The sequence below is a fragment of the Neobacillus sp. NPDC093182 genome, assembly GCF_044754045.1.
Window position 1 is genome coordinate 230687 of record NZ_JBIVOI010000005.1, and the last position, 57671, is coordinate 288357.

Consider the following 57671-nt stretch of genomic DNA (forward strand, 5'->3'; position numbering starts at 1 on the left):
AATGATATCCGCACCAGCCTCCAAGTACTCACGGTGAATTTTCGCGATCACTTTAGGAGCCGTAAGATTCAGATATTCGTTACAGCCATCATATTGCTCGCCGCCAAAGTCTTCTGCTGTTAAGTTTTCCTGCTGGAGCATGGTGCCCATGGCACCATCCATCACAAGGATTCGTTTGTGTAGTTGTTCATTAAATGGAGCTTTCGACATAGCTGTTCCCCCTAATTTGACTAGCACGCTGTCTGGCATATATGGCTAATTCTGTTGTTAGTTCGTAGCGTAAAAATGGTGTGATTAAATATATTCCATTGAATAAATCCAGTGCTGTGTCAATTAAAGATTTTGTTATTTCAATTCCTTCACGTGCAGCTTGTAATGGTTGATCATTCAATGCTGCCATTCTGTCTCGAATCGGTTGAGCAATTTTAATCCCTGGCACCTCATTATGAAGGAATTCCGCATTCCTGCTTCCCGTTAAAGGCATTAATCCGATGTAAATAGGTGCATTTAGGTGTTTGGTATGTTCATAGACTTCGATTAATTTTTCCTCAGAGAAAACAGGCTGTGAAATGAAATAATCAGCACCGTATTCAATTTTTTTCTCAAGACGCTTCACGGCTTTTTCTACTGAACGGACATTTGGATTAAAGGCACCTGCAATACTAAAAGCAGTTTTTTGACCAAGGTCTTTCCCTGAGAATGACAAGCCTTCATTCAACTGTTTAATCATTTGAATTAACTCAAATGAGGATACATCATAAACAGAGGAGGCACCAGGAAAGTCCCCGACCCGGGCAGGGTCACCGGTGATAGCGAGTACATCATGCATTCCAAGCGTATGAAGCCCCATTAGGTGAGATTGCAAACCAATAATATTGCGGTCTCTGCAGGCAATATGGATCAGCGGCCGCATTCCTAATTGTTGTTTAACAAGATAACCTAAAGATTCATTGGAAATCCTTACCTGAGCTAACGAGTTATCTGCCATCGTAATCGCATCGATGCCTGCTTCCTTCAACGCCCTTGCACCTTCAAAAAATTTGCTTGTATCAAGCTTTCTCGGAGTATCTAATTCTACGATAACCGACGGACGTTCCTTCACGATTTGCTCAAGAGGCTGGAGATCCCTTTTAGCTGCACTGTGTTCAATGACGATTTTCTTTGATGCTAATTTAACTACTTTTTCGGTGACAGGCACGCTGTTTTTTAGTTCTGCTGCAAATGCCTGGATATGGGCTGGAGTTGTTCCACAGCAGCCGCCAAGTAAATGAACTCCCTCCTGACGGAAGCTTTGGGCAGATTTTTTAAAATAATCAGCATCCCCCTCATAATGGAATTTACCGTCTGTATAAGCCGGCAGACTCGCATTTGGGTAGGCCGAAAGGTAAGCGTGTTTAGGCAGTTCAATCTGCTCTAGTGTTTTTAACATATGATGGGGTCCAAGCCGGCAATTCAAGCCAATTACATCAGCACCGAGGTTTTCAAGAGTGGCAAAGGCGTCATTAATCGGTGTCTGGTCTTGTAAAATACCTGGCTCATGAAGAGAGACTTGGGCAATGATCGGCAGCTTAGTTTCCTTTCGAGCAATCGTAAGGACCGTTTCTAGTTCCTCAAAATCATAAAAGGTTTCTAATAAAATGCCGTCAACACCTTCTAGTAATAAACAGTACAGCTGTTCACGGAAACTGCGCTTTAATTCTTCTATTGATAAAGTACTAGGCTTAATCCCGCGGTTACCGCCGATTGTTCCCAGCACATAAGCATTTTCTTGTGCTGCTAATTTTGCATTCTGGACGGCGGCACTATTGATCGCTTTAACGGAGTCCTCGAGACCGTATCGCTGCAATTTTAGATAATTCGCAGCATAGGTGTTGGTTTGAATGACATCCGCACCTGCTGTAATATATGCTTTATGAATCTCTTGAATTTTTTCCGGATGAGAAAGGTTCAACTCTTCCAAGCAGCTATCTTTGCCGAATGAATAAAGAAGGGTGCCCATGGCACCATCACCTATTAAAATTTGTCTTTTTAATTTATCTAAAAAGGTCATGATCATTCTCCTTACTGCGAGACCAATAGTTTTTCTTTCACCTGTTGTAGCGCCTGAGAGAAGTCTTTAATCAGATCGTCTGGGTTCTCTAAGCCAACGGATAAACGGATGAGGCTGTTTTTAATTCCTCGTATTTCTCTTTCCTCTTGCGGCATAGCTGCATGAGACATTTTCGCAGGGTAGGAGAGTATCGATTCAACTGCACCAAGACTAACGGCAAAAACAGGTATTTTAACATTGGACAGAAAGACTTGAAGAGCTTGTTCATCCTTGAATTCAAACGACAAAACTGCACCTGGTCCAGCCGCCTGACTTTTTTGAAGCTCGTGCTGTGGATGATTTTTCAGCCCTGGATAATAAACCTTTTCAATTAACGGATGAGCCTCTAAAAATTCTGCTATTTTAATAGCTGATTTTTGTGACTGCTCGAGTCTGACATGCAGGGTTTTTATCCCCCTAAGCACTAGCCATGCATCCTGCGGCCCAAGTACAGCACCAAAGGAATTTTGTAAAGAATACAATCTCTTACCTAATTCTTCATCCTTTACAACAGCTAGACCGGCAACGACATCGCTATGTCCTGATAAAAACTTAGTAGCACTATGGAGAACAACATCTGCTCCGAGCTCTAAAGGTCTCTGGTACTCAGGAGTTAAAAAAGTGTTATCTACATACGTAATGGCGTTGATCTCTTTAGCCAAAACGCAAATAGCTTCAATATCTGTAACCTTTAATAGTGGATTTGAAGGTGTTTCTACATAGAATGCTTTCGTGTTAGGCTTAATTGCCTCTTTTACTTGATTTAGGTCTGTCATATCTACAAATGTATGTTCAATCCCGAACCGAGTCAGTACCTGAGTGACCATGCGATAGGTACCGCCATATACATCTTCGGTAATAACGATATGGTCACCAGATGAAAGAAGTAGGAAAGCTGTTGAAATAGCAGCCATTCCCGACGAAAAAGCAAAACCCCTTGTCCCGCCTTCTAATTCCGCAATTACATCTTCGAGCGCTTCTCTTGTGGGGTTTCCACTTCTAGCGTAATCGTATTTTCCGTAACTTTCTATATCAAATTGATGGAAGGTTGATGCATGTTGGATCGGTACACTAACTGCTCCAGTGTTTGGATCTACTTTATGCTGATTATGAAGGAGCTTGGTTTCAAAACTATAATTTTCTGAACTCATTATCCAATCACTCCTTCTTTTAATTTCGCTAATGCCTGTTCAAGGTCTTCAATAATGTCTGTTGGGTCTTCAAGTCCTACAGAGAATCTTAATAGTCTGTTACATACACCTGACTGAATTCGAATTTCTTCTGGAATGTCAGCGTGGGTTTGTGTCGCTGGATAAGTAATAAAGCTTTCTGTTCCGCCAAGGCTTTCAGCAAATGAAATGAGAGAAAGACTTTGAAGGAATGGATTCACCCAAGCTTCATCTTGTAAGCGGAAGGAAACCATTCCTCCATTTCCTGGATACAGGACATCTGTTATACCGTCATGGTTAGAAAGGTATTCAACAATGGCCTTCGCATTGCTTTCATGTCTTTGCATTCTTAGTGATAAAGTTTTCATTCCACGCATTACTAACCAGGAATCAAAAGGACTTAGGACTCCACCGGCTCCATTATGATGAAAAGCCAATGCCTCACAAATTTCTTTACCTTTGGCAACGACCAGACCAGCTAGGACATCATTATGGCCGCCTAAGTATTTCGTCGCACTATGAATGACAATATCCGCACCCAGCAGGATTGGCTGTTGAAGAAGCGGTGTATAGAACGTATTATCAACAATCAGAATAATTCCGTGCCTTTTCGCAATTTTTGACACAGCTGCTATATCTGACTGCTGCATAAGCGGATTGGTCGGAGTCTCAAGAAAAATCGCCTTGGTTTGAGGGGTAATCCTTCTTTCAATCTCTTCAGGACTACACGTATTAACATATTGAGTCTTCAAGCCCCATTTTTTAAATCCCTTTTCTAGTAAACGATACGTTCCTCCGTACAAGTCCTCACTAACAATCCATTCGTCCCCAGACTCGAAAAGAGAAAGGATTGTAAAAATCGCTGCCATCCCCGAACTGCAAGCGAACCCCTGATCTGCGCCTTCAAGATCGGCAATCGCCTTTTCAAGGAGCTGACGGGTAGGATTACCTGTCCGTGAGTAATCAAATCCCGTTGATTGCCCGATTCCCTCGTGACGGTAAGCTGTTGAAAAATAAACAGGAGGATTGACGGTGCCTGTCACCGTATCACTTCTATTACCAATTTGAGCTAACTTTGTATCAATCTTATAAACCATGATCCGTATCCTCCTTTATATAAACAAAAAAAGTCTTCTATAAGAAGAAGACTTTTGGATGCACATTCGCATAGGTCATTCTTCTTATCTCACAAGTTACCTAATAACTTGATGGACTTAGCACCTTTTCAATGATAAAAAATGTCATTGAAGGTTGCTGAGACTTCATAGGGCCATTCCCTCAGCCTCTCTTGATAAGAAAGTATAATATTTAGACTTTTTATAAAATTTACTACACTAAAGCAGAAGTGTCAATTAATATTTAAAGGAAATCTATTTATACAAGAAAACTTTTAAATTATTTTTACGAATCGATGGTTGCTAGCAAGACATTTGTAACATCAGTGTGATGCTGAGTTTTTAGAGCAGTAATAATAAAATATTAATTGATATTCTTGCCTTACCTAACCTTTTAAAAATAATCTCTCCGTCTTTTAAGTACTTAACGACGAATGCAGCCGCACCAAGGAAGATATATCTTTTATCATAAACTTAGTTTAATGGATACACAAAGTTAAAGTAGAATGTTATAATGAATCAAAAAAATAAGGTAAGTCTATTTTTTTTTTGTTTGTGAAGGCGGTTTCAAACTCGTTTGGCAACGATCTTTTTTGCATTCTAATTAAGAGGAGTGATTATTTATATTTTACCATTGAGAAGATGGAAATTAGAATTGGAGGAAAATACCTGTGAAAAACATGTTTATGATCGGAAATGCACATCTCGACCCCGTATGGCTTTGGCGCTGGCAGGAAGGTTTTCAAGAAGTGAAGGCGACATTTCGTTCAGCACTCGATCGTCTAACAGAATATGAGAATTTTATTTTTACTTCAAGTTCTGCTGCGTATTATGAATGGATAGAAAAAAACGATTCAAAAATGTTTCAAGAAATCAATCAAAGAATTCAAGAAGGCAGATGGATTATTTGTGGCGGCTGGTGGATTCAGCCGGATTGTAATATTCCAAGTGGTGAATCATTTGTCCGACAAGGGCTGATCGGCCAGAACTATTTTAAAGAAAAGTTTGGGGTCACCGCCACTGTTGGTTACAATGTTGACAGCTTTGGTCATAATGGAATGCTGCCACAAATTTTAAAGAAATCCGGCATGGATTCTTATGTATTTATGAGACCTGGTCCAGAGGAAAAAGGGCTGCCGGGCAGGTTGTTTTTATGGGAATCCAAAGATGGTTCTCGGGTAAAAGCGTTTCGCATTCCCTTTGAATATTGCACCTTTGACCATCTAGAAAATCACATCATGCATTGTAAAAATGAACTTAAGCATTCTTTCAATCATCTAATGTGCTTCTATGGTGTTGGTAATCATGGCGGCGGGCCGACAAAGGAAAATATCGAGATTATTGAAAAATTAAACCAATCGATGGAAGATACCAATCTTATGTTTAGTTCACCGAATGAATTTTTTGACCATGTAGAGAGTTTTAAGGATACTCTTCCGGTTGTCCATGACGATCTGCACCATCATGCGATTGGTTGTTATTCTGTTCATTCCGAAGTAAAAAAGCTAAATCGATATTCTGAAAATCTCACTTTAATGGCTGAGAAGTTCTCCTCGGTTGCCAACTGGACGACAGATCAACCGTATCCAGAAGACATGAATCAGGCTTGGAAGGGAATCTTATTTAACCAGTTCCACGATATTTTAGCGGGGACAAGCATTTCAGAAGCATATGATGATGCTAGAGATTTATTTGGCGAGTCGATCAGTATTGCAACACGAAATATGAATTACGCCCTCCAATCGTTAAGTTGGAATATTGATATCGAAGAAGAAAAAGACATGAAGCCAATGGTCATCTTTAATCCTCATTCATGGCCGGTAAAGGTAAATGTTGAAATTGAGTATGGGCTTTTTGTGAATTATTTATTGCCACAAGAATTTATTATTGAAGATATTAATGGAAATGAAGTGCCTTACCAAATCATTGATTCTGTTGCGAAAGTACCGAATCGAAAAAGAGTTGCCTTTGTGGCTGAACTTCCACCATTAGGATATAGCACGTATAAACTTCGTGCGGTTAAGCCGACAAAAGAGTTTGAATCTGTAAAAGTAACCGATCACGAAATGGAAAACGACCGCTTCAAGCTAGTAATTGATAAAGAAACTGGTGGAATCAGCAGTTTATTCGACAAAGAGAAGGAAATCGAAGTGTTCAAGAGTAATGCGGCTATCCCTTATGTCATGAATGATTCTTCCGATTCATGGGGACATGGGAAACTTCGCTTTGATGAAATCGCCGGAGTCTTCAAGCCAATCCGGATTAAAAAGCTGGAAGAAGGTCCAGTAAAAGGGGTTATTCGGGTTACGTCTAAGTTTCAATCATCCACGATTGTCCAGGATTTTATCATGTACAAACAGTTAAATAAGATTGAAGTGAAAGTGAAAGTAAATTGGCAAGAAAGTTACCAAACGTTAAAACTCAAGTTTCCAGTAAGCTTTAATCAACGGCATGCAACTTCTGAGATTCCATTTGGGCATGCTTCGCGCGAGGCAAACGGAGATGAAAAGCCAATGCAAAATTGGATTGATGTAACAGGCACGATTAGCAAACAAAGGAAAGATATATATGGTTTAAGTCTTCTTAATGACGGCAAATATGGTGTCGATGTAAGTGGAAATAGTATCAATTTAACGGTTCTAAGAAGCCCGATTTATGCCCATCATGCTCCATTCGTACCAGATCCGGACGAGGATTATCCGATTATTGATCAAGGGATTCAAACTTTTACCTATCAATTGCTGCCACATGAAAATAGCTGGCAAGAAGCCGAAACGGTTAAGCATGCATTAGAACTGAATCAAAAGCCGCAGATCATTGTGGAAACCTATCATAAAGGTTCTTTAGCTCAAGAAGATTCATTTATTGAGATTGACCAGCCCAATATTATTCTTTCTGCTTTAAAAAAGGCTGAAAATCATGATGATTTGATTATTCGTCTTTATGAAGCCCATAACCAAGAAACAGTAGTCAACGTGGATTTGAAGAATTGGGGTAGGAAGATTGAACTGCAATTTGGACCATCTGAAATTAAAACGTTATCCATCCCGAAAAATCCCGAGGAGCCAATCAAGGAAACGAACTTAATCGAAGATGTTGAGAAATCCTTGGTGACTGTATGAAGAACGAATCTCTGTTAGATTAATAGATTTAAAAGCAAGGAAATGAAATATGTAACTAAAGTCCAGTTGGGAGAGACTGATATGGTAGAAAATATAGTAGAATTAGGCAGAGAAAAAGCTGAAAAAATACTACTGAAAAATGGCGGGGAGCTCGGACTGCTCGGCTCAAGTACAGCCTATCAACAGGTTTGGGCAAGGGATAGTATGATTTGTGGACTAGGTCTTCTTGTATGTCAGGATGATATGGGTCCAAGCATTCATCGCAGTTCATTGGAAACTTTGGGACGATTTCAAAGTGAATTAGGGAAAATCCCTCATAATGTTGGTTTTCCAAATGTAGCAGATCCTGCGTTAATCGCCCATGGCGGGAAGCTCGATGATGAGAGTGTCAAAGGACAAGCTGTTGAGGATTCGATTCATGCAGGCTGTGTGGATGGTAACCTTTGGTATATTATTGGCCATTACTCATACTATATGGAAACGAATGACAAGGAATTTTTACAAAAATGGTGGGGGAATTTAGAAAAAGCATTGCTTTGGTTACGCTACCAAGATTCAAATGAATGTGGCTTACTAGAAGTCCACGAAGCGATGGACTGGGCGGATTTATTTGCAAACCGATACAATGTCCTTTTCGATAATGTTTTATATGCTGCAGCATGGAAGTGTATGGGCCATATGGCAGACGCATTAAACCTGCCTTCCAGTTATTTTTATGAAAATGCAAGAGATGTTAAAAAGAAGATTAATATTCTATTGTGGATTACACCAGAAAATCAGGAAAAAATGGACTGGGTTAAAAAGGAGCGAAAAGAATGGCTTTATCCCATTAAGCGGGTGGAAACAGAACTTGTGGAAAGACCATTTTATCTTCCATATATGGGATTTCGTGATTATGCAGACCGGTTTGATACGCTTGGCAATCTATTAGCAATCGTTTTTGGGGTCGCGGATGAAGAAAAAGCTAATAAAATCCTCGATTATATCCAGGGTTGTGGGATTAATGAACCGTTTCCGGTACAAGCCTTATATCCTGCTATTCGCGAAGGTGAAAAAGATTGGCGCGACTATTATCGAGTTCGCAATCTTAATTTGCCGCATCATTATCATAATGGTGGCTCATGGCCTTTCATTGGCGGTTTCTATGTCGCTGCGCTCATTCAAGCGAAAAGATTTGAGGAGGCGGAGTATCAATTAGGAAAACTGGCAAACATGAATAAAACAGGTAAGAAAGCAGAATGGGAATTTAATGAATGGTTTCATGGTCAATCAGGGCGTCCGATGGGATTTGCAGGCCAATCGTGGTCAGCTGCGATGTATTTGTTTGCGGAGAATGCGGTAAAAAATCAAAAGGTAAACATTTTTAATCAAGAGGATGATTGGAAGTAATTTCGACAATAGTCGAACCTTATCACAAATATTTTAATAGAAAGTCGAATAATTGTTTGACAGAAGTATAAAGATACCATAAAATTTAAATATACAAATAATTCTTACACTTAATTGGGAACGTTCCCGAATTTCTTAGTAGGGTACGTGCAGTATCCTACTGGGTTACCATATTAACGATATCATTGCGGTTGTAAAAAAATTTATGTTATTTGAAAACGGTTTCTAACCCTTGTATAGTGGTAACTCTATTCTTTCATTTTGTGAATTTTCCTAAATTATGAGCATTATTCTACTTGGATTGAGGATCGTAGGTTGAGCAACAGTGTTTAATTATCGGAATGAATCGGCTTGATCAATTTTGGGAACGTTCCTATTTATGAAAAAGGAAAATATTAAACTAAAGGAGAGGAGGACAATAATGAATCCTACAATCAAAGATGTGGCTAAACTGGCCAATACATCCAAAAGCACTGTCTCTCGTTATTTGAATGGTTTACCAGTAAAAAAAGAAACAGATGAAGCATTAAAAAAGGCGATAAAGGAATTGAACTATCACCGCAATGAAAATGCGAGAAGATTAGTTAGAAGTAAAACACAAACCATTGGTATCGTGGTTGACAGTATTACGAACATTTTTTATCCATCCATATTCAGAGGAATTGAAGAGGTAGCAAAGGAAAAAGGTTTTAATTGTGTGTTCTACAGTATGACCTCAAATAAATATAAGGAGTCTTATTTTCAAAATTTATTTTTTGAAGGACATGTTGATGGAATCATTATGATTAGCTTTAGTAAAAGAGACAAACAGGAATTAGTGGAAATAGCTGAAGCTGGGTTCCCAGTTGTTGTTTTTGGAGATTCCGCTGGTGTCCCGAATGTCATTTCAGTTGATGTTGATAATTATTACGGTATTGCTGAACTTGTTCGCTACCTTCATCGTATTGGGCACGAAAAAATAGCCTATATTTCAGGGCCAGAGGATGCTGCGGCCACAAAATGCCGCTTATCAGGTTATCTTGAAACAATCGGACAACTAGGATTAGAAGTCAATCCAAGTTGGATTGTTACTACTGACTGGTCGAATGAGGGTGGTTATCGTGCGATGAATCAGTTACTAGCTGACGGAGATTTCACTGCGGTCGTTGCTTCCAATGATGAAACAGCAATTGGGGCATTAAGAGCGTTTCAAGAGCGAGGATATCATGTTCCCACTAATTTTTCGATAACGGGTTTTGACGACATCACGTTGGCGAGCTGGGTATATCCATCATTAACGACGGTAAAACAGCCATTTATGCAAATGGGCATGAAAGCAGCAATGGAATTGTTTAATAGGATGGAAACTGGAGAAGAGTACCCAGCAAAACGCCATCTTTTAAAACCTGAATTAATTATTCGTGACTCATGCAGGAAGATATCCGAACCGGTTTCTACTTTAAAATAAGTCGAGTTTCTAGATTGATAGACTTTACTCAAATGACATCGAAAAATCCAAAGAAAAATAGGAAAAGGTGGAAAAAAAGTTTAAAAGGCTGTGAAAACATGAGAAGTTCTTCTATTAATAAATCAAAATATGGATTCTATTTTGTACTTCCATACTTTATTACATTTCTTATTTTTGGTTTAGTGCCTATTATTTTCTCACTCTATTTAAGCTTTACGAAGTGGGATGGGTTCTCAGACCCCGTGTTTGTAGGATTAGATAATTATTCACGATTACTTCAAGATACATTCTTTTTTAAAGCGATCGGAAACACATTAATCATCTGGATTTTATCAATTGTTCCGCAATTGATCCTTGCATTGGCGTTAGCTATGATCCTAAACGAAAAATTTATTAAAGGAAAGCATTTCTTTCGCGCTGTGTTTTATTTCCCCAATATTGTAACACCTGTCACACTAGGGGTTTTGTTCAGCTTAATGTTTGATTGGCAAACAGGAAGTGTAAATAAATTTTTGATGGGGATCGGGCTTATTGATGACCCAGTAAACTGGTTTAATAGCCCTTGGCTTTCAAGGTTTATTGTTGCAGGAGTGATTATGTGGCAATACTTTGGGTTCAATATGCTAGTATTTATCGCTGGTCTTCAATCGATACAAGAAGAATTGTATGAGGCTGCTAGAGTAGATGGAGCTTCGAAATGGGATATTGCGACTAAAATAACATTGCCTTTATTAAGACCGGTACTATTATTTACGTTTATTACTTCCGTTATTGGTGGTCTTCAATTGTTTGATGCGCCGTTAATGCTAGGAAATGGACCGGATAATTCGACACTGACGATGGTGATGTACTTATTCCAAACCGCTTTCCAGCGCTTTGATTATAGTTACGGAGCAGCGATTGCATATGCAATCTTTATCATCATCTTGTTCTTCTCATTAATTACAATGAAGTTTTCAAAAATGAACAAAGTTGAACAGTAAAATATCTTTTTACTTTAGAAAAGTAGGAGACTTTCAGCTTGGAATGAAAGGGGATCCTTATGAAAGCTAATGATAGTGTTGTAGAAAAAAGTATTTCCTTTAGCAAAAGGAAAACAAAAAAAGAGTTTAATGCAAAAATATTCTTAGGTAAATTTGCAGTATACTTTTTGCTGATTGCAGTTGCCTTCACCTGTCTGCTGCCTTTTTACAGTATGATGGTTACTTCATCTCACGAAAATTCAGATATTGCAAGGAAACTGCTGCTCGTTCCTGGCAGTGAGTTTATCGAAAACTATAAACGTTTAATTGATACCGTGCCAATTTGGAGAGGTTTTGCGAATACCGTGTTTATTACGGTTACTTCAACTGTATTGAACTTATACTTCTCGGCATTAGCAGGTTATGGGTTTTCAAAATATAACTTCAAATACAAAAATATTCTTTTCCTTGCTGTATTAGGGACGATGATGATTCCAGGTCAGTTAGGTATTATTGGATTTTTCAAGTTGATGGATAGCTTTCAAATGTTAAACACCTATTGGCCGCTCATTCTTCCATCCATTTCGAATGCATTTGGTATCTTCTTTATGAAGCAAATGTGTGATTCTAGTATCCCAACAGAAATTCTAGAATCAGGAAGAATCGATGGCTGCGGTGAGTTAAAAATTTTCCATCGTTTAGTATTGCCATTGCTGATGCCAGCGCTTGCAACATTGGGTATCTTCTCTTTTATCGGAAAGTGGAATGACTTCTTAACACCTATGATTGTCCTGTTTGACAATGAAATGCAACCGCTACCAGTTATGATTGCGATGGTAAAATCACAGTTCTCAACAGACTTTGGAGCCATGTATGTGGGAATTGTTATATCAGTTATTCCAATTTTAATCTTCTTCTCGGTTGTTTCTAAGAAAATAATCAGCGGAGTTACAGCAGGAGCATTAAAAGGATAATCCTCCTTAAAATTGATTGGGGTGGTGTGGAAAATACATAAATAAAAAACTTCAGTGAAAGGATGGTAACATCTATCACTGAAGAATACAGAACTTATCAAACTCGATTAAGTGTAAAAGAATTGACGGTCTTAGGCACTAAAAGAGAACGATAAGAAAAACAATAGACGTTAATTATACCAAAAAAGGGGCTGTACATCTATATGAAAAAGTGGCTTTCTATCCTATTAGCTTCTGTTCTTGTTCTAGCATTATTTGCTGGATGTTCTAACAGTGAAAATACAAATGCTTCTGATGATAAAAAGGGTGATAGCAATAAAGTCGAAGGTAAATTAACAATCTGGACATTCTTTGGGCAAGTTGAAGATATGGCTAAAGAATTTGAGAAAAAATATCCAGATGCAGAAGTTGAAGTGAAAATCTTCCCTGGCGATCAATATCAAACAAAGCTACTGAATGTGCTTCAGTCAGGAAAAGGTGTACCCGATATTTTTGACTTAGAAAGAGCCTATATTGACAAGTTTATTAATTCTAAGTATACAGCGAACCTAACTGATATGGGTGCTGAAGATCTTGTTAAGGATTACGTTCCATATGTACAAGCATTAGGCAGAGATAGTAAGGGTGATGTACGAGCGATTTCTGACCACTCTTCACCGGGTGGATTCTGGTATATCAAAGAAAATGCTAAAAAATTTTTAGGAACTGACAACCCAGATGAAATTAGTGCCATGGTCGATTCATGGGACAAAATTATTGAGTTAGGTAAGAAAGTGAATCAAGACAGTAACGGACAAGTTCATTTAATTTCTCATTTTGGTGATGTTTACAATGTTGAAGCCAATCACGCCAAGCCTTGGGTGAAGGATGGGAAATTAACGATCGATGATAGCTGGAAAGAGAATTATGAAATTCAAAAAGAAATCTTTAATAATGACGTTGATGCAAAGCTTGAATTCTTCTCAGCAGGCTGGGGAAATGCCATCAATGATGGAAGTGTTGTATTAAATGCAATGCCGGCTTGGGCAGGTTTCATGGTTGATAACAAAGATGATAGCGCAAAAGATAAATATGGCGTGGCGAAAACTCCAAAAGGATTTTACATGGGTGGAACATACCGTTCTATCTATGAAAAGTCAGAAAATAAAGAGTTAGCATATAGGTTTATTGAATTCATTGCAGGTGAAGAATGGCAGCAGCACAACCTAGAAGCAACAGGGAACATGCCAGGATTATTAACAGTTTATGAAAAGAACTTAGAAACATTCAGAACTCCGATGTTTGGTGAGCAAAATATTTTAAAGCCATATTACGAAATGGTGAAAGAAATTCCTGGAACTAAATCAGACAAGTATGGCGAAGAAGTGTTAAGTAAGTGGAGAAAAGTAGCAGGACAGGGAATCAAAGATAATGCGGATATTGATGAAGTGATTAAAAAATTCAAAAAAGAAGTACAGAACTCTTTCCCTGAACTTAAGGTTGATTAATTAGTAAGTTGTAAGAGTTAAAGATGGCTTAAAAATGAAAGTGAAGCCCCTCCCACTCAAAATCGTGGATTTAAAAGCGCTTTTGAGTGGGAAGAAAGGTGAATTTTTTAAGTCATCCTTTCATCTTTGAGAGGAGCAGTACAATGAGTAGTATCCATGAAGAAATTAACAAAATTCGCATTATCGATGGCCATGAACACATTGATCCGGTGGAAATTCGGAAAAAAAATAAAGTGGATTTTTTTGGTCTTCTTCATTATTTAGAGTCAGACTTAATAACGGCTGGAATGAAACGCGGGATCTTAAGTAAGAATTCACCATTAAGTAATGAAGAGAAAGCCGAGCAATTTTTAACCTTCTATCAAAAAACAAAAAATACAACTTATGCACGTACTTTAAATACAGCTGTACAGGACTTATATGGAATGGAAGAATGGTCTGTTAATAGCATACTAGCCTTAAATGAAAAGGTAAGAGCGGCTACAAATGATGATCAATGGTATCGGAAAGTGTTAAAGGAAAAGTCGGGAATTGATATGGCTATTACATTAGCTTATACGACGAATGTTGATTTTTCTCTTTTTCGTCCAGTCATGTTCTTGGACTACGCATATAAATTGAGAACAATTAAGGATATACAGGTAATTGGAAGACATTCAGGAGTGAATGTTCATACATTCCAGGATTATCTTCATGCTGTCGATGCCTTATTAAATAAATTTGTCTCTGAAGGGATGGTTGCAACAAAGCTCGGACATGCCTACTGGAGAACGCTTAAATCGTCGAAACCAACATTTTATGAAGCGGAAAAATGTTTTAATCGCTTACTTTCTTCGTTTTTAGACGAGCCAATGTCGCAACAGGAAGCGATTGTTTTACAAGATTTCTTGATTCATCATATTATCCAAGGATCAATAAAAAATGATTTACCAATTCAGATTCATACAGGACATCATGAAACCAGTGTTTCAGGGAACGGCAATATTATTACAAACTCAAAGGTTTCTGATTTAATTCCGCTATTACTTGCTTATCCTGATGCAAAATTTGTTTTGTTACATTGCGGTATTCCATACCACCAAGAATATTTGAACATTGTAAAAAACTATCCGAATGTATATGCAGATTTTACATGGGTGTATATCCTTTCACCTACAATTGCGAAACAAATATTGCACCAAATGATTGAAATGGTTCCTCAAACAAAGATTTTTGGTTTTGGAGGAGATTACAATTTTATTGAAGGAACCTATGCTCATCAGAAGCTTGCCCGTAAGATTGTAGGAGACGTTTTAGTCGAAAAAGTACAAGACCATATGTTAACAGAAAGTGAAGCGGTTGAGTTTGCACAGCGAATTTTTAGAGACAACCTGATTGAATTTTACAAATTAAAGGTGTGATTTCCTTGAGTACTTTTATTAACCTTCATCATAATGAAATTGAAGTGCATTCGTCAGAACGAAAGAGCAATAATGCTTTTCTAAAACTGTCATCACTGCTTGAAATCTATAACAGTGAACAGACGGTAGAGGAAATCCAAATAACAGAAGCCGATCAGGTTGATGACAGCTTCCGCGTGTCGGGCAATGGAGAGCTATTTTCGGTTCAATCTGAGTGGAAACCGGTTCAAGATGGTTGTCATTTTATTGAAGTTGACTTAATCGTTCGCTACAACCAGGAAGTTCCAGGGGATTATGGATTACAGTTTAAAGCTGAATTAGTAGGAAACGGAAAGCCGACTTGGATGATCCCAGGTGCCTTTTACAAAGAAAATCGCTTTGAGCATAATGCGCGGCAATACCCAAGATATGATTACCGTGATGGCAATCATGAAGAAATGGTATCTGATCACTGGTCCTTTCGATCGGACCGTGCGGCACTCCCAGCAGTTTTTGCTTGGAATGATGAGATGTGTGGGGCTTTTTGTGTGGAGGAAATGTCTGCACTTGGGTTGACAGGCTTAGGTTTTAAAGGAAATGAATCTGAAACTTCCATTTGGGTGAATTTTCCTTACAAAGAGGAACCGGTCACATTTGTTGGGCAGCCAATTCCTGAGCCAAAGGATATATCTCTATATACCTTTAAACCAGGTGAAACAGTCACTTTGCGAGTGAAAATCTATACAGGTTCAGCTGATTTACATTCCTATGATCCTTTCGTGCGTGAAATCTATAAGCAACATCAGCAAGAGTATGCATTAAATCCGTGGATGGGACTTGAAGAAGCAGCAGAATTAACAGCACATGGCTTATATCGTTGGCATTATATGCCTGAACATAGCATTCTAGCAGAAACCGCCGCCTTCGATCGTGAGTTTAATAACAATGTAAAAGGAATGGGAGATCGGCCCCATATGCATGTTGGCTGGGTCAGTGGCGTACCGTATGCATATGCATTACTTACATATGGAAGAAATAAAGGGATTCAACAGTATGTTGATGCTGCTATTGATGTCATGAATAATATTGCTTCGGCGCTTGCTCCGAGTGGGACGTTTTGGGCATCATGGGTACTCGGAAAAGGCTGGGGAACTGGTTGGAATCCGAAAAACACTTGGTTACAAGCAAGAACGGTTTCTGAGGCAACCTTGTTTTTGGTTCGTGCCCTATCTTTTGAGAAACAATCAGGATTTAGCCATCCTGACTGGGAAAAAGCTGTAACATCCAATTTAAACTTTGCTGTCGAGCGTCAACGTCCTGATGGAAATTTCGGCTCTTATTATCACTGTGAAACAGGAGACGTCGAAGAGTGGGACGGTGCGGGAGGTATTTTATGGATTGCCTCTTTATTAGAAGGAAGTACATTTTTTGAAAAAGAAGCGTATCGTGCTGCAGCAGAAAAAGCAGGCTATTATTATGAAAAATTTGTGGTAGATGAATACATTTATGGAGCGCCAGAAGATGTCCATTTAACACCAACATCTGAAGATGCTTATAATGCGGTGGTCGCATATGTATTACTCTATGAAACTGATAAAAATGAAAAATGGTTAGCGCTTGCAAAATCTGCTGCAGATTGGTTAATGACTTTCCGTTGGACTTACAATCTAGCATTTCCAGAGCATACATTGCTGAATCAGTACGACTTCCGCTCTCGTGGTGCAGACCAAGCATCACCGTCTAATCAGCATTTACATAATTATGGCCTGTTTTGTGTTCCAGAAATGCTTCGTTTATGGAAATATACGGATGATTCCTATTACTTGGACCGAACGCGAGATCATATCGCTTGTTTCTTGCAATTTATTGCCAGAAAAGATGGTGATTTTAATGCCTATAAAGGGATGGTCACGGAGCGTTTTTATAATACAAATTGCTTTCAGCCGAAGGGAATGATGTTAACACTATCTCATTCCTGGTGTGTTGGTCTAGTGCTGTATGCTGCCCAGGAAGCATTAGCTTTTAATAGCGATTTGAAGCTATCTTAATTGAGAATTCAATTAGCCATCCTGGTCTGCCATGATGGTTAGTTGAGTTTACTATATCGGCAGCAGCTATCTTACTATCAAATTGGAGTGATGAAGAGATGAAAAAGAAACTTGCGATTATCCATACGACGCCAGTCACGGTTGAAACGTTAAAGGATTTAGCCAACAAAATGATTGGAGATTGTGAAATTATCAATATAGTCGATGATTCCATCTTGCCGCAATTAAGTAATAATGGAGGAAATGTCCAAGAAATTGCCGAACGCTGGGAAATTTATGCGAAGGTTGCACAAGAGCAAGGTGCTGATTGTATTTTGAATGCTTGTTCTTCGATTGGTGAACTTGTTTCCTTAACTCAACCAAAAGTGACGACGCCAATTGTCCGAATTGATGATGCGATGGCAGAATATGCGATTAACACTGCTGCAAAAATTGGGGTTGCAGCTACATTGGAAACCACACTAAAGCCAACATTAGATTTGCTGAAACAAAAAGCAACTGAGAAACAGAAAGATGTTGAGTTTGAACCGATTCTAGTGGCATCAGCCTATCAGAAATTAATGGCAGGCGATAAAGAAGGTCATGATTCGGACCTTGCAGTTGCTTTACGTCAATTAGCAAAAACAGTCGATATCGTTGTTCTAGCTCAGGCTTCGATGGCCAGAGTTGTTTCAACCTTTACGGCAGATGAGCAGCGACAATTTGTAACGAGTCCTGAGTTAGGTATGGAAGCAGTTAAAAACACCTTACAAACTATAAAATAAAAGGAATGATCATGATGAATAAAGTAAAACCAGCAAACGTACTCCCATTAACCGAAGCGCTAAAGATGGCAGAAGAATTTCAGTATGCAACAGGTTCGTTTTCACCACGTTATACAGCAATGATTAAACCAGTTTTACAAGCAGGACAAAAAACAGCTTCACCACTTATTGTTCAAATCTCACAAAAAGAATTAGAACGTTATGGGATTACACCATTTGAATTTGCGGATGAGTTTTATCATCAGGTAGCAGAATTGGCGATTACTGTACCTGTCGTGTTACACCTCGATCACACGAAAGATTTACAAACGATTAAAGAGGCAATCGAAGCTGGGTTCACGTCTGTTATGATTGATGCCTCAGAAAAACCATTTGACGAAAATGTAAAAATTACAAAAGAGGTTGTGGAATATGCCCATGCAAAAGGAGTATCTGTTGAAGCAGAACTTGGTATGATTGGTACAACTGATTTTATTGAAACGGATAAAGATGAAGAATTATATACAAATCCAATCGAAGCGGCAGAATTTGTTAAACAAACAGGTGTCGATGCGTTAGCGGTATCATGCGGAACAGCACATGGTGTGTACATGGTTCGTGAACCAAAGGTTGATTATGACCGTTTAAGTGAGATTCGTGAGTTAACACCTGTCCATTTAGTGCTTCACGGCGGATCCGGTGTACCGAGTGAAATGATCCATAAAGCATTTCAGCTATCAAACGGCGGCGTGAGTAAAGTAAATATCGCCACTGACCTAGAGCTTTCTTTGTTAAAAGCAATCGGACGAGAAGAAAGAATGACCAATGCTGAATGTAAGCTATTAACATTAGATGAATTGCAGGCAGGTCAGGATGCAGTCGAAGAAACAGTATCAGAAAAAATTACTCAATTTTTATTAAGTGATAACAAAGCAAGTCATTTCAACCAATAACACAAAGAATCAACAGATTGGGGTTTTAGGAAATGAAAGATAAAACATTTCATATGATTGGTAATGCTCACTTAGATCCAGTTTGGCTTTGGCAATGGCAAGAGGGATTCCAAGAAACAAAAGCCACTTTTCGTTCAGCCTTGGACCGAATGAAAGAATATGAGGATTTCGTTTTCACCTGTAGTTCAGCAGCGATGTTTGAATGGGTAGAAGAAAATGATCCAGATATGTTTGCTGAAATCACAGAACGGGTTAAAGAAGGGCGCTGGCGAATTGTTGGCGGCTGGTGGATTCAGCCAGATTGCAATATCCCTAATGGTGAATCGTTTGTACGACAGGGTCTATACGGCCAGCGTTATTTTCAAGAGAAATTTGGTGTAACAGCTCGTGTTGGCTACAATGTTGATAGTTTTGGTCATCACGGCATGCTTCCACAAATTCTAAAGAAAAGCGGAATGGACTCTTACGTTTTTATGCGGCCTGCACCAAATGAAAAAGGTCTTCCTAGCAGGCTCTTTTGGTGGGAATCAGATGATGGCACACGTGTAATGGCGTTCCGAATTATGCAGGAATATAATTCATGGGGCAAAGAGCTTGATCGAATTGTCCATCGAAATAAAGGCGAGTTCAAAGGCAACGTCAATGACCTGATGATTTTCTATGGAGTTGGAAACCATGGCGGCGGACCAACGAAGGAAAACATTGAGAGTATCTATCGGTTGAATGAGGATGCTAGTCTTCCTAAATTAACAATTTCATCACCTGAAGAATTTTTTGAAAAAATGAAAAATACAAATGATTTACCTGTTGTTCATGATGATCTGCAGCACCATGCAAGCGGATGCTATGCTGCCCATTCCGGTGTGAAACAATACAATCGTAAAGCAGAAAATATCGTGATGACAGCTGAAAAATATTCGGCCCTAGCATCTTGGTTAACAGGACAACCGTATCCAGTTGAATTCAAACGGGCTTGGAAAAATATCTTATTTAATCAATTTCATGATATTTTAGCGGGTACGAGTATTGAGCCTGCCTATGAAGATGCAAGGAATTTATATGGTGAAGCGATCGCGATTGCTGACCGGGCCTTAAATAATGCAGTTCAATCGATTTCATGGAAAATCGATATCGAACAGGATGAAAGAATGAAACCAATTGTTGTCTTTAACCCACATGCATGGGAGAGCAAAGTGAATGTAGAAATTGAAATTGGCGGCTTTAAATCAACCTCTGTTTTAGTGGATGATCAAGGCAATGCTGTTCCATTTCAAACCGTACAGTCACAAGCAACAGCAGGGGGTCGCTGGCGCTTAAACTTTTTAGCTGATTTACCGGCCATGGGATATCGTGTCTACAAGCTTTATACAGAACTAAGCAGCGTTACACCAGTGGGTGAACCAATTAATGTAAGCCAATACGCCATGGAAAACGACCGTTTTAGAATCGAGTTGGATTCGGAAACCGGTTGGATTAAGAGTTTATATGATAAACAAGTTGAGCATGAAGTTTTTTCGGGTCCTGCAGCAATACCGATGGTCCTAAATGACAAAACAGATACTTGGAGCCATGATACCCTCCAATTTAACGATAAATTAGGTGAGTTTAAAGCGACGAAGATTTACCTAGCAGAGTATGGACCAGTTAAATCTGTGATTCGGGTGAAAAGTGAATACGGGCGCTCTATATTGATTCAGGACTTCACCATGTATCAAGAGAAAAACCAGATTGATGTGAAGGTTACTGTTGATTGGCGCGAAAAGTTCAAGATGCTAAAGCTAGTTTTCCCAATCAATTCAATCTTTAGGAAACAAACATATGAAATTCCATATGGAACAATCGAGCGGGAGCATAATGGCGAAGAGGAACCGGGTCAAAGCTGGGTGGATGTAACGGGTGTTCGTCCAAACCACGAAGGCGTATATGGTTTGAGTTTGATGAATGACGCAAAATATAGTTACAGTATCCACAATAAGGAGCTTTCTTTAACGGTATTGCGTAGTCCAATTTATGCCCATCATGATCCACTTGTTCCAGAAGAGGACGGGGAATATACGTTTATCGACCAAGGAATTCAGCGCTTTGAATACTCGTTACTTCCACATGAAGGTAGCTGGGAAGATGCGGAAACAGTGAAAAGAGCAGCGGAATTAAATTGTAAACCAATTTCTATTATTGAAACCTTCCATAAAGGTTCATTACCACAAACAGATTCATATGTGAACGTAAGCGGTGCAAATCATGTGCTTATCAGCGCCATCAAGAAAGCAGAAGACAATGAAGATTTGATTATTCGCGCTTATGAAACGAATAAAGTCGCAGCAGAAGTTGAAATCACTTTGCCGAAATTTAATCGTTCCTTTAAGGCATCCTTTAAACCTTCAGAAATCAAAACTTTCCGAATCCCTAAAGATAGCGAAAAACCAGTTAGGGAAACGAATCTAATTGAATGGGATGAGTAGAAATGGTCATCGATAAGAAGCTGCTAGAACTAAAAAAGCAATTGCAGGAAACAGGAAAATTCATGATGGAATATGACCTTGCCTGGGGAAATTCAGGGAATATCAGTGCGAAAACAGAGAACAATTCTTTCCTTATTACAGCTAGTGGGACCTATTTAGGCGATTTAGATGTAGAAGATTTTGCCGAATGCTCTTTAGGGGTTTCCGAGAGATCTAGTTTCGGTCCCAATCCTTCGAAAGAAGTACCCATGCATCAAGCAATCTATGAAACTAGGCCAGAAATCGGTGCGGTATTACACGCTTCACCTTTATATAGTACGCTGATTGCTTCATCTCAACTCGACATACCTGCTGCATGGTTTGTTGAAGGGATGTATTATTTAGAACGGATTGAACGTGTCCCGTATGCACATCCTGGCTCAATTGAATTAGGAGAACTCGTTCGAGAAAAGGCGAAAAACGCCAACATTCTTTTATTAGAAAACCATGGAGTCCTTGTTTATGATACAAGCATAAAGGAAGCGAAAATGGCACTGCAAACATTAGAAATGGCATGCCGCATGCTCATCATCTCCCGCAACGCCGGTATCGTTCTTCAAGAGCTTTCGGATAATGAGATACACAGCTTTCTTCATGATTCAGGATATAAGCCGCGAAGGAAGTGGGAAAATTGATCGGAATTGTTGCGGATGATATTACAGGAGCAAATGATATTGGAATTATGTATGCGAAAGCAGACTGGCAAACAGATGTCTATCCTTACCCATTTTCTCAATCAAAAATGGGAACGTTCCTACCAGAAGTATTAATCATCGATACGAATTCTCGTCTCGATTCTTATAACGAAGCCTATAAGAAGGTTTTTTCGAGCACAAAAAATCTTCAGTTACTTGGATGTGAACAATTTTTTAATAAAACATGTTCGGTTTTTCGTGGAAATATTGGTGCTGAATTTGATGCGATGCTGGATGCGCTTGAAAGCGAATTTGCTGTCGTAGTACTTGGTTTCCCGAAAAACGGAAGAACCACGATAAATGGACAGCATTATGTCCATGGAAAAAAATTAGCAGATTCTGAGTTTCGTCATGACCCTGTACATCCGATGTACGACTCTAATTTGGTTGAAATTTTACAGGCACAAACAAAGAGAAAAGTAGCCCTTGTGGAAGTCGATATCATTGATCAAGGCAGCGAAATACTCAAACAAGAAATTGAACGCATGCGTACAGAATGCAATTACTTGCTGATTGATGTTAGAGACCAGTTATCTTTACAAGTTATCGCAAGAGCAATCAAAGAGGAAAAGATTATCTGTGGAGCTTCAGGAATTGCGGAAGAATTAGCACTAGTAATGAATTCAGGTCAAAAGGAATCACATGCTATTCAGATTCCAAAATTAGATACAGGGATACTATGTGCGGCTGGCAGTTTAATGCCACAGACCTTTAAGCAAGTGGAAGAGATGAAGAAACGAGGACTTCCTGTATTAGAATTGGAATCACGCAGGTTGTTTTCTGGACAAAAGGAAGCCCATATAGAGGAGCTTATCACGAAGCTCGTCACTTACTTAACAAAGGGTGAAGATGTGCTGGTGCACTCTTCAAATAACCCAGATGTTGTGAAAGTTACAAAACAAATTGCCGCAAGTTTAGGTTTTTCGAATACGGCGGTTTCGAGGGTCGTATCTGAATCATTAGCTTTTGTAATCGATGAAACGGTAAAACAGACTAATGCTAATCGCCTGTTAATAGCAGGTGGTGAAACCTCTGCTTCTGTCTGCAGCAGGCTTGGGATTGAAGGTCTTCGAGTCTGGAAGGAAATTGAACCCGGTCTTCCCTCATGTATGAGTTTAAATAAGCCATCAATGATGCTTGTCTTAAAGTCAGGCAGTTTCGGGAGTCCTGATTTCTTTGCTAAGGCAATTGACCACCTTAAGGAAAATTAAAGAATGATTTTAATAGGGGATGTCACGATGAATACTAGATTAGAAAAACTAATTGGAAAATATCCAGAGTTACTAGAATGTCAGAACAGTATTATGGAAGCTTTTAATGCGATTAAAAAGTCCTATGAGGCAAATGGAAAACTTCTGCTTGCTGGAAATGGGGGGAGTGCAGCTGACTGTGAGCATGTTGTCGGTGAATTAATGAAGGGATTTATGTCCAAGCGGCCTTTACCTCAAACAATCAAAGCAAAGTTAAAGGAAGCTGCAGATGGAAGTGACTATCTTGGTGAGAATTTGCAGGGGGCACTCCCTGCTATCTCGCTTGTCAGCCATTCGGCACTGATGACAGCCTTTGCCAATGATGTTGCTCCTGACATGGTGTTTGCCCAACAGGTTTACGGTTACGGAAAACTCGGCGATGTCTTCATTGGCTTTAGTACTTCAGGTAATTCCAACAATATTAACCATGCTGTAAAAGTTGCAAAAGCGCTTGGACTAACAACGGTTGGATTCACTGGTAAAAGTGGCGGGGCTTTAAAAGAGCTTTGTGATATCACCATCTGTGTTCCTTTTGATAGCACACCGGATATTCAGGAGAGACATCTGCCTATTTACCACACACTTTGTATCATGCTTGAGGAGGAGTTTTTTGGATGAAACCCGTTCTAGCAGGTATAGATATCGGTGGAACAAAGTGTGCCGTAGTAGTTGGTATTGAAGATATGCAAGGAATTCAGATTATAGCAAAACAAAGTTTTCCTACTCCTGATACACCCGAAAAAGCGCTCACAAAAATGATGGACGAATTAGAGAAAATTTTAATAAAGAGAGAAGATCTTGTCTTAACAGCAATTGGAATAAGCTGTGGCGGTCCGCTTGATAGTAAGAAAGGGCTCATCTTATCGCCTCCCAATTTACCAAACTGGGACCGGATAGATGTATTATCACCGCTTAGGGATCGTTTTCAAGTCCCTGTTTCTGTCCAAAACGATGCCAATGCCTGTGCGCTGGCTGAGTGGAAGTGGGGCGCAGGAAAAGGTACGAACAACATGGTCTTTCTAACATTTGGAACGGGAATGGGTGCAGGGTTCATATTAGATGGACGCTTGTATACGGGTACAAATGATATGGCTGGCGAAGTCGGCCATGTTCGTTTGGAACAGGGCGGTCCAATCGGATACGGGAAGGCCGGATCATTTGAAGGCTTTTGCAGTGGCGGCGGTATTGCCCGTTTAGCTCAACTGATGGTTAATGAATGGTTCAATCAAGGAAAAACGACCGAGATTTGTTCTACAAGGGAAGAAATTGCAGAAATCACAGCCAAAACGGTTGCTGATGCTGCAAATGCTGGGGATGAGCTGGCCAATCAGATTTATCAAATAGTCGGGCAGAAATTAGGGAGAGGCTTAGCTCTATTAATTGATATACTTAATCCCGAAAAAATTATTATCGGCAGCATTTACTTGCGGCAAGAAGCTTTATTAAAACCAATCGTGATGGAAGAACTGCGAAAAGAAGCCCTACCTTACTCGCTCGAGGTTTGCGAGGTTGTTCCTTCAGGGTTAAAAGAAAGTGTTGGTGACCTAGCGTCTCTCTCTGTTGCTAAATATGCAATTGAAATAGAAGGATAAATCCAGACCAAAATAGACTAAAGGAGTCATACTATGTTTCAATTCGATAAAAAACAAGACGAGCTAGATTGTCTTTACCATAATCAGCGGATATTAGCAGGAATTCAAGTCTCGGTAAATCTTGATTCTCATTCTACGTTATCTTTAGATTTCAAAACTGCGGAAGAGAATACTGTAGAAGATGATCACGGCACCTATAAGGAATATCGTTATCATTATAGTGATGATTTGGAAACGGTAACGGCTGTATTAACATTCCGCTGTTATGATTCGTTTATGACAACATTTGTAAATGCAACTATTAAAAATGATGAATTGTTTAAAAAACAAGCTTATTTTGCTCCACAGCAAGCAATTAACATTACGATTGCTAACCTTATGGAAGAGTATCAGGGAATGGCGAACTATCAACATAAAGATTGGTGGACACGTCCATTTTTTACGAACGACATTAAGGAAATCCCTGAACGAACACAATCCTTACTTTTAAAAAATGATAATAGTTATTTTCATCTGCTTCCTGTTTGTGATATAGAAGCGAGAACAGATTTAGTCGGAACCGAAAAAGGCTTACAGATTTCTGTTTCTCCATATCATGGCGGCTATGACCAGATTTGCACCTTTGCCTTTATTTTTGGAACGTCAAATAATCCTTTCCAATTAGTAAATGACAATGTAAAGATTGCTTCTAGTTTCTGTGGTCAACGTGTCTTGCCTAGAGAGGAAAAGAGCTATCCAGAAATTTTGGATTATTTAGGCTGGTGCAGCTGGGATGCCTTTTATCATGCGGTAAATGAGGAAGGAATTCTCACGAAAGCAGAAGAATTACAGCAAAAAAATCTCCCTGTTAAATGGATGATGATTGATGATGGCTGGTCAGAGGTGAATGGAAAAAAACTTCAATCCTTCGAGGCTGATCAGGAGAAATTCCCTAATGGATTATCAAGTACTGTATCCTCACTTAAGCAGAAGTTTGGAGTGAACTGGGTAGGGGTTTGGCATACGCTTGCAGGATATTGGGAAGGAATTGCACCCGATAGTTCTTTAGCTAAATCTTATGATAAGCATTTATTCCAAGCGAAAAACGGCAGCTTAATCCCATCACCTAACACGGAAGAAGGCTTTGGTTTTTGGCATGCATGGCATTCAAAACTTAAAAAAGATGGAATCGATTTTGTTAAGGTAGATAGTCAAAGTGCCATTACAAACTTTATGGCGCATAACCAGTCAGTCGGTGAAGCCGCAAGCGGAGCTCATACAGCACTTGAAGCGTCTTGTTCTTTACATTTTAATAATACGGTTATCAACTGTATGGGAATGGCTGAGGAAAATATTTGGCATCGTCCTTACTCCGCTGTTTCACGGAATAGCGATGATTTTGTCCCGCAAGAAATGAATGGTTTTAAAGAACATGCGCTGCAAAATGCCTATAATTCTTTTTACCACGGTGCCTTCTATTGGGGCGATTGGGATATGTATTGGACGAAAAACCATGATGATCAGCAAAATATGATTTTGCGCGTCATTAGTGGTGGACCAATTTATTTCAGTGATGCTGTGGATGCCACGAATCCAGAAATGATTTGGCCGTTAATCTACAAGGATGGCCGAATTATACGCTGTGACAAGCCTGGATTGCCAACAGAGGATTGCTTATTTATTGATCCATTCAAAACGAAGGTGCCGCTAAAAATTTGGAACTCAAGTAAAGGTGCAGGTGTTGTCGCTGCTTTTAATATTTTTGAAGGAAATGAAATCGTTAGAGGTTCTATTGGGCCAAATGATGTGCCTAATTTAGCAGGTGAAGAGTTCATCCTTTTTGATGTCTTAACAAAGAGACATTGGAAGCTGAAAAAAGAAGAACGGATCAATATCGAATTAGCCGAGAATGGAAGTTCTATATACCTCCTGCTTCCAGTAACAGAATCGCTTACTCCAATTGGGCTTATTAATAAGTTTATTTGTAATCATGGAATTATAAATAGTTGGAACACAGAGTCTGGTTTGAAGCTAACGTTAAAAGAAGGCGGAGTCTTTGCATTCTTGTCTGAAGGACAACCATTAAAAGCAACCGTTAATGGTGAAGTGGTATCGATTGAAACGGATTCTGTTAACCAGCATATTTATACGATTGATTGTCATGCTATTGATGGCGAAGTGCTTCTAGAAGTAGAAATAGCGGACTAAGGTGAAGGTGGTAATGAATGTGAAAAAACCTCAATTGCCTGCCGGTGATATTCCTATATTAGCAGAAGTCGATGCCGTCATACTCGGTGGCTCCTTTGCAGGTATTACGAGTGCACTGCAATTTGCCAAGCAAGGTAAACGTGTAATGGTGGTGGAATCAAGAACCTATTTAGGCAGTGAAATGACCGCTGCACTTAGCCCTTGGATTGAGCAATCTCATACAACAAAATCCCAGTTAATTGACTCTTGTGTAAATGCTTGCGGGAAACCTGCCCAGAATGGAATAATAGTTTTTCAGATTGATCAATTGAAAATTCATCTCGAGGATCTGTTAGTTGCTGCTGGTGTCGAATTATTGTATAGTTCACTGCCAATCACTATCACTCGCTTTGAAGCTGATTGGAATGGATTGGTGATTGCCAATAAATCTGGACGGCAGCTGATCCGCTGTAAAGGAATTGTCGATGCAACGGAAACGGCTATCACTACCTTTTTAACCGGAGAAGTTTTGAAATCTGCCGGTGAAAAAGAGCAGAGGTTCTATAAGCGAGTTTTAGAGTTTACGAATGTCCAAGCGATTGACCAAGCAGAAATATCCGTTCCAATAGATTTAAACATAAAGGAAAATAAGATTAACCTTTATGCTGGTTATCATGAGAATGGTCATGTCTATGTGGAATACCAAATGTGTTTAGAGGCTGAAAACAGTTTAGAAGGAAATCGCATTCGTGAAATAACCGCCCAAAAACTAGGAATCTCGCTTAGCGAATATTTAATTCAGGAGGTCCCAGCGTTCAGTAAAGCGTTGTTATCTGCAAGTTCATATGAATTAAAGGGTCCATATTGTATGGACAAAGAGACTGCTCCAAATTTATATCTTGAAAAATTAGCAGTTAACCATCCCAACGTGTGGAGTTTTTATAAAGACCTATATGAAAATAATAATACGAATTGGCTTGATCCAGTAAAGGCAGCAGCCTTTGGCGAACAGTTTGCGGAATTTGTAACAGAGTTCTCAATGATAAATCAGCAGGTAATTCAAGTTAAAGGTGTTACTTCTGAAGGTATTGCTGAGTATGAAGTGAGAATTCCGGTTGATTTTTTAGAAAAGAGTCTTGATTTCGGGAACGTTCCTACTCAACAAGTCTTCCTTTCTAAAAGAGCCCAGGTGCTTGTTGCCGGCGGCGGCTCTAGTGGTGGTGCTGCAGCGATTGTATCTGCAGAGGAAGGAATGAACACCATCCTTGTTGACCTCAATCCTGGGCTTGGGGGAACAGGTACATTCGGTGGAGTTGACAGCTATTGGTTTGGGAAGCGCCATGGTTATGCGGAGAAGATAACGAAACTCGTCCATGATGTTCAAAAAAGAATCAACTATAAGGGTCATAAATGGAATATTGAAGCAAAAAAGTATGCGCTGTTAGAATTAGTTGACCGTTTAGGAATTGAAATGCTGTTCAATACGATTACCTTCGGAGCAATTACAAAAGGGACTCGTGTATGCGGAAGTATGATCGCGACAAGATGGGGAGCATGCTCTCTATTAGCTGACTGTGTGATTGATGCAACCGGTGATGGTGATCTTGCAGCTTTTGCAGGGGCCGAATTTGTCTATGGTGCTGCTCGTGATCACGTTACGATGTGGTATTCCCTCGCTCAATATAACACACCAGGAAAATTACAAAATAATTTTACGAGTATGGTGAATGTGTCCGATATTCAGGACTACACAAGGGCGATTCTTGCTGGAAGAAGACGATGGAGTGTTGATGTTAAGGGCTGTCATGATCACGGAATCTATGTAGCGCCTCGTGAAAGCCGCCATATCATTGGTGATGTTGTGATGAATATGAGTGATCAATTGCTGCAACGGAGCTGGCATGATGTTATTAATATTCATTTCAGTAACCATGATATGAAAGGGATTAGCGAGGCAAACTGGTTACATGCTGGTTTGATTCCACCGAACCTTGAAATCGAAATCCCCTACAGAATGTTGTTACCAAAAGGCTTGGATGGGATTTTAGTAGTTGGTAAAGCGATATCTGCTACACATGATGCACTGCCAGCGATTCGAATGCAATCGGATTTAGAGAATCTTGGTGGAATTGCAGCAATAGCTGCTTCGATGGCTGTGAAGGAAAATAAATTTCCTAGACAAATAGAATATTTGATTTTACAGAAGAGAATTGTGAACGAGGGCTTGCTTCCTGAACAAATTTTGACAAGAACTACTGAGCCCCTTCAATATTCTAATGAACAATTAATTGCACTGATTGATTCCATTGAGGTCGATGAGCCTCTCTATGAATATTCGAATATGCGTATGAATGAAATCTATCAACAACGAATACCATTTGTTGAAATTTCTACAGTGGGGAAACGCATCATTCCTTTCCTTGAAAAAGCATATGCCGGAGCAGAAGGTACTCGTAAGGTGCGAATCGCTCAAGCATTAGCCATGTATGGGTCACCAACTGGAGTACCAACCTTAATCTCAGAAATAATGAACATGCTTCAAGGGGAACAGCTTCCTAAACGGACAGCGGATATATTATACGTTACAATGCCGCCTGACCATGGGGCAATGCCAGATGTGTGTTATTTACTCTACTCATTAGGATTAACAAGAGATAAACGGTCTATTAAGGTTTGGCAGCGAGTGGCTGATTTACTAAATCCATCTGAAGAAGACTTTACAGATAAAATGTGGGGGATTTTTTACTATATTCATGCACTTTGTGTTGGTGCTGAAAAATTAGGTGATGTGGATGCAATTCCATTCCTTAAGCAGCTGCTAGCAATTCCAGCATTAAGAAATCAGTATTGTTATGAGGGGCATCAAGCAGACTTTTTCTTAGAGAGAAGAGCCCTCCTTGAATTAGCTAACGGAAGGGCATTAGCACGGTGCGGTAGTTCTGAAGGATATGAAATATTAATTAACTATCTTGATGATGTACGTTCCTTACTTAGTAAGCAGGCGTATACAGAATTAAAACGACTAAGCGGACTCGGCCTTAAAAAAGACCAAAAAAGGTGGAGTGACTGGCTCAAGAAGAATATGAATCGTCTCCAGCCTCAGCCATATATCCTAATTACGGATCAGGCTATCGAAAATGAAGCCATCTCCAGAAGAATATAAATCGTTATTGAAGAAAGGGGTTAAAAAATCATGGCAATCATTTCTTTTCCTAAAGATTTTCGTTTTGGCGTGTCGACAGCATCTTATCAAATTGAAGGTGCCTATAACGAAGATGGCAGAGGTATGTCTATATGGGATACCTATAGCCGAATTCCTGGTATGGTCCTAAATGGAGACAATGGTGATACTGCTTGTGACAGCTATCATCGTATGGACGAAGATATTGCATTATTAAAAGAGTTAGGTGTGAATACTTATCGTTTCTCCATTGCATGGCCAAGAATTTTTCCAAACGGAAGAGGTGAAGTCAATCAAAAAGGGCTGGATCACTATCATCAGTTTGTCGATAAGCTATTAGAAAACGGAATTGAACCACTTTGTACCATCTATCATTGGGATTTACCGCAAGCTCTCCAAGATGAAGGCGGTTGGAAGAATCGACAAACAATTGAGGCATTTGTTGAGTATTCCGATTTATTATTCCGTCAGTTTTCTGGGAAAATAAAATCTTGGTTAACGATTAATGAACCCTGGTGTGTTTCCTTTTTAGGATATTTCGTTGGCGAGCAGGCTCCAGGGGAAAAAGATCTCCAAACTTCACTTGATGTTGCCCATCACCTTTTGCTGGCTCATGGACGAGCTGTAAAGCGATTTAAAGAACTTGGTATTCCTGGAGAAATTGGTTTTGCACCAAATGTTACATGGTATGAACCTTTTAGCAATCAACCAGAAGATGTTGAGGCTTGTAAGCGAATCTCAGCATGGTTTATGGAGTGGTTTTTAGACCCTGTATTTAAAGGAAGCTATCCGCAAATTTTAGTAGATTGGTTTGCAAAAAAAGGGGCAAAAGTAAATATTCAAGAAGGCGATATGGAAATCATTTCGCAGCCTGCCGATATTTTAGGAATCAATTTTTATACTGGAACGGTATCGAGATATAAAGAAGGAAATGGAACGTTTGATTGTGAACATCTGGATGGTTTATTTGATAAAACCGACATCGGGTTTACCATCTATGCGGATGCCTTTTACAAGGTGTTGATGGATATAAAAAATAAATATGGCGATGTACCAATCTACATCACAGAAAATGGTGCAACTTATAATCAGGATCCAGTCGACGGTCGTGTTTGTGATGATAAACGAATCAAATACTTAAAGCAGCACTTAACACAGATTAGTCGTGCGCTATCATCAGGTGTGAATTTAAAAGGCTACTGTATTTGGTCATTGATGGATAATTATGAATGGTCCTATGGCTATAGTATGAGGTTCGGTCTTGTTCATGTTGATTATCATACATTGAAGCGAACGAAAAAAGATAGCTATTTCTGGTACAAGAAACTGAATCAAAACCATTGGTTTGAATTGTAGGTGTTACGATGAATATTAATTTTAGTGGTGATTTGCAGGGGCTTGAACAAGGATTAGAGATTATTTGTAGAGAGCTGGATATTCAGCAATCTAAAGATGGAATTCCTATCTCTGTGGAACAAATAAAGGGTCCATTAATGGCTGCCTGCCAGAAAGACCATGGAGTAATCCGCTATCAAGAAAAAATACACTTTTTTCGTGCATTAGGATTGTGGCTGCAGGAGTTTGAGGAAAGTAATCAATTTGAAATAACTGAAGAGCCCCAATTTAAAACAAATGGTGTTATGGTGGATTGCTCGCGTAATGCCGTAATGACCGTAGACGGGATTCATACCCTGTTACGAAAAATGGCTTTAATGGGTTTGAATATTGTCATGATGTACACAGAGGATACCTTTACTGTTGAGAAATATCCATATTTCGGTTATATGCGGGGCCGATATACCGCGCAGGAATTACAAGCATGTGATGACTATGCACATCATTTCGGCATTGAAATGATTCCATGTATTCAAACACTCGCCCATTTAACAGAGGCACTGAAATGGAATTATGCAGCAAAAATAAGAGATACCGCTGATATTTTATTAGCAGATAGTGAAGAAACCTATGAATTTCTTGAAGAGTTGATAAATGCTGCCTCACGACCATTCCGAAGTAAGCGTATCCATATTGGGATGGACGAAGCGCACCAGCTTGGCTTAGGGAAATATTTGGAGGAGCATGGATATCAAAAACGCTTTGATATTATGAATAAGCATCTTCACAGGGTGGTATCACTGGTTGAAAAGTTAGCCTTAAAACCGATGATTTGGAGTGATATGTATTTTCGACTCGGTTCCAAATCAGGAAATTACTATGATTTAAATGCTAACATCCCAGAGGACGTTATTGAATCTATGCCAAAAAATGTTCAATTTGTTTATTGGGATTATTATCATACGGATGAAGAATTTTACCGAACATTCTTGAGAAAACATAAAGAATTTGGATCAGAGCCGATCTTCGCCGGGGGCGTATGGACATGGAATGGCATTGCTCCGAACTATGGAAAAACAATCGTTACAACGAATGCGGCTTTAGAAGCTTGTAAAAAAGAAGGAATCCGTGAAGTATTCGCAACCATGTGGGGCGATAATGGAGCAGAAACACATCCATTTACCGGATTGGCTGGCCTACAGTTGTTTGCCGAACACGGTTATGCCAGTGAAGTGAGTCAAGAGAAATTAGCCAAACGGTTCAATTTTTGCACAGGCGGCAATTGGGATGACTTTCTTACCTTAAATGAATTCGATGAGACACCTGGTGTTTCAAAGGATAACCTGCATGAATCACATCCATCTAAATTTTTGTTATGGCAGGATGTTTTACTCGGTTTATATGATGAGAATATTCGTTCCTTGCCGTTAAGTAAACATTATGAAAATTTGGCTTCACGCTTGGAACAAGCGAAAGACCGGAATACAAGCTGGGCAGGAATTTTTAGTTTTTATACCCAGCTGGCTCATGTATTGAGTCTTAAAGCAGACATAGGCGTCAAATTAAAGAGTGCCTTTGATAAAAATGATAAACAAAGATTAACAACCCTTAAAGGTGAACTGCAAACATTACGAAATATGGTAGATGATTTACGTAAGCTTCACCGTTCTTTATGGTTTTCAACCATGAAACCTTTTGGCTGGGAAATTATTGATATCCGCTATGGAGGAATACTCTCACGATTAGAATCCGCGGAGTATCGAATTGATCAGTGGCTTAATGGTGAGATTGATAGATTGGAAGAGATAGAAGTTGAGAGGCTTAACCACGAGGCACCATGGAAAATGCCTGAAGGTGCTTTAGGAAGAAATGCGTACCACCGGATTGTAACAGCGGGGACATTTTCCGGATAAATATTATAGAGGTGTTCATAATGATTATTGGCTTTCAAACTGCAAATTATTTTGCCCGTGCAACGAACTACCAATCAAGTATGGATGCATGGGGAGAAGCTGAGCGCAAAGTAATTGAAACCTTTAGCTTAGCAGAATTTGAACGCATTTGCCGTGATATTCGAGGTGCGGAGTTTCAAAATATCGAATTATGGATGGGACATGCTTTTCCTAAATTTATGACTCCATATTTTGCAGAAGAATTAAAGAAAATTTGGCAGAGCTATGGCTTAAGCGTCTATTCTTATTCTTGTTCGCTCGGCGACCCAATCCGTTATCCAAGGTGGACAAGACTGTGTTTTGAGACAGCCAAAATGCTAGGAATTGACTTGATTACAAGCGGTATTTCCAAAGAGTCAGCTCCAGTCATATATAGTCTATGTAATGAATTTGGAATCAAGGTGGGCGTTGAAAACCATCCAGAAAAGCATCCTGATGAAATCAAGGCGATCATCGGTGATTATGGAGACTTACTTGGTGCGGTTGTTGATACAGGGTGGTATGGAACACAGGACTTTTCTGCCTCTGAAGCGATTCTGCAATTAAAGGATTCCTTACTTAATGTACATTTAAAAGATGTAAGGGAATCAGGCATGCATAATCCTGTCGCACTTGGAACTGGAATTGCCGGTATTGCTGAGTGTGTTTATGCCCTAAAAGATATTGGCTATGACAAGACGGTATCAATCGAGCAGGAAGCAGGGGAGTATGATCCAACTGATGACTGCGCCAGTGCACTTCAATGGGTTAAGAGTTTAATAGATGAAAGCAAGTCTGATTCCCAGTCAGTTATGCTTTAAATACCTTTTAACAAAAAAACGATGAGGAGTGAACTGATGGTACGGATTGCAGTAGTTGGTACAGGATGGCAAGGCCAGGGGCATTTAAGTACGATGCAGAAAATAGCTGGAATTGAAGTTGTTGGTGTTTGTGAATTAAATGAAGAAACCCTCTTAAAAGCCGCAAATAAATTTGGTGTGAAGGGTTTTACTAATTATGTGAAAATGCTTGAGGAGAGTAAGCCTGATGGAGTCATAATATGTACACCCCCAGAAGTGCGGGAGTTTCTTGTCCGTGAAGCAGCGGAACGGGGGATCCATTGTTTTATAGAAAAACCGCCTGCGAAAAATCTTGAGATGGCTAAAAAAGTCGATGAAATATTAGATCGAACTGGGGTCATTAACAGTGTTGGCTTTATGTACCGATACAGTCCTGCTGTTGCCTACTTAAAAAAACTTATTAAAGGCAAAAGGGTTGCATGGGTCCGCAGTGCCATGCTGGATGGTTTAGCACTTCGTCCAAACTGGCCGCGCTGGTTTTTTAATAAAGAAATTTCAGGTGGGCCTGTATTTGATCAGGCGATTCATATCTTTGATCTCTCCCGCTATCTGCTTGGGGAAGTAGAGCGAGTAACTGGTTATCAAGGCAATCTGGTTGTCCAAAAAGGCGGGGACTTTACGGTTGAGGATAGCTTTACCCTTTTGATGAAATACCAAAATGGAATATTACAAAATCATACCCATACTTGGACCTATCCGGATGTATTTACGCAAATAGAACTGATTTCCGACCAGCTGCATTTAACACTTGATCTTGTTAAAGGAAGTGTAAGCGGAAAGGTGGAGGGTGTAGAAGTGTTCTTCGAAGCGGAGGAAAATGGACTATATCAGCTTGAACTGGAAGCATTCGCGAAGGCCATTGAAGAAAAAAATCCTGAATTCGTGCTAGCAACCTATAAAGACAGTATTCAATCTCTATCAGTTGCCCTCGAAGCACTGGAGGTCCTTGAAGCTGATAAAAAGGTAAATAGTTAAATAGGAACGGTGTCAGAGAGTGCCGAGACTGCTTAAAAGGTATTCGCCGGCATTCTCTTTGATTACATGTAAAGGAGAGAGTGATTTGGGTAGAGCGCTTACTTTTTTAATGGAGTGGCTGTGGAGACTATTATATTTAAACGCAATCTGGATATTGTTTTCATTACCAGTCATTACCGTGATCCCAGCAACAGCTTCGATGTTCAGCGTAATGGACAAATGGGTTAGGGAAGATCATCATAAGCCAGATTTTAAAGTCTATTTCCGTGAGTTTAAGAGATTATTTCTAAAAAGCTATTCGCTCGGACTTTCCATTGTGCTGATTGGCGGGTTGCTATTTTTAGATCTGCTGATTCTAAGAAATGCGGTTTCTGATATCTTTGTGACCATTCGCTATGGATTATTGTTGTTTAGCTTATTATTTTTAATTGCCGTGTCCTATAGCTTTCCTGTTTTTCTGCGCTATCAGTTCCCGTGGTATAAAACCCTATTTTTTTCTTTTATGCTAGGAGTCCGTAATCCTGTTATCACATTTTTGATGTCATGTGGCTTTTTGTTGGTTTTGTTGCTAGTTATGTTTGCTACGGGCGTTGGAATATTACTATTTGCGAGCTTAATAGCTTTAATCAGCACAATTTCTGCACATTTTATCATTAATGGGCTGCCGGAAATAGCGGTAGATTAAGCGTTTGAACTATTTTTTGTTTATTTTAATGAAGCGGTCAAAAAGATTGATAGAATTTTCAAAAATCAATTGACATGAAAGCGTATTCATATAATAATAGTAATGAGTCCACAACATCCCACAATAAACGTCAACCAAGACACCAAGAAACGATATAATTCCATATGCCTCTGAGAAAAAATTAATGGAGGGAGTAAAGTTTACAATTACAGATCACCAGTTTGTGAGGATTGTGACCAAAAAAGAATAATTTATTTAGGGGGAAAATGAATGAAGACAGTAAGAAAAACATTAGTGTCGCTGTTAATTCTGGCAATAAGCTTCTCTTTAATCCTTGCGGGCTGTTCAAGCAAGGAATCCGGAGCGACAAAGTCAAGTGGAAATACTAAAGACGGTGAAAAAGTTGTTATCGATTTCTGGACCTTTTGGGGTTCTGAAACACGCAGGCCAATCATTGAAAAAATTATCGATGATTTCAATAAATCGCAGGATAAAATTGAAGTTAAACATACATATCTTCCATGGGGAGATGTTTGGACTAAGAACTTAGCTTCAATCGCAGCAGGAAATCCTGCAGACTTAATCATTAACGACATTAACGCAGTTGGACACCGTGCGCAAAACAACCAAAATACTAATCTTGCAAAATATTTAAAGCAGGATCCAGAAGTGAAGGATCGCTTCTACCCAGAATTGTATAATGCAAGTTTGTATGAGGGGGACCCATACGCACTTCCTTTCAACACAGATACACGTTTAATGTTCTGGAATAAGGATATGTTTGAAGAAGCTGGCCTTGACCCTAATACACCTCCGAAAACATGGGCAGAGTTAGAAGAAATGGGTAAAAAACTTGATGTGAAAAAAGGGGATAAGTACGAAAGAATCGGTTATCTGCCAAACCAGGGAATTGGAGCAGATGTTTGGATGATCAATGCTGATGGAAAAGGCTACTGGGATTTTGATGCAAAAAAGGCAATTATCAATGATGAAACAAACGTAGAAGCCTTAACGTGGATGAAAAACTATTATGACTATTACGGTGATAAAACGATCAACAGCTTTAAGGCTGAGTTTGGTGAACAAACTGCAGATCCATTTGTTGCAGGTAAATTAGCTATTACTACTGATAATGCAAACTTCTACACGAAAATAAGAGATTACGGTGAAGGTATGAACTTTGGTGTTGCACCTCTGCCAGCAATGGAAGAAGGAAGCGGTAATACAAGCTGGGGCGGGGGCTTTGTCGCTGAAATTCCTAAAGGAGCAAAACATCCTGATGAAGCATGGGAATTCTTGAAGTATTTAACAGATGTTCAGGCACAGGAATACTGGGCTGTTAAAAACTTTGATATTGTAGCGAACAAAGAAGCAGCTGAAAAAGCAGCTGGCAGTGCAGAGTTTTCAGAAGAAGGAAAGATGGTTTATTCTGGAGCAACTGAAAATATGAAACAAACTTTACTTACTCCAACACCTATCGAAGCACCTGATTATATCAATTTGATTCAGCCTGAACTTGAAGCCGTTCTATTAGGAAAAAAATCCCCTAAAGAAGGATTGAATGCAGCACAAAAAGCAGTAGAAGAATTGGTTAAATCTAACAAAAAGTAATAGTAAATTATTCAGGGAGTGACGTCAATTCGCTCCCTGATTGTTTAACCTTGGACGAGGGGATGAACGAGATGGAACGAATTGTATTAAGTAAACCAGAGATAACAAAGAAATATAAAAAACAAAATGCAAAGTCGTCATTACAGAGAAAAGAAGGATTACAAGGTTATCTTTTTATTGCACCGTGGATTATTGGTTTTCTTTTTTTTATGGCTGGACCACTGTTATTTTCCCTCTATGGAAGCTTTACTAATTTCAACATCACTTCAAAAATGGATTTTATCGGTCTCGATAACTTCAAAAAAATGTTCACAAATGACCCGATCATTTGGCTGTCACTGAAAAATACACTTTACTTTGTTGTAATCTCTGTTCCGTTAACAACGGCGGGTGCTGTCCTGCTTGCTGTTCTTTTAAATCAGGGAATAAAGGGGATGCGAGTATTTCGAACCATTTTTTATTTACCAGCTGTTTTATCCGGTGTAGGCGTATATTTACTATGGATGCAGCTTTTAAGTCCTTCTTCAGGATTGGTAAACACCCTGCTTGGTTTTGTAGGGGTTGAAGGTCCTGCTTGGCTGACAGATCCTTCCTGGACAAAGAACGCACTGATTTTCATGAAAATGTGGAGTGTCGGCGGCGGAATGCTTTTGTACTTAGCAAGCCTTCAAGGTGTATCACCGTCCTTATATGAAGCAGCTGAGATTGATGGGGCAAGCTCGTTTAGAAAGTTTTTCCATATTACATTGCCAATGATTACCCCAGTTATCTTTTTTGATCTTGTGACGAGTACAATTGGCGCCTTCCAGATTTTCCAAGAAGCCTACGTAATGAGTGAGAGTGGAGATGGAGGACCAGCCAATTCACTGGTATTCTTCAATTTGCATATGTGGAACAAAGCGTTTGAGGTTTTCGATATGGGTTACGCGATGGCGATGTCATGGGTACTATTCATCATTATCCTTGTGTTAACAGTTTTCAACCTAAAGATTGCCCCACGCTGGGTTCATTATGAAGGGGAGGATCGGAAATGAGTACAGCAGCCCAAACAAAGGAAAATTATTTTAAAAGTGCGAATTTCAAGAAAAAAACTGGTCAGACCATTGTTCTAATCATTCTCATTTTAGGAAGCCTGTTAATTTTATCCCCGATCTGGTGGATGATCGCCACCTCTTTGAAAGATATGAAAGAAATCATGACCTATCCGCCAACCTTTTTACCGAAAGAATGGCATTGGGAAAACTATTTAATAACATTGCAAAAAGGCCCCTTTTTGCAATATACCTTGAACACTCTGTTTATTACTTTTTTTGTTGTAATCGGAAATGTTGTGGCCAACTCGTTTATTGCTTACGGATTTGCAAAAATCCATTTTAAAGGCCGGAATGTTTTGTTCGCATGCGTCCTTGCAACGATGATGATTCCCGGATTTGTTACATTAGTTCCACAATATGTGATTTACGCAAAGCTGGGATGGTTAAACACCTATTTACCGTTAATTCTCCCTGCTTTCTTTGGAAGTGCCTTTAATATTTTCTTGCTTAGACAGTTCTTTTTGACGATACCGAATGAATTAATTGAAGCAGCTAAAATTGATGGAGCTAATCATCTTTATATATGGTGGAAAATTTTCATTCCACTGGCAAAACCTGCGATTGCCACTGTTGCCATTTTTTCTTTTAACGGAGCATGGAATGATTTTCTTGGTCCACTATTATACATAAATGACGAGTCTCTCTATACGCTGCAATTGGGATTACAAATATTCAAAGGTCAAAATGATACACAATGGAACTTTTTGATGGCAGGTTCGCTTATGGTATTACTTCCGGTTATCACGATTTTCTTCTTCTTCCAGCGTTACTTTATTGAAGGAATGAACTTAACAGCTGGATCTAAGGGATAATTTGAACCTAATGGAATTTTAAAGGAAGGAATTGTTTAATTAATGGCATTACTTGGGATTGATATTGGGACTACTCATTGTAAGGCAGGGGTGTTTAAAGATAATGGAACCGTTATTCAGATAGCTGTCCGCCCAACCATTGCCCATTATACCAAGCAAGGAGAACCGTATTATTTGCCTGAAGAAATCTGGGGAAATATTACAGGTTGTTTAAAGGAAGTGATCCCCTGCTGTGATGAAAAAGTGTCTGCTATCGGCATTACAAGTATGGCAGAAACTGGGCTGCTGGTGGACAGGCAGACAGGAAAACCAAGGACTCATTTCATTCCATGGTTCAGCCGGTGTGCTGAAGCCGAATCGGAGGAAATTTCCAATGAGGATAACCCTTTACATCGCTTTCAGAAAACCGGTCTCCATAATAGTTATAAATATGGGCTTGCAAAAATAATACGGTTAAAAAAGCAGCAAGCAGACATTTTGGACGGGGCAGTCTGGCTGTCAGCTTCAGATTTTATTGCCTATATGCTTACCGGGAATTTTGCAACAGACTATTCTTTGGCGGCAAGAACATATGCGTTTCGGATTGATCAACATGCATGGGACCAGGACTGGATTAGGCATTTCAATCTTCCGGACCAATTATTTCCCGAAGCCTTGCCAAGCGGAACAAAAATGGGAGTAACTCTGTCGAAAGAGTTGGAGGAGCTTGGAATACCCCGAGGGTTACCTGTTACAGTTGCAGGTCATGACCACCTCGTAGCTGCCCTTGCCGTCGGTGCTATCACTCCTGGAAGTGTATTTGATTCTATCGGTACCGCTGAAACACTTGTAGGAGCGTTAGAGAAAAAACAGCTTACGGAAATGGAATTTGCATCAGGTATTACGTTTGGATGTCATGTCGTGAAGGGCAGATTCTTTTGGATGGGAGGAATTTCAGCCTCCGGAGGTTCAATTGAATGGTTTAGAGAGCAGTTTTCTGATCAAAAAATGTCCTATGATGAAATTATGAGTCTATCAGCCAAATCAATAGAGGGGCCGTCCGGTATTTTATACTATCCATACTTATCAGGGAGTGGTTCCCCTCAGCCCGACCCGTTTGCAAGAGCAGCTTTCATCGGTCTCAAGACATCTCATAAACGTGAAGATCTTTTGAAAGCGATGATGGAGGGAACTGCATATGAACTGGAATCGATTCGCAGATCAGCTGAAAGAATGGTGGGACAACCTATTAATCAAATGATTTCTGTTGGCGGAGGGACAAAAAACCATTACTGGATGCAAATAAAATCAGACATTACAAACTGCCATTTGACCATTCCCGAAATAAATGAAGCGACCCTGCTTGGAGCCGCAATTACAGCAGGGATTTGCTCAGGTATATATAAAAACGAAGAGGAAGCTGCAAAAGCAATCCAATTTACTAATCCTAAAGAATTAGCACCAAATCAGCAGCTTCATCATGAATATAAACGTTTGTACGAAGAAGGGTATATGGGACTTCAACTACATTTGCGGAACTTTTATCAAAGTTTTCGCAAGACGGTTTAAATGAAAAACAAATCAAAGGGGGACAAGGTTTATGGCAAAGAATAGTAATCTATTAAATGTACTGCCGTTAAAAGAAGTTTTAGTAGAAGCTGAAAAAAAGGGCTATGCAATCGGTTCTTTCTCACCACGATATACACCAATGATTCGTCCGGTTTTACGAGCAGGGGAAAAGACAAAATCTCCTTTGATTGTCCAAATATCCGAAAAAGAATTAATTCGCTATGGCATTACACCGTTTGAATTTGGAGAAGAATTTTACAAGGCAATGGAGGAAGAGAAAATCACGGTGCCAGTCGTTCTTCATCTTGACCATACAAAGAATTTTTCTGTTATTGAGGATACGATTGAAGCTGGGTTTACTTCTGTTATGATTGATGCTTCTGAAAAAGAGCTGGATGAAAATATTGCCATTAGTAAAGAAGTAGTTGAATTTGCCCATGCAAAAGGTGTTTCTGTCGAAGCGGAGCTAGGAAAAATCGGAACAACTGATTTTGTAGAAACTGACAAAGATGAAGAGCTTTACACCGATCCGGAAGAAGCGTTGCAATTTGTGAACGAGACAGGCTGTGATGCGCTGGCTGTTTCGGTCGGAACGGCACATGGTGTCTATCTAGTCAAACAGCCAAAGGTCGACGTTGACCGCTTAAAGGCAATCAGAAAATTAACCCCGGTTCATTTAGTTCTCCACGGAGGATCTGGTGTACCATCTGAAATGATTAAAGAGGCGACAAAGCTTCCAAATGGCGGAATAAGTAAAGTTAATATCGCAACCGATTTAGAACTTGCACTTCTAAACGCCCTTGGAAGAAAAGAGAGAATGACAAACGAGGAGTGCAAAGCACTTTCAAAGGAGCAGTTAGAAATTGCTCAAGATGCAGTTGAGGCAGCAGTAATTGAAAAAATTCAGTACTTTCTTGGAAGTGCTGAACAGGCAGAAAGCTTTCAGGCATAAATAGGAAGGTCTTTTATAGAAGCAAAGAAAACGCTCTAGATATGCAGAGCAGTTTATCTTTTAAAGGAGGTTTTTCGGATGACCCAATCCCCTTTCCCTATTAGAGGGGTTATTGAAGGATTTTATGGATTATTTTACACAGCTCCTGAGCGAAATGATTTAATCTCCTTTATTGCGGATCATGGATTTAATCTATTCATATATGGACCGAAAAATGACCGCCAGCATCGCGCCCGCTGGCGGGAGCCTTATCCTGATTTCATTATGGAACAGTTTGCTAAAACAGTTGCTCATTCAAGGAACATTGGAGTAGATTTCTCCTACAGTATTGGGTCGGGTGTTTCAATTAATTATGCATCGGAAGAGGATTTCCAATTAATTACGGAAAAATTTAAAGCATTTTATGAAATTGGTGTCAGAAATTTTATGATCATGCTAGATGACATAGCTGCGGAATTTCATCATGAGGAAGAACGGCAAATGTTCACCAGTTATGCCGAAGCACATGTTCATGTTGCCAATCGATTGATTCTTTGGTTAAAAACACTTGATAAAACGTGCAGGTTCTCTCTCTGTCCAACTGATTATCATGGTATAGCGCCATTCAGCGACTATATTCATGAACTGGGTAAAGGATTAAACAAAGAAATTGACATCTTTTATACAGGGCCTGAAATTTGTTCGAAAACAATTTCGGAACAAAATGCTGCTGACTTTGCAGCGGCGGTCCAAAGAAAGCCGATTATTTGGGATAACTACCCTGTTAATGATTTAGCTATGACTAGTGAAATGCATATCGGTCCTATCAGCGGCCGCGAAGCGTCTATTACAAAAGTGTGTAAAGGGTTTATTGTCAATACGATGAGCCAGGCAGAAGCATCGAAAATTGCTTTGCTAACATTCGCGGATTTTTTCAACCACCCCAAGGAATATGACCCGTGGACATCATGGGAACATGCCCTAAAAACAATTGGTGGTGAGGAAAACTACGAGGCTTTACGTCTGTTTGCTGAAAATTGCCTGTATTCATGCCTCGATTATCCGGAGGCAGCATCATTGGAGCAGCTAACTTCAAAAGCCTTATGCGCCCTTCAATCAGGTGAAAAACCATCTGTTAGCCATGATGTTCAGAATCTTTATGATTACCTGAACGAACTAGACGAAGCGGGATACCAACTTAAATTCAGAATGACCAATTATGCTTTGCGCAATAATCTGGTCCAATGGATAGAACTAATGGAAGGCTGGGCGTGGGCAGGAAGAAGGGCGATCGACGTTTTAAGGGCAATGGAGAACAATGAGGACATTAGGTCTCCACTCAACTGGCTGCAGGAGTCGGCTGGTGAGGTACGGAAACATCCAAAGCGGTATGCTGGGAACGTCCTATTCCCATTGATTGAGTACGTTGAGTCAAAAGTCTTTGAGGAAAAGGGGACATTCATATTGTGATGAAGAAAATCTCAACAAATCTTTACTTATATGAAGATACATGTAATGTATACGTGATTAAGACCGAAGAAAAGGCGGTCTTAATTGACTTTGGGGATGGAAATGTTCTCAAGCATCTTGATACAATCGGGATTGAGATTGTAACAGATGTTTTCATGACCCATCACCACCGGGATCAGTGCCAGGGGCTTCCTGTTGCTGTTAAGGAAGGGATCCGAATCTGGGTACCACATAATGAACAAGATTTATTTCATCATATCGATGAACACTGGCTGGCTAGGGAAATTAATAACAACTACAATATGAGACAGGACCGTTTTTCACTCCTTCAATCTGTAACAGTGTATAAAACATTAAAAGATTATTCTACACATATTATAAACGGGATCAAGTTCACGATTATTCCCAGCCCTGGCCATTCAATCGGTTCCATTACCATAATAGCGGAAATTGACGATAAGAAGACAGCGTTTACAGGTGATTTGATATATGCCCCTGGAAAGGTTTGGTCGTTAGCAGCTACACAATGGTCGTACAACGGTGGTGAGGGTATTGCTTTAAGTGTGCTTTCGCTATTGGATTTAAAAGATCGGGAACCTGATTTGCTTCTCCCCTCTCATGGGCAAATAATGGAGGAGCCATCCTCAGCTATGGAACTCCTTATTGAGCGTTATGCAGTATTAATGGAACAAAGAAAGCAAAATCCAAGATTATTTAAATTGCGGGAAAATCCATATCAAGCCATTACACCTCATTTATTGCAAAACTGCACAAGCATGTCCAATGCCTATGTCGTTTTATCGAAAAGCGGCAAAGCGCTGTTTATTGACTTTGGTTACGATTTTATTGGCGGAATCGGATCTGGGAGTGACAGGGCTTCAAGAAGACCTTGGTTATATTCTCTTTCAAGGTTAAAGGAACAGTACGGGGTTGAAAAAATTGATGTTGTCATTCCAACCCATTTTCATGATGATCATGTGGCGGGAATAAACCTATTGCGGGATGTAGAAGGAACTGAGGTTTGGTGCCCTGAAAACGTGGCAGAAGTTTTGGAAAACCCTAAAAAATATGATTTGCCGTGTGTGTGGTATGATCCGATAAAAGTGGATAAACAGCTGCCGTTAAACCAAATATTTAAGTGGGAAGAGTTTGACTTTATTGTTTATGAGCAGGCAGGGCATACACTATATGCGGCTGCTATTGAATTTGTCGTAGATGGGAAAAAAGTTCTTGCAATTGGAGACCAATATCAAGGTGAAAATGGCCAATTCAATTATGTGTACCATAACCGATTCAGAATATCGGACTACATTGACAGTGCTGAACTCTATAAGTCTGTTAAACCAAACCTTATTATTTCTGGACATTGGGATCCAATCGTAGTAACTGAGGAATTTCTTTTGCAAATCGAAGAAAAAGGGAAGGTGCTTGAACAGCTCCATAAAGACCTTTTGCCTTTAGGTGAACTGGATTTTGGGGCGGAAGGCTTTGGGGCGTCCATACAGCCATACCAGACAGAGGTACAGTCAGGGCAAACTTTTTCAGTAACCGTTGAAATAAAGAACCCGTTCCCAGAAGAAAACGAGATCATTGCGAAAATGATTACGCCAGTCAGTTGGGAAATCAATAAAAGAGAATTCTATATGAAGCTGCCTGGCAATGAAGCCTCACAATTTACAACATCCATTACAATTCCGAAAGGATACACGGGATACAGGGAACGAATTGCAGTGGATCTCACGGTAGGCAAGCGTCGTTTCGGCCAGCATGCAGAAGCACTTATAACGATAAAGGATCTGCCAATTTTAGGAGGTGCAAAAAATGACTGAAAAAAATATTTCGATGATGGAAAAACAATTGCCGAAAACAAAAGAGAAAACCTTACATATGATTGGAAATGCCCATCTTGACCCCGTATGGCTATGGCAATGGCAGGAAGGATTTCAGGAAACAAAAGCAACATTTAGGTCTGCGCTCGATCGGATGAAGGAGTATCCAGATTTCGTGTTCACGAATAGTTCCGCCGCTAATTATGAATGGATTGAAAACAATGAGCCTGAGATGTTTGAAGAAATCAAACAGCGTATTCAAGAAGGCCGGTGGGAAATTGTCGGCGGCTGGTGGATTCAGCCGGATTGCAATCTTCCGAGCGGGGAGTCGTTTGTACGCCAAGGTCTTTATGGACAGCGTTATTTCCAAGAGAAATTTGGGGTAACCGCAAAGGTTGGCTATAATGTTGATAGTTTTGGACATCATGGTATGCTTCCTCAAATATTAAAGAAAAGCGGCATGGATTATTATATTTTTATGCGTCCAAGCCCGCAGGAAAAAGGACTTCCAGGAAGGTTGTTCTGGTGGGAATCAGATGACGGCTCACGCGTTTTAGCCTATCGTATTCCATTTGAATATTGTACATGGGGCAAGGATGTTGAAAAACATATACGTAGAAATGCGGGAGAATTAAAAGCACCATTTAATGATTTAATGACATTTTACGGTGTTGGTAACCATGGCGGTGGTCCAACGAAGGAAAATATTGAAAGCATTAAACAATTAAATGAAAATCCGTCATATCCAACGCTTGTGTTTAGCACAGTAAATAAATTTTTTGATGAACTCATGGTAAAGAATCTTCCGTTCCCGGTTGTTCATGATGACCTTCAGCACCATGCAAGTGGATGCTATTCTGTTCATTCGGGAATTAAAAAATGGAACCGTGAGGCAGAAAATGCCCTGATTAAAGCTGAGAAATTCTCGGCACTAGCAGATTGGATTACAGGACAAAAATATCCGGCTTCTGAATATAAACAGGCATGGAAAAATGTATTATTCAATCAATTCCATGACATTTTAGCAGGGACAAGTATAGAAGCAGCATATGAGGATGCCCGGGATATGCACGGAGAGGCAATGTCGATTGCTAAACGGGGTGTTAACTATGCGATTCAATCTATGTCTTGGAGAATTGATATAGAAGAAGAAAAAGGGATGAAACCGATTGTTATCTTTAATCCTCATTCGTGGAACAGTACTGTAAATGTTGAACAAGAAATAGGCGGATTAAAGCCGGAGGATATTTTAGTAGATGAAGAGGGAAATCAAGTTCCGATGCAAGTGGTTCAATCGCAGGCAACAGCTGGGGGCCGTTCTCGCATCAGCTTTATTGCCAAGCTTCCTTCAATGGGATACCGAGTATATAAAATCGTTCAACGTGAAACTGGTAAAGAATTTACATCCATCAAGGCAAGTGACACTAGCATGGAAAATCACCATTTTCGAGTTGTAATCGATCAACTAACCGGATTTGTCACGAGCATATTTGATAAACAAAAGCACCTGGAAATACTAGGAGGGCCAGCAGCAAGACCAGTCGTCATTAATGATCATAGCGACACATGGTCGCATAATGTTCTTCAGTTTAATGGAGAAGCAGGCACCTTCAAGGCAACCAGCGTGAAACTGGTGGAACATGGTCCGGTAAAATCAGTCATTCGCGTTATCAGTGAATATGGAAAATCGACACTCGTGCAAGACTTTACCATGTATAAGGAGTTAAACCAGATTGATGTCCATTGTACAATAAACTGGCAGGAACAATTTAAAGCACTGAAGCTTAAATTCCCTGCCGATCTTATCTTTAGAAAATCAACCTATGAAATTCCTTATGGGCACATTGTTAGAGAGGGCAATGGAGAAGAAGAGCCTGGACAAAACTGGATTGATACTTCTGGAACTCATCCATCAACAGGCGAAGTATACGGCTTCAGCTTACTAAATGACGGCAAATACAGCTTCGATATCCATAACAAAGAAATGAGTATGACGGTCCTTCGCAGCCCGATTTATGCACATCATGACCCGCTAGTACCGGAAGAAGACCGATATTATTCATTTATTGACCAGGGAATTCAAAGATTCACTTACTCCATGCTGCCGCATGAAGGAAATTGGGAAACAGCTGGAACTGTAAAACGTGCAGCCGAATTGAACCAAAAACCAATTAGCATTATTGAAACCTATCATAAAGGTTCACTTCCACAAAAAGATTCTTTCTTGTCTGTTGATGTTGAGAATGTCATAGTAAGTGTCATAAAGCAAGCGGAGGACAATGAGGATCTTATTGTGCGTGCCTATGAAACAGCAAATGAGGAAACTACGGCCATCATTTCTCTTCCTAAATGGAACCGAAAAATAAATACTAAATTTAAGCCGTCAGAAATAAAGACATTCCGTATTCCAAAAGATTCATCCGAACTAGTAATGGAAAATAATTTACTGGAATGGGAAGAATAAGAATGTCTAATGAGCACTTACTTAAGACAAGAGGAGTAAAGTACATGATTGTGTCGCAGCGCCGTAAGTTAATAAAAGAGCTATTAATAAAAAATAAGAGTGTAAAAGTTTCTGATCTTGTTGATTTACTGCATGTATCAGAAGAAACAATCCGGCGGGATTTGAACCAGCTTGAAAAAGAAGGCCTTGCCGAGAAAAACTACGGTGGAGCAGTCTTAATAGAGGAGACCGAAAACCAATTCTTAATTCCTCCTGTGGATAAAAGAAAATTGCAATATTCTCGTGAGAAAGAGTTAATTGGTAAGGCAGCAGCCCAATTGATAAAAGAGGGACAAACAATTATTTTTGATGCAGGATCGACAACCTGGTATGTAGGGAAAAACTTGCCAGATAAAAGTAACTTGACGATTATATCCAATGCTATGAACGTTGCTGAGGAATGCAGCAAGGATGAAACGGCCTCTATCTACCTATTAGGCGGGAAACTTAGGAAGAATTCAATGAGTCTTGTTGGGCCGCAGGTAGAGACTGAATTACAAAACTACAATGCTGATTATGTGTTCCTTGGGACAGCTGGAATTTCATTAAGGCATGGGTTTACAAGCTCTGATTTGTATGATGCGGAAATAAAACGGGCGATGGTTTCTGCGGGACAAAAGATTGTTGTTGTGGCTGACCACAGCAAACTTCAAAGAGCAGGTTTAACTCCTTTTTGCTCTTTTGATCAAGCAGATATGTTTATTACCAGTGACCTTGCTGATAAAGAAATCCTAAAGGAAATTGAAAAAAGAGGTGTGGAAGTAATTGTAGTACCTTTATCAGATGATACTTTCTCTGGGTAGAAAGGAAGTGAGGGGATAAAGCAGCTAGTTTGTTTTTTCCCCTGACTTCTATGAAATTAACATACTATTAAATAAAATCAACATGCAAAAGGAGGTTACTCAATGGTAAATGTTGCTTTATTAAGTAAATGGCATGTTCATGCTGACGATTATGCACATCAAGCAAATCAAAATAAACATCTGGAAATCAAAGTAGTCTGGGATGAAAATGCCGAACGTGGGAAAGAGTGGGCAAGAAAGCTCGGTGTTCCTTTTGAACAAGATTTAATGAAGGTTTTATCTAACCCGGAGATTGAGGCAGTCATTGTAGATACGCCAACAAACCTTCACAAAGAGATCATACTTCTTTCGGCAAAAAATAAAAAACATATTTTTACTGAAAAAGTACTGGCTTTTACGGTGGAAGATTGTAAAGAGATTTATGAGGAAGTCCAAAAAAACAATGTAAAATTGATGGTTTCTTTGCCCCGGCTAACTGAAAATTACTATTTATATGCCCAGCAAGTTATCGATGAAGGGTTATTAGGGAAACTGACTTATATTCGCTGTCGATTAGCACATAATGGTGGTGTTCCCTTTGAGGGAAATCCAAACGGATGGCTTCCTAAACACTTTTTTAATAAAGAGGAATGCGGTGGTGGTGCATTTATTGACCTAGGGGCGCACCCGATATATTTAACCAATCGCCTTGCAGGACCAGTAAAAGCTGTGACAGCTAGGTTACAAAAACAATCTGGCTATGAAGTGGATGATAATTCCGTCGCTATTATTGAATATGAAAACGGTGCTTTAGGAACGATCGAAACGGGATTTCTTTCAGGACGCAGCCCTTTCCAGCTGGAACTGTATGGGACTGAGGGAGCTTTATTAATAGAAGATAATAAGATTCGCTTAAATTCTAAACAGGCAGGTGAGGGATGGAATGCCCCTGAAAGGCTGCCAGACGCACTTCCGATGCCGATGGAGCAATGGGTAATTTCAATCATTGATGAAACAGTACCAACCATTACGGATACTGATGTTCAAGGGTTAACGTTAATCAATCAGGCAGCAATGCTATCTCAGGATCAAGGCCGAAGAGTGGAGATAGCTGAAATTATAATAGATAAACAAAGAGTTTGAATCGGAGGAAAAGAAAAATGGGGAACACATTAAGAGTAGGGATTATCGGAGCGGGCGGCATCGCAAAGCATGCACATATTCCAAACTATTAATGGGTTATCCAGAACCGGATACCGTGTTTGGTGTAACCTATCAGAAACCATGTTTAGAAGATACAACACCATTAAGTACCGCTAAACAAGGCGTCTATCTCCAACAAATCATCAACGGTCTATACGAATCAGCAGCCAAAAGTGAGGCTGTCAAATTAAGTGAACATGTTCAAGTTTAACTGAAAATTATAAAAATAAGGGGCGGCAGTTATTCCATTAAGTCGCCTCTTATTTAATAAATAGGGGGAATTTCCATTGAGTAAAATTGGCTTGCAATTATTTTCTGTGTGGAAGGATGCCGAAAAAGATTTTTTAGGAACGATCCAAAAAGTGGCAGAGCTTGGATACGAAGCAATCCAATTTGCGGGCTTTTATCATACTCCAGCTGACAAACTACAAAATGTATTAAAAGAAAATGGAATTTTAGTTGCAGGGGCACATGTAGGGATCGAGAAGCTATTAGATGATGAATTAAAGAGGACATTTGAATACAATATTGCAATTGATAATAACTTACTTATTTGTCCTGCACTTCCAAAGGAAATGAGACAGACAGCTGATGATTATAAGAAAACAGCAGAGACACTGAATCAAATTGGTGAAACATGTAAAATGGCAGGTTTTACTTTTGGCTATCATAACCATGCATTTGAATTTGAACAGTTTGGAAGCGAAACGGGATTTGATCTGCTATTTGGTCACACAGACCCTGATTTAGTGAAAATGGAATTAGATTGTTATTGGGCTAGCTTCGCGGATCAAGACCCGTTAGAAATCATTCAAAAATATAAAAGTCGTATCGTGTCCCTGCATATTAAAGATATGAAAATTGTTAATGGTAAAAAGACTGGTATTGAAGTAGGAAGAGGCCATCTTGATTTTGCTTCACTTATAAAGCTTGGGAATAAAGTTGGTGTTAAGTGGTTCACGGTTGAGCAGGAGGAATTTGAACGGGATCCTTATGAAAGTCTTTCGATTAATGTAGACACTCTTAAACAAATAATGTGCGAGGAGAAAATTCGATGACTAATATGATTCCTAGACCGGAATATCCAAGACCTAATTTTAAACGAAATGAGTGGTTAAATCTAAACGGACAATGGAACTTTGAATTTGATGATCGTAATATTGGTTTAAAAGAAGAGTGGTATGTAAATCATGATTTTCAACAAGAAATTACGGTTCCATATGCATTTCAATCGAAACTAAGCGGAATTCATACAAGTGAGTTCCATGATGTTGTTTGGTATGAAAGAACATTTATGATTCCGGAAAAGTGGCGGGGGAAACAAATACATCTTCACTTTGGTGCCGTTGATTATCGTGCAGCTGTCTGGGTCAATGGAAAGTTTGTTACTTCTCATGAAGGAGGGCATACATCGTTTTTTACTGATATAACAGATACTTTAATAGACGGATTAAATAAAGTTGTTATAAGGGTAGAAGATGTATCAACCGACTTGGAGCAGCCACGTGGAAAACAATACTGGGAGGAGGAACCTGAAGGGATATTTTATACCCGAACAACCGGCATTTGGCAAACGGTATGGTTGGAGCCAGTAAATCACTCTTTCATTGAAAGAGTAAAACTAACACCCAACATCGATACAGGTGAAGTAACGGTTGAATATCTTATTCAGAATCAATCAGAAAAACAAGAGCTAGAAATAGAAATCTATTCTCAAGATTTAGTTGTTGCAAAAGAGTCTTGTAAAGTAAATCTTGTTCAACGCAAGAATAAACAAGTGGTTTTGTTGAAGGATTTCGAGAGCGGTAACGGAAAACTTTGGAGCCCGGAACAACCATTTCTTTATACAATTAAACTCTGTTTAAAAGTAGAAAATGAGATTGTTGATAAAGTTGAAAGCTATTTTGGGATGAGAAAAATTTCTATTAATAAGGGAAAAATTGAATTAAACAATAAGCCTTATTATATGAAACTGGTTCTAGATCAAGGATATTATCCTGCTAGTCTACTAACCGCCCCAACGGATGAAGATGTAAAGAGAGATATCGAATTAACGAAAGAAATGGGATTTAACGGAGTGAGGAAACATCAAAAGGTCGAGGAGCCTCGTTATCTATATTGGGCAGATCACTTAGGAATTCTTGTCTGGGGTGAAATGGCTAACAGCCATACGTTTACCGACAAAGCCATAAAACGGATTTCGTCTGAATGGCAGGAAGCAATAGAACGCGATTATAATCACCCTTCTATTGTTGCTTGGGTACCTATTAATGAAAGCTGGGGTGTTCCTCAATTAAAAAGGGAGCCACGTCAAGCGAATCATTTAGTAAGTTTGTACTATTTAACAAAATCATTGGATCAGTCGCGTCTGGTTATTTCAAATGACGGATGGGAACACACCGTTTCAGATGTCTTAACCATTCATGACTATGAAGGTGAAAAGGAAGTTTTAAAAGAAAGGTATTCCAAGCTTGAAAATACATTACAGTTTACACCTGCAGACCGTTTTTTATTTGTCCCTAGCTTTCATTATAAGGGTGAGCCCATTATGGTTTCGGAGTTTGGCGGTATTGCCTATCAGAAAAGTGAATGGCAAGGATGGGGCTATACATCTGCCTCAAATGATCAAGATTTTATCGAGCGATATTATCATGTTGTTTCTAGTTTGCTGGAATCACCGCTCGTTCAAGGATTCTGTTATACCCAAATTACAGATGTCGAACAGGAAATTAATGGTCTTTTAACCTATGACAGAAAGCCAAAGGTTGACCTTAGCATAATTCGTGAAATCAATGAAGGTAAAAAGCTTACGTTTACTGGGAAAGACTAACCCTGAATCAAGGAGTGTTAAGGTTGTATTTTACAGTTGAAAAGATTGAGAAATACTTAGCAGAATTGAAGAATTATATATACAAAGACACAAAAGATATCCCTGTTTTTCGCTATAAAGAGTGGGAATTTGGTGATGAAGATAAAGAAGCGTACAAACCTGACTTTGATGATCAGAACTGGACAAACTTCCAGCTAGGAGATTTCTGGGGTGGGTATGATAAATCTGCTTGGTTCCGGACCACGATCCGAGTCCCTAAGGACTGGAAAAAAGAACGATTGGTTCTGCATTTCTTGGTTGGCCCGCGTGATGGCGGCGGCTCAACGGCTGAATCATTGTTATATGTAAATGGCACCCCATTACAAGGAATTGATGTTTGGCATGAGGAAGCATGGCTCCCGCCAGAGTTTCTTGAAAACGATGAGATTCATATTGCTCTAAAGGCATGGAGCGGGGTGTTAAATCCTCCTGATCGTCGAAGATTTAAAATAGCTAGGCTTGCATGTGTTGATGTTCCAACAGAAAAGTATTTTTATCTTGCTCATACACTCATAAATACAGTGAAGGTCCTAGATGAAAATGATTTTAGAAGAACGAAAATGCTTCAGCTAGTAAATGAATCGATATTAAAGGTAGATTTCATAAAGCCGGGTTCAGATTTCTTCTATCAATCTATCCAAGAGGCCTATGATTTTCTAAAAACAAAGGTGGATCAATTAGGTGAGATAGAAGAATTAAAGCCATTGGTTACAGCACTTGGACATTCACATATTGATATGGCATGGTTATGGCGCTTGGTTCATTCAAGGGAAAAAGCCTCAAGGACCTTTTCAACTGTCCTGCATTTAATGCGCCAATATCCTGAATACCGATATATCCATACATCGCCCCAATTATACAAATATTTAAAGGAAGATTATCCTGAAATCTTTGCGGAAGTTAAACAAAAAATTGCTTCTGGTGAATGGGAAATCACAGGCGGAATGTGGATTGAGCCAGACACCAATCTTCCTAATGGAGAGTCATTGATTCGCCAAATTCAATTCGGAAAAAGATTTATGAAAAACGAGTTTGGGGTCGATACGAGGGTAGTTTGGCTTCCAGATGTTTTTGGTTATTCATGGGCCCTGCCGCAAATTATGAAAAAAAGTGGAATTGACACCTTTATGACAACCAAAATTAGCTGGAATCAATATAATCGATTCCCATTTGATACGTTTAATTGGCGCGGAATTGATGGTACGGAAATTTTTACACATTTTATTACCACCCCTGAGGAGGGAGCAAGGGCCTATACGTATAACGGAATGGTGGAACCAAGAAGTGTAAAAGGAATTTGGGATGCCTATCAGCAGAAGGAAGTAAATGATGAGCTGTTACTAGCCTTTGGATGGGGTGATGGGGGCGGAGGGCCAACAAAAGAAATGATTGAAACCGCTCGTGCCATGAAAAACCTGCCGGGGCTGCCAAAAGTTCAAATGGACAAGGCAGAAGCCTATTTTGAACGTTTACAAGACCGCATGCAAGATAAATCTTTACCGGTTTGGGATGGAGAATTGTATTTAGAGTATCACCGGGGTACCTATACCTCGCAGGCATCCTTAAAAAAGGCGAATCGTAAAGCAGAATTCCTCTATCATAATGCGGAGTGGTTAAGTGCGCTTTCCGATTATTTTACTGGTAAGGAAAATTATCCACATGCAGCTTTAAATGAAGGCTGGGAAATGTTACTCCTAAATCAATTTCATGACATTTTGCCGGGCTCATCGATTCGTCAGGTAAATGAGGATGCACGGAGAGATTACCAAGCAGTGCAGACGATTGGAGAAAATGTTCTCAAAGAAGCAAAAGGATCTATCGAAAAAAACATTCAAACCGATGAGGAGGCAATTGTTGTCTACAATTCACTATCTTTTGAACGGGATGGTTTAATTGAATTACCTGTTTCTTCTACCTTAACAGAGACAACAACCATTGTTGATGAAGAAGGAAACACCTTGCCAGCTCAGGTAATCCAAGCTGAGAATAGCCAAAAGATACTACTCCAAGCTAAAAATGTACCAGCTCTAGGATACAAAACGTTTAAACTTGCTGAACAATCAGCTTCAGGGTCCAATCTTATTGTAACGAAGGAATATATTGAAAATGATTTTTACCAAATTCGTTTAAATGAAAAAGGTCAGATCATCTCTTTATTTGATAAGCGATTAGAAAGAGAAGTTATTGCCGAAGGAGCAAGGGGAAATGTCCTTCAGACATTTGAAGATAAGCCAATGAACTTTGATGCTTGGGATGTTGACCTGTATTATCAAGAAAAGATGCGTGAGATTGACCATTTAGCAGCAGTAGAGGTGCATGAGGAAGGTCCGATTCGCGGCAGTCTTAAATTAACTTGGGAATTCTATGATTCCACGATTACACAATTTATAACGGTTTATAAACATTCACCAAGAATTGACTTCAGTACTAAAGCAAATTGGCAGGAGAAACAAACATTAGTAAAGGTAGCATTCCCAGTAGATGTACGTTCAACAAAAGCAACCTTCGATATTCAGTTTGGTAATATGGAACGTCCAACTCATTGGAACACGAGCTGGGATCATGCGCGGTTTGAAGTAGTGGGACATAAATGGGTTGACCTTTCTGAAGGTGATTTCGGCGTTAGCTTATTAAATGACTGTAAATACGGCCACGATGTAAAGGACAATGTTATCCGCTTAACATTAATCAAGTCTTCTATTGAACCTGATGAAACAGCTGACCGCGGCATACATGAATTTACGTATAGCCTAATTCCACATAAAGGGGATTGGCGTGAAGGAAATATTGTGAAAGAAGCCTACCATTTGAATGTCCCATTATTTGCAAATGAACTAACTGCTAATGTTGAAGGGCACTTACCACCCTCCTATCAATTTGCCGAAATTGATAATGACAACGTTTTGCTCGAAACGGTGAAAAAAGCAGAGGATGATGACGCAATTTTGGTACGTTTCTATGAATATAAGCAATTTAGAAATAAAACAAATGTCTCATTTGCCAAAACCATAAAAAAAGCGATTGAATGCAACTTGATTGAAGAAGAAGTGAAGGCAGCAGACTATCTGGATCAGACACTTTCTTTCTCCATTTCACCATACGAAATTAAGACCTTTAAAATCTGGTTTTAACTTGGACTATCCACAGTTCGAATCGTCCTTGAAAAAAGCAGGGATGGGAAAAATGAAGATTACAATAAGTGAGTGGAGTAAATGATAGCAGAATTTAGATTACTAAAAACGGAAATTGAGTATAAACAAGCGATAACATTAGCTGACAAAACATTTCGGGACAATGAACAAATTTCAATGGGCAAAGCCTACCCCTTTGTATTTTCGCCTGAACTAAATCAATCATACGGTGCATTTGTAAATGGTGAACTGGTCTCCTTTATTGGCCTAGTTCCCTCTATTGTCCATATAGAAGAAGCAGAAATTCAAGCATATTCTATTGGGGCTGTGTGTACACACCCAAATCATCGTAAGAATGGCTATGCCAGTACGCTATTAAGTAAAGTTTTTGAACATGCGGAGCTGGCGGATGCATCTCTCTTATTCGTATCTGGAAACCTGCCGATGTATATGAAAGCAGGCTGTGCTTACTATGGAGAAATGAATAAATACAAAATACAAAAGGGGGAGCTGTCAACAGTAGAAGGCTGCTTTGTGAGAGAATCTCTCCCGCATGATAGGTTTCGTTTAAGAAAATTAGCCCATTCTCGTCGTGTGCATTTTGAACAAAGCATATTAGATTTTACAATCCTTAATCATGCAGAAGGATTTGCAAGCAATCATAAAATGAGGCATAAACTTTTGCTTGCTGAAGCGGGTAATGAACTAAAGGGATTTTTAATTTTGGGCGTTTCTTTTCCTTCTTCAAGTGACTCCCCAGCTCGGGTAATTGAATGGGGCGGAGACCCAAAAGCTATCCAAGCTCTATTAGCTGAATCCTTTCAGTATGGGATAACTTCTATAAAATGTTCCTTTCCTTCGTACGAAGTAGCACTTAATAGACTGCTTAACAACAGAGAGAAAACAGTAACGCCCTATCCAGGGACGATTAAAATAATTAATCTAGAATTGTTGTTGAAACAATTGGAGCCCTTCTTAAGGGGAAAAGTCGAAATAGAAGATATCGATGAAAATAATAAAAAACTTGTCTTTAATCAAAGATCAATGACATTGGACAACGCTTCTTTAGAAAGACTAATTCTTCAAGGAGCCCCAGACTTAGATTGTTATTTAAAAGATATTTTTCCAATTCCGCTTCCATTCCCTGAAGGGTTAAACTATGTATAGTGGAATGTTTGTATAAAACTGCCGGCAAAGGAATCATTAATTAAATCAAACAAAAAGGCGTGAAACCGTTTAGTTTGGTTTCCGCCTTTATTATGAAGAATATCTAATTGTGTTTACTTATTATCCGCTAATTTCACATGACGATTATGATAGAATATGCCTTAAATAATCGAGTGAACGCTCCACATCCTCCGTCATAGTTCGAACAGGCTGGGTGCTTTGTGGATGCCATAGTTCGAGTGCCAGCCAGCCGTTATACTTTGCAGCTGCTGAGGAATCGAGCAAGGAGACAAAATTAATATCTCCTTCAAGTAAGTCTTCAGTTGGTACATGCCCACGTTGATTACGTAAATGGAAGGCAAAGACTCGATCCGGATAGTCAGTTACCCACTCAATGGGATTGCAGCCAGATACATGTGCCCACCCAGTATCTATACATAGTCCAACATGCGGATCTGCATATTGGATGACCGATCTTAAGTCACCTTTGGCATTGTGATTGTCTGCCGCATGGTTATGCAGACAAACCTTTAAACCTAGGGAGGCAACAAGTTCGGATATACGAGTTAAGTTTTCACCCTGCTGTTTGAAATGATCTTCAGACTTAGGAATTATAGTTTTCCAACTGATAGGATCAGCATTTAGGAGTAAATCGGTTCCTTCTGCTGCTGCT

42 protein-coding genes and 1 riboswitch (2 of these 43 running past the window's edge) are annotated in these 57671 nt (G+C 39.5%); of the genes, 37 read left to right on the top strand and 5 right to left on the bottom strand.

The window, feature by feature from the left end; translation table 11 throughout:
- The 4 genes in view from metH to ACIQAA_RS11915 are tightly spaced (at most 11 nt apart) and all read right to left on the bottom strand, a layout consistent with a single transcriptional unit that may run on beyond the window.
- Window positions 1-210, bottom strand: the start of a protein-coding gene (metH, locus tag ACIQAA_RS11900) for a methionine synthase (RefSeq protein ID WP_402619330.1). 3240 nt of this gene lie to the left of the window's left edge; the window shows 210 of its 3450 coding nt (coding positions 1-210); the start codon lies at window positions 208-210; its stop codon lies beyond the left edge, outside the window.
- Window positions 191-2050, bottom strand: a complete 1860-nt coding sequence (locus ACIQAA_RS11905) for a bifunctional homocysteine S-methyltransferase/methylenetetrahydrofolate reductase (protein WP_402619333.1) — start codon at window positions 2048-2050, stop codon at window positions 191-193. The genes metH and ACIQAA_RS11905 overlap by 20 nt, the downstream gene beginning before the upstream one ends.
- Window positions 2051-2061: 11 nt before the next feature.
- Complete coding sequence (metC, locus tag ACIQAA_RS11910; protein ID WP_402619336.1) at window positions 2062-3240, bottom strand: cystathionine beta-lyase; 1179 nt, start codon at window positions 3238-3240, stop codon at window positions 2062-2064.
- Window positions 3240-4355 (bottom strand): methionine biosynthesis PLP-dependent protein, encoded by a 1116-nt coding sequence (locus tag ACIQAA_RS11915; RefSeq protein WP_402619338.1) that lies wholly within the window; start codon window positions 4353-4355, stop codon window positions 3240-3242. Before ACIQAA_RS11915 ends, metC begins: the two co-directional genes overlap by 1 nt.
- A gap of 81 nt (window positions 4356-4436) precedes the next feature.
- Window positions 4437-4556, bottom strand: a riboswitch (SAM riboswitch).
- A 497-nt stretch (window positions 4557-5053) separates the two neighbouring features.
- Here ACIQAA_RS11915 and ACIQAA_RS11920 point away from each other — a divergent pair.
- The 37 genes from ACIQAA_RS11920 to ACIQAA_RS12100 all read left to right on the top strand — a co-directional run bounded on the left by ACIQAA_RS11920 (window position 5054) and on the right by ACIQAA_RS12100 (window position 56998).
- Window positions 5054-7495 carry an alpha-mannosidase gene (locus ACIQAA_RS11920; protein ID WP_402619549.1) on the top strand — a complete coding sequence of 814 codons (2442 nt, stop codon included), beginning with the start codon at window positions 5054-5056 and terminating at the stop codon, window positions 7493-7495.
- An 81-nt stretch (window positions 7496-7576) separates the two neighbouring features.
- Window positions 7577-8884 (top strand): amylo-alpha-1,6-glucosidase, encoded by a 1308-nt coding sequence (locus tag ACIQAA_RS11925; protein ID WP_402619341.1) that lies wholly within the window; start codon window positions 7577-7579, stop codon window positions 8882-8884.
- A 421-nt stretch (window positions 8885-9305) separates the two neighbouring features.
- Window positions 9306-10331, top strand: a complete 1026-nt coding sequence (locus ACIQAA_RS11930) for a LacI family DNA-binding transcriptional regulator (protein ID WP_402619344.1) — start codon at window positions 9306-9308, stop codon at window positions 10329-10331.
- Window positions 10332-10429: 98 nt separating this feature from the next.
- Window positions 10430-11314, top strand: coding sequence for a carbohydrate ABC transporter permease (locus ACIQAA_RS11935; protein ID WP_402619347.1), 885 nt, complete (start codon window positions 10430-10432; stop codon window positions 11312-11314).
- 59 nt (window positions 11315-11373) lie between these two features.
- On the top strand, window positions 11374-12267 hold the full coding sequence (locus tag ACIQAA_RS11940; protein WP_402619350.1) for a carbohydrate ABC transporter permease: 894 nt from the start codon (window positions 11374-11376) through the stop codon (window positions 12265-12267).
- Window positions 12268-12470: 203 nt separating this feature from the next.
- Window positions 12471-13754 carry an ABC transporter substrate-binding protein gene (locus ACIQAA_RS11945; protein WP_402619353.1) on the top strand — a complete coding sequence of 428 codons (1284 nt, stop codon included), beginning with the start codon at window positions 12471-12473 and terminating at the stop codon, window positions 13752-13754.
- A 143-nt stretch (window positions 13755-13897) separates the two neighbouring features.
- Window positions 13898-15154: an amidohydrolase family protein gene (locus tag ACIQAA_RS11950; protein WP_402619356.1), complete on the top strand. Its 1257-nt coding sequence runs from the start codon at window positions 13898-13900 to the stop codon at window positions 15152-15154.
- A 5-nt stretch (window positions 15155-15159) separates the two neighbouring features.
- Entirely contained in the window at window positions 15160-17181 is a 2022-nt protein-coding gene (locus ACIQAA_RS11955) for a YyaL domain-containing protein (protein WP_402619359.1), read from the top strand.
- Window positions 17182-17279: 98 nt separating this feature from the next.
- Complete coding sequence (locus tag ACIQAA_RS11960; RefSeq protein ID WP_402619362.1) at window positions 17280-17945, top strand: aspartate/glutamate racemase family protein; 666 nt, start codon at window positions 17280-17282, stop codon at window positions 17943-17945.
- A gap of 14 nt (window positions 17946-17959) precedes the next feature.
- On the top strand, window positions 17960-18877 hold the full coding sequence (locus ACIQAA_RS11965) for a class II fructose-bisphosphate aldolase (protein WP_402619365.1): 918 nt from the start codon (window positions 17960-17962) through the stop codon (window positions 18875-18877).
- Between the two features lie 32 nt (window positions 18878-18909).
- Complete coding sequence (locus ACIQAA_RS11970) at window positions 18910-21339, top strand: alpha-mannosidase (RefSeq protein WP_402619368.1); 2430 nt, start codon at window positions 18910-18912, stop codon at window positions 21337-21339.
- A gap of 2 nt (window positions 21340-21341) precedes the next feature.
- Window positions 21342-22013 carry a class II aldolase/adducin family protein gene (locus ACIQAA_RS11975; RefSeq protein ID WP_402619371.1) on the top strand — a complete coding sequence of 224 codons (672 nt, stop codon included), beginning with the start codon at window positions 21342-21344 and terminating at the stop codon, window positions 22011-22013.
- Entirely contained in the window at window positions 22010-23284 is a 1275-nt protein-coding gene (locus ACIQAA_RS11980; RefSeq protein WP_402619374.1) for a four-carbon acid sugar kinase family protein, read from the top strand. The genes ACIQAA_RS11975 and ACIQAA_RS11980 overlap by 4 nt, the downstream gene beginning before the upstream one ends.
- 27 nt (window positions 23285-23311) lie before the next feature.
- Window positions 23312-23941: a D-sedoheptulose-7-phosphate isomerase gene (locus ACIQAA_RS11985; RefSeq protein WP_402619377.1), complete on the top strand. Its 630-nt coding sequence runs from the start codon at window positions 23312-23314 to the stop codon at window positions 23939-23941.
- Window positions 23938-24915 carry an ROK family protein gene (locus ACIQAA_RS11990; RefSeq protein ID WP_402619380.1) on the top strand — a complete coding sequence of 326 codons (978 nt, stop codon included), beginning with the start codon at window positions 23938-23940 and terminating at the stop codon, window positions 24913-24915. Before ACIQAA_RS11985 ends, ACIQAA_RS11990 begins: the two co-directional genes overlap by 4 nt.
- 33 nt (window positions 24916-24948) lie before the next feature.
- Window positions 24949-27102: a Sip1-related alpha-galactosidase gene (locus ACIQAA_RS11995; protein ID WP_402619383.1), complete on the top strand. Its 2154-nt coding sequence runs from the start codon at window positions 24949-24951 to the stop codon at window positions 27100-27102.
- Between the two features lie 19 nt (window positions 27103-27121).
- Window positions 27122-30244 (top strand): FAD-dependent oxidoreductase, encoded by a 3123-nt coding sequence (locus ACIQAA_RS12000; RefSeq protein WP_402619386.1) that lies wholly within the window; start codon window positions 27122-27124, stop codon window positions 30242-30244.
- Window positions 30245-30274: 30 nt separating this feature from the next.
- The gene (locus ACIQAA_RS12005; protein ID WP_402619389.1) at window positions 30275-31618 is read left to right on the top strand and encodes a GH1 family beta-glucosidase; all 1344 of its coding nucleotides are present in this window, start codon (window positions 30275-30277) and stop codon (window positions 31616-31618) included.
- An 8-nt stretch (window positions 31619-31626) separates the two neighbouring features.
- Window positions 31627-33510: a beta-N-acetylhexosaminidase gene (locus tag ACIQAA_RS12010; RefSeq protein WP_402619392.1), complete on the top strand. Its 1884-nt coding sequence runs from the start codon at window positions 31627-31629 to the stop codon at window positions 33508-33510.
- Between the two features lie 20 nt (window positions 33511-33530).
- Window positions 33531-34349, top strand: a complete 819-nt coding sequence (locus ACIQAA_RS12015) for a sugar phosphate isomerase/epimerase family protein (protein WP_402619395.1) — start codon at window positions 33531-33533, stop codon at window positions 34347-34349.
- Between the two features lie 36 nt (window positions 34350-34385).
- On the top strand, window positions 34386-35363 hold the full coding sequence (locus ACIQAA_RS12020; protein ID WP_402619398.1) for a Gfo/Idh/MocA family protein: 978 nt from the start codon (window positions 34386-34388) through the stop codon (window positions 35361-35363).
- Between the two features lie 85 nt (window positions 35364-35448).
- Window positions 35449-36048 (top strand): YesL family protein, encoded by a 600-nt coding sequence (locus tag ACIQAA_RS12025; RefSeq protein WP_402619401.1) that lies wholly within the window; start codon window positions 35449-35451, stop codon window positions 36046-36048.
- 270 nt (window positions 36049-36318) lie between these two features.
- Window positions 36319-37659 (top strand): ABC transporter substrate-binding protein, encoded by a 1341-nt coding sequence (locus ACIQAA_RS12030; protein ID WP_402619404.1) that lies wholly within the window; start codon window positions 36319-36321, stop codon window positions 37657-37659.
- A 71-nt stretch (window positions 37660-37730) separates the two neighbouring features.
- On the top strand, window positions 37731-38693 hold the full coding sequence (locus ACIQAA_RS12035) for a carbohydrate ABC transporter permease (RefSeq protein ID WP_402619407.1): 963 nt from the start codon (window positions 37731-37733) through the stop codon (window positions 38691-38693).
- Entirely contained in the window at window positions 38690-39565 is an 876-nt protein-coding gene (locus ACIQAA_RS12040) for a carbohydrate ABC transporter permease (protein ID WP_402619410.1), read from the top strand. Before ACIQAA_RS12035 ends, ACIQAA_RS12040 begins: the two co-directional genes overlap by 4 nt.
- 42 nt (window positions 39566-39607) lie before the next feature.
- Window positions 39608-41113, top strand: coding sequence for an FGGY-family carbohydrate kinase (locus ACIQAA_RS12045; protein ID WP_402619414.1), 1506 nt, complete (start codon window positions 39608-39610; stop codon window positions 41111-41113).
- A 31-nt stretch (window positions 41114-41144) separates the two neighbouring features.
- Window positions 41145-42065: a class II fructose-bisphosphate aldolase gene (locus tag ACIQAA_RS12050; protein ID WP_402619417.1), complete on the top strand. Its 921-nt coding sequence runs from the start codon at window positions 41145-41147 to the stop codon at window positions 42063-42065.
- 78 nt (window positions 42066-42143) lie between these two features.
- A complete protein-coding gene (locus ACIQAA_RS12055; protein WP_402619420.1) occupies window positions 42144-43514 on the top strand; it encodes a protein O-GlcNAcase in 1371 nt (456 codons plus the stop codon).
- On the top strand, window positions 43514-45343 hold the full coding sequence (locus ACIQAA_RS12060; protein ID WP_402619552.1) for an MBL fold metallo-hydrolase: 1830 nt from the start codon (window positions 43514-43516) through the stop codon (window positions 45341-45343). The genes ACIQAA_RS12055 and ACIQAA_RS12060 overlap by 1 nt, the downstream gene beginning before the upstream one ends.
- On the top strand, window positions 45336-47807 hold the full coding sequence (locus tag ACIQAA_RS12065) for an alpha-mannosidase (RefSeq protein WP_402619423.1): 2472 nt from the start codon (window positions 45336-45338) through the stop codon (window positions 47805-47807). The genes ACIQAA_RS12060 and ACIQAA_RS12065 overlap by 8 nt, the downstream gene beginning before the upstream one ends.
- Before the next feature lie 2 nt (window positions 47808-47809).
- Window positions 47810-48649 carry a DeoR/GlpR family DNA-binding transcription regulator gene (locus ACIQAA_RS12070; protein WP_402619426.1) on the top strand — a complete coding sequence of 280 codons (840 nt, stop codon included), beginning with the start codon at window positions 47810-47812 and terminating at the stop codon, window positions 48647-48649.
- Between the two features lie 102 nt (window positions 48650-48751).
- Window positions 48752-49771 carry a Gfo/Idh/MocA family protein gene (locus tag ACIQAA_RS12075; RefSeq protein WP_402619429.1) on the top strand — a complete coding sequence of 340 codons (1020 nt, stop codon included), beginning with the start codon at window positions 48752-48754 and terminating at the stop codon, window positions 49769-49771.
- 91 nt (window positions 49772-49862) lie between these two features.
- Complete coding sequence (locus ACIQAA_RS12080) at window positions 49863-50042, top strand: hypothetical protein (protein ID WP_402619432.1); 180 nt, start codon at window positions 49863-49865, stop codon at window positions 50040-50042.
- A 76-nt stretch (window positions 50043-50118) separates the two neighbouring features.
- Window positions 50119-50889, top strand: a complete 771-nt coding sequence (locus tag ACIQAA_RS12085) for a sugar phosphate isomerase/epimerase family protein (protein ID WP_402619434.1) — start codon at window positions 50119-50121, stop codon at window positions 50887-50889.
- Window positions 50886-52661: a glycoside hydrolase family 2 protein gene (locus tag ACIQAA_RS12090; RefSeq protein ID WP_402619437.1), complete on the top strand. Its 1776-nt coding sequence runs from the start codon at window positions 50886-50888 to the stop codon at window positions 52659-52661. Before ACIQAA_RS12085 ends, ACIQAA_RS12090 begins: the two co-directional genes overlap by 4 nt.
- A 23-nt stretch (window positions 52662-52684) precedes the next feature.
- The gene (locus ACIQAA_RS12095; protein WP_402619440.1) at window positions 52685-55831 is read left to right on the top strand and encodes an alpha-mannosidase; all 3147 of its coding nucleotides are present in this window, start codon (window positions 52685-52687) and stop codon (window positions 55829-55831) included.
- A gap of 81 nt (window positions 55832-55912) precedes the next feature.
- On the top strand, window positions 55913-56998 hold the full coding sequence (locus tag ACIQAA_RS12100; protein ID WP_402619443.1) for a GNAT family N-acetyltransferase: 1086 nt from the start codon (window positions 55913-55915) through the stop codon (window positions 56996-56998).
- Between the two features lie 144 nt (window positions 56999-57142).
- Here the strand turns inward: ACIQAA_RS12100 and ACIQAA_RS12105 are convergent, their stop codons facing one another.
- On the bottom strand, window positions 57143-57671 hold the 3' portion of the coding sequence (locus ACIQAA_RS12105) for a sugar phosphate isomerase/epimerase family protein (RefSeq protein WP_402619445.1). The gene runs 266 nt beyond the window's last position; only the last 529 of its 795 coding nucleotides appear in the window; its start codon lies beyond the right edge, outside the window; it ends in the stop codon at window positions 57143-57145.

Excerpts from the sequence above, each read along its gene's own strand:
- ACIQAA_RS12040 (WP_402619410.1), top strand. The coding sequence starts at position 38,690 with ATGAGTACAGCAGCCCAAACAAAGGAAAATTATTTTAAAAGTGCGAAT.
- ACIQAA_RS11920 (WP_402619549.1), top strand. The coding sequence starts at position 5,054 with ATGTTTATGATCGGAAATGCACATCTCGACCCCGTATGGCTTTGGCGC.
- ACIQAA_RS11925 (WP_402619341.1), top strand. The coding sequence starts at position 7,577 with ATGGTAGAAAATATAGTAGAATTAGGCAGAGAAAAAGCTGAAAAAATA.
- ACIQAA_RS12035 (WP_402619407.1), top strand. The coding sequence starts at position 37,731 with ATGGAACGAATTGTATTAAGTAAACCAGAGATAACAAAGAAATATAAA.
- ACIQAA_RS11990 (WP_402619380.1), top strand. The coding sequence starts at position 23,938 with ATGAAACCCGTTCTAGCAGGTATAGATATCGGTGGAACAAAGTGTGCC.
- ACIQAA_RS12060 (WP_402619552.1), top strand. The coding sequence starts at position 43,514 with ATGAAGAAAATCTCAACAAATCTTTACTTATATGAAGATACATGTAAT.
- ACIQAA_RS11935 (WP_402619347.1), top strand. The coding sequence starts at position 10,430 with ATGAGAAGTTCTTCTATTAATAAATCAAAATATGGATTCTATTTTGTA.
- ACIQAA_RS12075 (WP_402619429.1), top strand. The coding sequence starts at position 48,752 with ATGGTAAATGTTGCTTTATTAAGTAAATGGCATGTTCATGCTGACGAT.
- ACIQAA_RS11945 (WP_402619353.1), top strand. The coding sequence starts at position 12,471 with ATGAAAAAGTGGCTTTCTATCCTATTAGCTTCTGTTCTTGTTCTAGCA.
- ACIQAA_RS11985 (WP_402619377.1), top strand. The coding sequence starts at position 23,312 with ATGAATACTAGATTAGAAAAACTAATTGGAAAATATCCAGAGTTACTA.
- ACIQAA_RS12050 (WP_402619417.1), top strand. The coding sequence starts at position 41,145 with ATGGCAAAGAATAGTAATCTATTAAATGTACTGCCGTTAAAAGAAGTT.
- ACIQAA_RS11970 (WP_402619368.1), top strand. The coding sequence starts at position 18,910 with ATGAAAGATAAAACATTTCATATGATTGGTAATGCTCACTTAGATCCA.
- ACIQAA_RS12100 (WP_402619443.1), top strand. The coding sequence starts at position 55,913 with ATGATAGCAGAATTTAGATTACTAAAAACGGAAATTGAGTATAAACAA.
- ACIQAA_RS11905 (WP_402619333.1), bottom strand. The coding sequence starts at position 2,050 with ATGACCTTTTTAGATAAATTAAAAAGACAAATTTTAATAGGTGATGGT.
- ACIQAA_RS12055 (WP_402619420.1), top strand. The coding sequence starts at position 42,144 with ATGACCCAATCCCCTTTCCCTATTAGAGGGGTTATTGAAGGATTTTAT.
- ACIQAA_RS11960 (WP_402619362.1), top strand. The coding sequence starts at position 17,280 with ATGAAAAAGAAACTTGCGATTATCCATACGACGCCAGTCACGGTTGAA.
- ACIQAA_RS12010 (WP_402619392.1), top strand. The coding sequence starts at position 31,627 with ATGAATATTAATTTTAGTGGTGATTTGCAGGGGCTTGAACAAGGATTA.
- ACIQAA_RS12090 (WP_402619437.1), top strand. The coding sequence starts at position 50,886 with ATGACTAATATGATTCCTAGACCGGAATATCCAAGACCTAATTTTAAA.
- ACIQAA_RS11940 (WP_402619350.1), top strand. The coding sequence starts at position 11,374 with ATGAAAGCTAATGATAGTGTTGTAGAAAAAAGTATTTCCTTTAGCAAA.
- ACIQAA_RS12045 (WP_402619414.1), top strand. The coding sequence starts at position 39,608 with ATGGCATTACTTGGGATTGATATTGGGACTACTCATTGTAAGGCAGGG.
- ACIQAA_RS11975 (WP_402619371.1), top strand. The coding sequence starts at position 21,342 with ATGGTCATCGATAAGAAGCTGCTAGAACTAAAAAAGCAATTGCAGGAA.
- ACIQAA_RS12080 (WP_402619432.1), top strand. The coding sequence starts at position 49,863 with ATGGGTTATCCAGAACCGGATACCGTGTTTGGTGTAACCTATCAGAAA.
- ACIQAA_RS12005 (WP_402619389.1), top strand. The coding sequence starts at position 30,275 with ATGGCAATCATTTCTTTTCCTAAAGATTTTCGTTTTGGCGTGTCGACA.
- ACIQAA_RS11995 (WP_402619383.1), top strand. The coding sequence starts at position 24,949 with ATGTTTCAATTCGATAAAAAACAAGACGAGCTAGATTGTCTTTACCAT.
- ACIQAA_RS12015 (WP_402619395.1), top strand. The coding sequence starts at position 33,531 with ATGATTATTGGCTTTCAAACTGCAAATTATTTTGCCCGTGCAACGAAC.
- ACIQAA_RS12020 (WP_402619398.1), top strand. The coding sequence starts at position 34,386 with ATGGTACGGATTGCAGTAGTTGGTACAGGATGGCAAGGCCAGGGGCAT.
- ACIQAA_RS11915 (WP_402619338.1), bottom strand. The coding sequence starts at position 4,355 with ATGGTTTATAAGATTGATACAAAGTTAGCTCAAATTGGTAATAGAAGT.
- ACIQAA_RS11950 (WP_402619356.1), top strand. The coding sequence starts at position 13,898 with ATGAGTAGTATCCATGAAGAAATTAACAAAATTCGCATTATCGATGGC.
- ACIQAA_RS12065 (WP_402619423.1), top strand. The coding sequence starts at position 45,336 with ATGACTGAAAAAAATATTTCGATGATGGAAAAACAATTGCCGAAAACA.
- ACIQAA_RS12070 (WP_402619426.1), top strand. The coding sequence starts at position 47,810 with ATGTCTAATGAGCACTTACTTAAGACAAGAGGAGTAAAGTACATGATT.
- ACIQAA_RS12030 (WP_402619404.1), top strand. The coding sequence starts at position 36,319 with ATGAAGACAGTAAGAAAAACATTAGTGTCGCTGTTAATTCTGGCAATA.
- ACIQAA_RS11930 (WP_402619344.1), top strand. The coding sequence starts at position 9,306 with ATGAATCCTACAATCAAAGATGTGGCTAAACTGGCCAATACATCCAAA.
- ACIQAA_RS11965 (WP_402619365.1), top strand. The coding sequence starts at position 17,960 with ATGAATAAAGTAAAACCAGCAAACGTACTCCCATTAACCGAAGCGCTA.
- metC (WP_402619336.1), bottom strand. The coding sequence starts at position 3,240 with ATGAGTTCAGAAAATTATAGTTTTGAAACCAAGCTCCTTCATAATCAG.